The organism is Amycolatopsis sp. NBC_01488, assembly GCF_036227105.1.
Lineage (GTDB): Bacteria > Actinomycetota > Actinomycetes > Mycobacteriales > Pseudonocardiaceae > Amycolatopsis.
Map to the genome: position 1 here is coordinate 4,330,730 of NZ_CP109434.1, position 55,715 is coordinate 4,386,444.

At 72.6% G+C, this 55,715-nt stretch carries 56 protein-coding genes and 1 pseudogene (2 of these 57 running past the window's edge); 25 read left to right on the forward strand and 32 right to left on the reverse strand.

Annotated features, from left to right (window positions below; genetic code table 11):
- Positions 1–371, forward strand: partial view of a class I SAM-dependent methyltransferase gene (locus OG738_RS21060; protein ID WP_329056108.1) — the final stretch only. Its footprint begins 400 nt before the window's first position; 371 of the gene's 771 nt are visible here — the last part of the coding sequence; its start codon lies beyond the left edge, outside the window; the stop codon is at positions 369–371.
- Here the strand turns inward: OG738_RS21060 and OG738_RS21065 are convergent.
- On the reverse strand, positions 347–934 hold the full coding sequence (locus OG738_RS21065) for a TetR/AcrR family transcriptional regulator (RefSeq protein WP_329056109.1): 588 nt from the start codon (positions 932–934) through the stop codon (positions 347–349). The genes OG738_RS21060 and OG738_RS21065 overlap by 25 nt on opposite strands.
- Positions 935–1,041: 107 nt before the next feature.
- Between OG738_RS21065 and OG738_RS21070 the strand changes: the two genes are divergently transcribed.
- Together OG738_RS21070 and OG738_RS21075 are read left to right on the forward strand one after the other, a co-directional pair.
- Positions 1,042–1,944 carry an SDR family oxidoreductase gene (locus tag OG738_RS21070; protein WP_329056110.1) on the forward strand — a complete coding sequence of 301 codons (903 nt, stop codon included), beginning with the start codon at positions 1,042–1,044 and terminating at the stop codon, positions 1,942–1,944.
- 212 nt (positions 1,945–2,156) lie between these two features.
- Complete coding sequence (locus tag OG738_RS21075) at positions 2,157–3,290, forward strand: IS701 family transposase (RefSeq protein ID WP_329056780.1); 1,134 nt, start codon at positions 2,157–2,159, stop codon at positions 3,288–3,290.
- A 198-nt stretch (positions 3,291–3,488) separates the two neighbouring features.
- Here OG738_RS21075 and OG738_RS21080 read toward each other — a convergent pair whose 3' ends face one another.
- The 3 genes from OG738_RS21080 to OG738_RS21090 form a co-directional block, all read right to left on the reverse strand.
- The gene (locus tag OG738_RS21080) at positions 3,489–5,156 is read right to left on the reverse strand and encodes an alpha/beta hydrolase (RefSeq protein ID WP_329056111.1); all 1,668 of its coding nucleotides are present in this window, start codon (positions 5,154–5,156) and stop codon (positions 3,489–3,491) included.
- Positions 5,157–5,245: 89 nt separating this feature from the next.
- Positions 5,246–5,404 carry a hypothetical protein gene (locus OG738_RS21085; RefSeq protein WP_329056112.1) on the reverse strand — a complete coding sequence of 53 codons (159 nt, stop codon included), beginning with the start codon at positions 5,402–5,404 and terminating at the stop codon, positions 5,246–5,248.
- A 53-nt stretch (positions 5,405–5,457) separates the two neighbouring features.
- Entirely contained in the window at positions 5,458–6,579 is a 1,122-nt protein-coding gene (locus OG738_RS21090; protein WP_329056113.1) for a serine hydrolase domain-containing protein, read from the reverse strand.
- A 149-nt stretch (positions 6,580–6,728) separates the two neighbouring features.
- On the opposite strand from OG738_RS21090, the gene OG738_RS21095 reads away from it, so the two are divergent.
- A complete protein-coding gene (locus OG738_RS21095; protein ID WP_329056114.1) occupies positions 6,729–7,685 on the forward strand; it encodes a zinc-binding dehydrogenase in 957 nt (318 codons plus the stop codon).
- Here OG738_RS21095 and OG738_RS21100 read toward each other — a convergent pair.
- The 6 genes from OG738_RS21100 to OG738_RS21125 form a co-directional block, all read right to left on the reverse strand.
- Positions 7,682–8,110 (reverse strand): cupin domain-containing protein, encoded by a 429-nt coding sequence (locus OG738_RS21100; protein WP_329056115.1) that lies wholly within the window; start codon positions 8,108–8,110, stop codon positions 7,682–7,684. The genes OG738_RS21095 and OG738_RS21100 overlap by 4 nt on opposite strands.
- A 45-nt stretch (positions 8,111–8,155) precedes the next feature.
- Positions 8,156–9,085: a PDR/VanB family oxidoreductase gene (locus tag OG738_RS21105; protein WP_329056116.1), complete on the reverse strand. Its 930-nt coding sequence runs from the start codon at positions 9,083–9,085 to the stop codon at positions 8,156–8,158.
- Positions 9,082–9,246 carry a hypothetical protein gene (locus OG738_RS21110; protein WP_329056117.1) on the reverse strand — a complete coding sequence of 55 codons (165 nt, stop codon included), beginning with the start codon at positions 9,244–9,246 and terminating at the stop codon, positions 9,082–9,084. Before OG738_RS21110 ends, OG738_RS21105 begins: the two co-directional genes overlap by 4 nt.
- Entirely contained in the window at positions 9,243–10,274 is a 1,032-nt protein-coding gene (locus tag OG738_RS21115; RefSeq protein WP_329056118.1) for an aromatic ring-hydroxylating dioxygenase subunit alpha, read from the reverse strand. Before OG738_RS21115 ends, OG738_RS21110 begins: the two co-directional genes overlap by 4 nt.
- A gap of 274 nt (positions 10,275–10,548) precedes the next feature.
- On the reverse strand, positions 10,549–11,307 hold the full coding sequence (locus tag OG738_RS21120; protein ID WP_329056119.1) for an IclR family transcriptional regulator: 759 nt from the start codon (positions 11,305–11,307) through the stop codon (positions 10,549–10,551).
- Between the two features lie 17 nt (positions 11,308–11,324).
- Positions 11,325–12,509: a S8 family peptidase gene (locus OG738_RS21125; RefSeq protein WP_329056120.1), complete on the reverse strand. Its 1,185-nt coding sequence runs from the start codon at positions 12,507–12,509 to the stop codon at positions 11,325–11,327.
- A gap of 100 nt (positions 12,510–12,609) precedes the next feature.
- Here OG738_RS21125 and OG738_RS21130 point away from each other — a divergent pair, with 100 nt between their 5' ends.
- Complete coding sequence (locus OG738_RS21130; protein WP_329056121.1) at positions 12,610–15,246, forward strand: CHAT domain-containing protein; 2,637 nt, start codon at positions 12,610–12,612, stop codon at positions 15,244–15,246.
- Positions 15,247–15,258: 12 nt separating this feature from the next.
- Here OG738_RS21130 and OG738_RS21135 read toward each other — a convergent pair whose 3' ends face one another.
- A complete protein-coding gene (locus OG738_RS21135) occupies positions 15,259–15,924 on the reverse strand; it encodes a DUF4097 family beta strand repeat-containing protein (RefSeq protein ID WP_329056122.1) in 666 nt (221 codons plus the stop codon).
- A 149-nt stretch (positions 15,925–16,073) separates the two neighbouring features.
- Between OG738_RS21135 and OG738_RS21140 the strand changes: the two genes are divergently transcribed.
- Together OG738_RS21140 and OG738_RS21145 are read left to right on the forward strand one after the other, a co-directional pair.
- A complete protein-coding gene (locus tag OG738_RS21140; protein ID WP_329056123.1) occupies positions 16,074–19,496 on the forward strand; it encodes an NACHT domain-containing protein in 3,423 nt (1,140 codons plus the stop codon).
- A 113-nt stretch (positions 19,497–19,609) separates the two neighbouring features.
- On the forward strand, positions 19,610–20,656 hold the full coding sequence (locus tag OG738_RS21145) for a DUF2235 domain-containing protein (protein WP_329056124.1): 1,047 nt from the start codon (positions 19,610–19,612) through the stop codon (positions 20,654–20,656).
- Here the strand turns inward: OG738_RS21145 and OG738_RS21150 are convergent.
- Positions 20,643–21,362, reverse strand: a complete 720-nt coding sequence (locus OG738_RS21150; protein WP_329056125.1) for a TetR/AcrR family transcriptional regulator — start codon at positions 21,360–21,362, stop codon at positions 20,643–20,645. The two genes, OG738_RS21145 and OG738_RS21150, sit on opposite strands and share 14 nt — an antisense overlap.
- Before the next feature lie 66 nt (positions 21,363–21,428).
- Between OG738_RS21150 and OG738_RS21155 the strand changes: the two genes are divergently transcribed.
- The 5 genes from OG738_RS21155 (at position 21,429) to vanX (ending at position 26,556) form a co-directional block, all read left to right on the forward strand.
- Positions 21,429–22,538: an FAD-dependent oxidoreductase gene (locus OG738_RS21155; protein ID WP_329056126.1), complete on the forward strand. Its 1,110-nt coding sequence runs from the start codon at positions 21,429–21,431 to the stop codon at positions 22,536–22,538.
- A 102-nt stretch (positions 22,539–22,640) separates the two neighbouring features.
- On the forward strand, positions 22,641–23,876 hold the full coding sequence (locus OG738_RS21160; RefSeq protein ID WP_329056127.1) for a cytochrome P450 family protein: 1,236 nt from the start codon (positions 22,641–22,643) through the stop codon (positions 23,874–23,876).
- A 73-nt stretch (positions 23,877–23,949) separates the two neighbouring features.
- The gene (vanH, locus tag OG738_RS21165; protein WP_442875914.1) at positions 23,950–24,912 is read left to right on the forward strand and encodes a D-lactate dehydrogenase VanH; all 963 of its coding nucleotides are present in this window, start codon (positions 23,950–23,952) and stop codon (positions 24,910–24,912) included.
- On the forward strand, positions 24,905–25,939 hold the full coding sequence (gene vanA / locus OG738_RS21170; protein ID WP_329056128.1) for a D-alanine--(R)-lactate ligase: 1,035 nt from the start codon (positions 24,905–24,907) through the stop codon (positions 25,937–25,939). Before vanH ends, vanA begins: the two co-directional genes overlap by 8 nt.
- A complete protein-coding gene (gene vanX, locus OG738_RS21175) occupies positions 25,936–26,556 on the forward strand; it encodes a D-Ala-D-Ala dipeptidase VanX (RefSeq protein ID WP_329056129.1) in 621 nt (206 codons plus the stop codon). The genes vanA and vanX overlap by 4 nt, the downstream gene beginning before the upstream one ends.
- Here vanX and OG738_RS21180 read toward each other — a convergent pair.
- The gene (locus tag OG738_RS21180) at positions 26,537–27,610 is read right to left on the reverse strand and encodes a sensor histidine kinase (protein ID WP_442875915.1); all 1,074 of its coding nucleotides are present in this window, start codon (positions 27,608–27,610) and stop codon (positions 26,537–26,539) included. The genes vanX and OG738_RS21180 overlap by 20 nt on opposite strands.
- Before the next feature lie 10 nt (positions 27,611–27,620).
- Positions 27,621–28,304, reverse strand: coding sequence for a response regulator transcription factor (locus tag OG738_RS21185; protein ID WP_329056131.1), 684 nt, complete (start codon positions 28,302–28,304; stop codon positions 27,621–27,623).
- A gap of 87 nt (positions 28,305–28,391) precedes the next feature.
- Here OG738_RS21185 and OG738_RS21190 point away from each other — a divergent pair, with 87 nt between their 5' ends.
- The 3 genes from OG738_RS21190 to OG738_RS21200 are packed head-to-tail and all read left to right on the forward strand — an operon-like array spanning position 28,392 to position 29,701.
- Complete coding sequence (locus tag OG738_RS21190; RefSeq protein WP_329056132.1) at positions 28,392–28,877, forward strand: M15 family metallopeptidase; 486 nt, start codon at positions 28,392–28,394, stop codon at positions 28,875–28,877.
- A 57-nt stretch (positions 28,878–28,934) separates the two neighbouring features.
- Positions 28,935–29,150: a helix-turn-helix domain-containing protein gene (locus OG738_RS21195; protein WP_329056133.1), complete on the forward strand. Its 216-nt coding sequence runs from the start codon at positions 28,935–28,937 to the stop codon at positions 29,148–29,150.
- Positions 29,147–29,701: a Clp protease N-terminal domain-containing protein gene (locus OG738_RS21200; RefSeq protein WP_329056134.1), complete on the forward strand. Its 555-nt coding sequence runs from the start codon at positions 29,147–29,149 to the stop codon at positions 29,699–29,701. Before OG738_RS21195 ends, OG738_RS21200 begins: the two co-directional genes overlap by 4 nt.
- A gap of 123 nt (positions 29,702–29,824) precedes the next feature.
- Here OG738_RS21200 and OG738_RS21205 read toward each other — a convergent pair whose 3' ends face one another.
- The 3 genes from OG738_RS21205 to OG738_RS21215 are packed head-to-tail and all read right to left on the reverse strand — an operon-like array spanning position 29,825 to position 31,868.
- Complete coding sequence (locus OG738_RS21205) at positions 29,825–30,646, reverse strand: polysaccharide deacetylase family protein (protein WP_329056135.1); 822 nt, start codon at positions 30,644–30,646, stop codon at positions 29,825–29,827.
- Entirely contained in the window at positions 30,643–30,831 is a 189-nt protein-coding gene (locus OG738_RS21210) for a hypothetical protein (RefSeq protein ID WP_329056136.1), read from the reverse strand. The genes OG738_RS21205 and OG738_RS21210 overlap by 4 nt, the downstream gene beginning before the upstream one ends.
- Positions 30,828–31,868, reverse strand: coding sequence for a glycosyltransferase (locus OG738_RS21215; RefSeq protein ID WP_329056137.1), 1,041 nt, complete (start codon positions 31,866–31,868; stop codon positions 30,828–30,830). The genes OG738_RS21210 and OG738_RS21215 overlap by 4 nt, the downstream gene beginning before the upstream one ends.
- Positions 31,869–32,153: 285 nt before the next feature.
- On the opposite strand from OG738_RS21215, the gene OG738_RS21220 reads away from it, so the two are divergent.
- Complete coding sequence (locus OG738_RS21220) at positions 32,154–33,788, forward strand: alkaline phosphatase family protein (protein ID WP_329056138.1); 1,635 nt, start codon at positions 32,154–32,156, stop codon at positions 33,786–33,788.
- Positions 33,789–33,972: 184 nt separating this feature from the next.
- Here OG738_RS21220 and OG738_RS21225 read toward each other — a convergent pair whose 3' ends face one another.
- From OG738_RS21225 to OG738_RS21235, 3 genes are read right to left on the reverse strand one after another with little or no spacing between them, the layout of a single operon-like run.
- Entirely contained in the window at positions 33,973–34,890 is a 918-nt protein-coding gene (locus OG738_RS21225; RefSeq protein ID WP_329056139.1) for a M56 family metallopeptidase, read from the reverse strand.
- Entirely contained in the window at positions 34,890–35,261 is a 372-nt protein-coding gene (locus OG738_RS21230) for a BlaI/MecI/CopY family transcriptional regulator (RefSeq protein WP_329056140.1), read from the reverse strand. Before OG738_RS21230 ends, OG738_RS21225 begins: the two co-directional genes overlap by 1 nt.
- A 24-nt stretch (positions 35,262–35,285) precedes the next feature.
- Entirely contained in the window at positions 35,286–36,191 is a 906-nt protein-coding gene (locus tag OG738_RS21235) for an undecaprenyl-diphosphate phosphatase (RefSeq protein WP_329056141.1), read from the reverse strand.
- A 98-nt stretch (positions 36,192–36,289) separates the two neighbouring features.
- Between OG738_RS21235 and OG738_RS21240 the strand changes: the two genes are divergently transcribed.
- The 4 genes from OG738_RS21240 to OG738_RS21255 all read left to right on the forward strand — a co-directional run bounded on the left by OG738_RS21240 (position 36,290) and on the right by OG738_RS21255 (position 39,346).
- Positions 36,290–36,925, forward strand: a complete 636-nt coding sequence (locus tag OG738_RS21240; protein ID WP_329056142.1) for a DedA family protein — start codon at positions 36,290–36,292, stop codon at positions 36,923–36,925.
- A gap of 136 nt (positions 36,926–37,061) precedes the next feature.
- The gene (locus tag OG738_RS21245; protein ID WP_329056143.1) at positions 37,062–37,601 is read left to right on the forward strand and encodes a YbaB/EbfC family nucleoid-associated protein; all 540 of its coding nucleotides are present in this window, start codon (positions 37,062–37,064) and stop codon (positions 37,599–37,601) included.
- A 15-nt stretch (positions 37,602–37,616) separates the two neighbouring features.
- Entirely contained in the window at positions 37,617–37,952 is a 336-nt protein-coding gene (locus OG738_RS21250; RefSeq protein WP_329056144.1) for a hypothetical protein, read from the forward strand.
- A complete protein-coding gene (locus tag OG738_RS21255) occupies positions 37,949–39,346 on the forward strand; it encodes a hypothetical protein (protein WP_329056145.1) in 1,398 nt (465 codons plus the stop codon). The genes OG738_RS21250 and OG738_RS21255 overlap by 4 nt, the downstream gene beginning before the upstream one ends.
- Before the next feature lie 59 nt (positions 39,347–39,405).
- Here the strand turns inward: OG738_RS21255 and OG738_RS21260 are convergent, their stop codons facing one another.
- Together OG738_RS21260 and OG738_RS21265 are read right to left on the reverse strand one after the other, a co-directional pair.
- Positions 39,406–39,744 carry a hypothetical protein gene (locus tag OG738_RS21260; protein ID WP_329056146.1) on the reverse strand — a complete coding sequence of 113 codons (339 nt, stop codon included), beginning with the start codon at positions 39,742–39,744 and terminating at the stop codon, positions 39,406–39,408.
- 97 nt (positions 39,745–39,841) lie between these two features.
- Positions 39,842–40,000, reverse strand: a pseudogene (locus tag OG738_RS21265) (helix-turn-helix domain-containing protein); the annotation flags it as partial.
- Between the two features lie 113 nt (positions 40,001–40,113).
- On the opposite strand from OG738_RS21265, the gene OG738_RS21270 reads away from it, so the two are divergent.
- Positions 40,114–40,455, forward strand: a complete 342-nt coding sequence (locus OG738_RS21270; RefSeq protein WP_329056147.1) for a hypothetical protein — start codon at positions 40,114–40,116, stop codon at positions 40,453–40,455.
- Here the strand turns inward: OG738_RS21270 and OG738_RS21275 are convergent.
- On the reverse strand, positions 40,449–40,958 hold the full coding sequence (locus OG738_RS21275) for a MarR family winged helix-turn-helix transcriptional regulator (protein ID WP_329056148.1): 510 nt from the start codon (positions 40,956–40,958) through the stop codon (positions 40,449–40,451). The genes OG738_RS21270 and OG738_RS21275 overlap by 7 nt on opposite strands.
- 74 nt (positions 40,959–41,032) lie before the next feature.
- Here OG738_RS21275 and OG738_RS21280 point away from each other — a divergent pair, with 74 nt between their 5' ends.
- The 3 genes from OG738_RS21280 to OG738_RS21290 all read left to right on the forward strand — a co-directional run bounded on the left by OG738_RS21280 (position 41,033) and on the right by OG738_RS21290 (position 43,930).
- A complete protein-coding gene (locus OG738_RS21280) occupies positions 41,033–41,881 on the forward strand; it encodes a helix-turn-helix domain-containing protein (protein ID WP_329056149.1) in 849 nt (282 codons plus the stop codon).
- Positions 41,882–42,032: 151 nt separating this feature from the next.
- A complete protein-coding gene (locus OG738_RS21285; protein WP_329056150.1) occupies positions 42,033–42,971 on the forward strand; it encodes an NADP-dependent oxidoreductase in 939 nt (312 codons plus the stop codon).
- 134 nt (positions 42,972–43,105) lie between these two features.
- Complete coding sequence (locus OG738_RS21290; protein WP_329056782.1) at positions 43,106–43,930, forward strand: DUF72 domain-containing protein; 825 nt, start codon at positions 43,106–43,108, stop codon at positions 43,928–43,930.
- A gap of 28 nt (positions 43,931–43,958) precedes the next feature.
- On the opposite strand, the gene groL is transcribed toward OG738_RS21290, so the two are convergent.
- Positions 43,959–45,575 (reverse strand): chaperonin GroEL, encoded by a 1,617-nt coding sequence (gene groL, locus OG738_RS21295; protein ID WP_329056151.1) that lies wholly within the window; start codon positions 45,573–45,575, stop codon positions 43,959–43,961.
- A 131-nt stretch (positions 45,576–45,706) separates the two neighbouring features.
- Between groL and OG738_RS21300 the strand changes: the two genes are divergently transcribed.
- A complete protein-coding gene (locus OG738_RS21300) occupies positions 45,707–46,396 on the forward strand; it encodes a TetR/AcrR family transcriptional regulator (protein WP_329056152.1) in 690 nt (229 codons plus the stop codon).
- 7 nt (positions 46,397–46,403) lie between these two features.
- Here the strand turns inward: OG738_RS21300 and OG738_RS21305 are convergent, their stop codons facing one another.
- The 8 genes from OG738_RS21305 to OG738_RS21340 all read right to left on the reverse strand — a co-directional run.
- Complete coding sequence (locus tag OG738_RS21305; protein WP_329056153.1) at positions 46,404–47,135, reverse strand: BPL-N domain-containing protein; 732 nt, start codon at positions 47,133–47,135, stop codon at positions 46,404–46,406.
- A complete protein-coding gene (locus tag OG738_RS21310; protein WP_329056154.1) occupies positions 47,132–48,310 on the reverse strand; it encodes a heparan-alpha-glucosaminide N-acetyltransferase domain-containing protein in 1,179 nt (392 codons plus the stop codon). Before OG738_RS21310 ends, OG738_RS21305 begins: the two co-directional genes overlap by 4 nt.
- Positions 48,307–48,969, reverse strand: coding sequence for a hypothetical protein (locus OG738_RS21315; protein WP_329056155.1), 663 nt, complete (start codon positions 48,967–48,969; stop codon positions 48,307–48,309). The genes OG738_RS21310 and OG738_RS21315 overlap by 4 nt, the downstream gene beginning before the upstream one ends.
- Positions 48,966–52,925 (reverse strand): Pls/PosA family non-ribosomal peptide synthetase, encoded by a 3,960-nt coding sequence (locus tag OG738_RS21320; protein WP_329056156.1) that lies wholly within the window; start codon positions 52,923–52,925, stop codon positions 48,966–48,968. The genes OG738_RS21315 and OG738_RS21320 overlap by 4 nt, the downstream gene beginning before the upstream one ends.
- A 474-nt stretch (positions 52,926–53,399) precedes the next feature.
- On the reverse strand, positions 53,400–54,035 hold the full coding sequence (locus OG738_RS21325) for a cupredoxin domain-containing protein (protein ID WP_329056157.1): 636 nt from the start codon (positions 54,033–54,035) through the stop codon (positions 53,400–53,402).
- Positions 54,032–54,559, reverse strand: coding sequence for a YceI family protein (locus OG738_RS21330; protein ID WP_329056158.1), 528 nt, complete (start codon positions 54,557–54,559; stop codon positions 54,032–54,034). The genes OG738_RS21325 and OG738_RS21330 overlap by 4 nt, the downstream gene beginning before the upstream one ends.
- Before the next feature lie 57 nt (positions 54,560–54,616).
- Entirely contained in the window at positions 54,617–55,588 is a 972-nt protein-coding gene (locus OG738_RS21335; protein ID WP_329056159.1) for a cupredoxin domain-containing protein, read from the reverse strand.
- Between the two features lie 25 nt (positions 55,589–55,613).
- Positions 55,614–55,715, reverse strand: the final stretch of a protein-coding gene (locus OG738_RS21340) for a copper resistance D family protein (RefSeq protein WP_329056160.1). It continues 807 nt past the right edge of the window; 102 of the gene's 909 nt are visible here — the last part of the coding sequence; the start codon falls outside the window, past its right edge; it ends in the stop codon at positions 55,614–55,616.

Here is a 55,715-nt window from a genome sequence, read left to right on the forward strand (position 1 = left end):
GCTGCGCGGCCACCGGGGGCGTGGTCTCGATCATGACGGGCAACGCCGACGCGATGGCGGTGCGCCCGGCGCTGGAACAGCGCTGGGAGGACGCACTGGCGGCGTTCGACGCCCGCCGCGAGATCGGCGTGCTGGGCGTCCCGACCCGGGCCGACACGGTCGGGGAACTGAGCGGGATCCTGCGCGGCCGGGGCGTGGAACCCGTGGCGTGGTACGGGGTCTGGCTGTTCGTCGACTGGCTCGGGTTCGGCGGGGTCGAGGTGGACCCGGCTGACGTGGAACGGGTGGCCGCCGTCGAGTTCGAAGCCGGCCGCCGGGATCCCTACCGCCGGCTCAGCCGCGTCTTTCACCTCGTGGGGCGCAAGGCCTGAGCGGCCGTTTCGGCCAGTGACAGCAGTTCGGCCAGCACTTCCGACGCGAGTTCGGCCAGGGACCGCTCCTCGTGCAGCCACCGGGTGAACGCGATCCCGAACACGGTCGCCCCCGACTCGGCCGCCAGCGTGGCCGCGGGTTCGCCGACGCCGCGGGCGCGCAGGGCGTCGGCGACCGTCGTGGCCAGGGTGGTCAGCTTGTGGTGCTCCCGTTCCTGCAGCGCGGGGTTCCGGTCGATGACGGCCTGCCGCGTGCGGGAGTGCGGGCGCCGCTCGTCCGGGAAGAAGGACGCCGCCGAGTCCAGCGCGGAAGCAACGACTTCCAGGGGCGACGCGTGCGGGGGTGCGGCCTCGACGCCGTCGAGGAACGCCTGGACCAGCAGCTGCTGACCGTGGAAGAGCACCTCGCGCTTGTCGCTGAAGTGGCGGAAGAAGGTGCGTTCGGTCAGGCCGACGGCCTGCGCGATCTCCGCGGCGGTCGTCTGCTCGTACCCGCGGGTGGCGAACAGTTCCATCGCGGCCTTCTGCAGCCGCTCCGCGGTTCCGGGTTCCCAGCGCACCATGCGGCCGAGTCTAGTGATGACAGCGGCTGACATGTAGGCGTAAGGTGCGTATGTCAGCGACTGACGTCGGTCACTGACATCAGAGACCTCTCGAAGGAGTGCACGTCATGCGCGTTTTCGTCACCGGAGCCTCCGGCTGGATCGGCTCCGCCGTCGTCGACGAGCTGCTCGCCGCGGGCCACGAGGTCAGCGGGCTGGCCCGCTCGGCCGCGTCCGCCGCGAAGCTCGAAGCGAAGGGCGTCCAGGTCCGCCGCGGCGACCTCGACGACCCGGCCGGCATCCGCGCCGGCGCCGAGGCCGCCGAAGCCGTCATCCACCTGGCGAACAAGCACGACTTCGCCAACCAGGCGGTGTCGAACGCGGCCGAGCGCGGCGCCGTCCAGACCATCGGCGACGCGCTCGCCGGCAGCGGCCGGCCGTTCCTGCTGGCGTCCGGGATCGGCGGCCTGACGCAGGGCCGCCCGGTCACCGAAGCCGACCCGTCCCCGTTCCACGGCCCGGAGTCCCCGCGCGGCGGCTCCGAGAACCTCGCGCTGGAGTTCGTCGACCGCGACGTGCACTCGGTCAGCCTGCGGTTCTCGCCGACCGTGCACGGCACGGGTGATCACGGGTTCATCGCGGTCCTGTCCGCGATCGCGCGCGAAAAGGGCGTGGCCGGCTACCCCGGCGACGGCACGAACCGCTGGGCCGCGGTGCACGTGACGGACGCGGCGCGCATGGTCGTCCGCGGCTTGGAGAAGGCGCCGGCGGGCAGCCGCCTGCACGCCGTCGCCGAGGAAGGCGTGCCGACGAAGGACATCGCGGCGGCGATCGGCCGGGCGTTCGACCTGCCGGTGGCGTCGATCGATCCGGCCGACGTCCCGGAGCACTTCGGCTGGATCGGCGGGTTCTTCGCGCTGGACCTGGTCGCGACGAGCGGCGCCACGCAGGAGCTGCTCGGGTGGACGCCGACCGGGAAGACGCTGATCGAGGACCTCGACACGGGGGCGTACTCGGGCGGTCGTGAGTGAGAAACAGGGTTAGAACCCTGTTTCTCACTCACGACAAGCCGCGGCAGACCACCTGACCGGTCCGGCCGACGTTCGCGGCCACGGGCTAGTACTACAGGGCTAGATCTTGCGTGTCGGTTCGTGGTATCGGCTGCTGACTGTGCGAGTGTTTGGGGGTGACCATTCCTTCTGCTGGACGGGCTGACGTGGCGGGCGGTGCATCTCGGGGAGATCTGGCCGCGTGGGATCAGGAGTTTCGGAATGTGTGCGCGCGTCTTGACGGATTGTTCTACCGAACAGATTCGCGTGCGCATGCCCGGCATTATGTGCGCGGGTTGATCGCGCCGCTGGAACGGAAGAACGGCTGGACGATCGCGGAGTATTCCGGGGATCCGGAGCCGAAGGCGCTTCAGCGCCTGTTGAATCTGTCGCCGTGGGATGCCGACGAGGCGCGGGATCTGGTACGCGCGTACGCGATGGAGCATTTCGCTGATCCGCGCGGTGTGCTGATCGCGGACCCGACCGGGTTTGCCAAGAAGGGAAATAAGTCGGCGGGTGTTCAACGTCAGTATTCGGGAACCCTGGGACGGATCGATAACTGTCAGATCGGTGTGTTCCTGGCCTATGCCAATACGGCCGGCGATCGGGTGCTCATTGACCGCGAGCTGTATCTGCCCGATGAGTCGTGGTGTGCTGATCCCCGGCGTCGAGCCGAGGCGCGCGTGCCGGAGAAGGTGACGTTCGCTACCCGTCCAAAGCAGGTCCAGGCCATGATCACGCGGACGGTGGCGGCCGGGGTGCCGTTCGCGTGGTTCGCCGCAGACGAGGAGTTCGGGCAGAATCCGGGGCTGCGTTCGTATCTGGAAGCCAAGGGAATCGCTTATGCAATGGCCGTGCCCAAGAACACCGATATCGTCACAGGCGGCATCTCCTCGGCATCCAGTCTGCCGACGCTGGTCAAAAATGCCGCATCCCGGCTGAAGTGCCACGACTGGTCCCGTCGTTCTTGCGGGATCGGCGCAAAGGGTTTCCGGGTCTACGACTGGGCGATGGTCGATGCCGGTGACGGCCATCAGTACTTGTTCCGGCGGAGCATCTCAGACGGCGAACTCGGCTACTTTCACTGCTTCAACCCGCGCGGAGAATCACTGGCAGAACTTGTCCGCGTCATCGGCGCCCGCTGGCCGATCGAAGAATGTTTCGAAGCAGCCAAGAATGAAGCAGTACTCGACAACTACCAGGTCCGCCTCTATCACGCCTGGTACCGGCATATCACACTGTCGATGCTGGCCATGGCATTCCTCGCGGTGATGAGACACCAAGCAAAAAAAGAGCAGCGCGACCTGTGGACAAGCCACACACCATGACCACCCGAACCCGCCGCTTGATCGCGCTCTCCATCGCCGAGATCCGACATCTGTTCAACCTCATCGGCAAAGACGATCAAGCCATCGACCAGGGCCTTCGGGCGTCTGCCTGGCGCCGCGGACACCAGGCAGACGCCCGACGAAGTCACTTCAGACGACGCCTCCGACTCCAGATGCTAGAGATCTAGCCCTGTAGTACTAGTCCCCGCGGTTGACCGCGCTGATCCGGTCCTGGAGCCGTTGCCGCGTGGACGAAAGCGCGTCCCGCGGCTCCGGCTCGGGGGCCTGCTGCTCCGGCGCGTCGCCCGCCGGGCCGACCACCGGGAAGACCTGCTTCTCCCCGGGCAGCGGGACGCCGGGGCAGATGGTCGCCGCGGGGCGGGGGGCGCCGAGGAAGTAGCCGCTCACCAGTCCGTCCACACAGGAGTTCCCGCTGACCGCGTACTGGCCGTGGAACGGGGAATCCGCCACCGAGACCATCGGCACCCCGGCCGCCCGCGCCGCCGACTCGGCCTGCTCGTAGCCGGTCTGCGGGTCGAACTCGCCCTGGACGACGAGCACGTTCTTCGCCGCTTCCGGCGACAGCGTCGGCAGGGGGTGGCGGGGCGGGTCCGACCAGTAGCCGCACGGCTCGCTGAGCCCGTACGCCCAGCCGAACAGCGGGTACTGCGGGCCCTGCAGGTCGCTGAGCAGCTTGTACCAGGTCGCCGCGCGCGTCGGCTGGTCGCCGCACGCGACGGCCAGCCGGGTGCCGCCCACGTCCGCGTAGTCGGGCTCGGCCGGCGCCACGTCCGCCGCCGTCAGCCGCGCCGCCGGGCGGCCGAACTCCAGGCGCGCCACGCGGTCCAGGTCGTCCGACGGCGGTACGGGCTTGCCGTCGAGGGCCGCCAGGCCCTTCGTGAGGATCAGCGCGCCGACCAGCCACTGCTTCGGGCTGCCGTTGCCGACGAAGACGTGGTCGAAGACGTCCGGCGACACGCCCTGAGTGCGGAAGTAGGCCCGCACCCGCTCCCAGTTCTTCTTGACGTCGGCGACGGTCCGGCCCAGCTGGTCCGGGAACCGGCGGGCCAGCCACGGCGCGTAGACGCGGTCGAACTGGCGCTGGTCGATCTTCGGGAACGCCTCGAAGGCGGCCTGGAGCCGGCCTTCGAAGTCGACGCTCGAGTCGAGGACGATCCGCCCGGCGTGCTCCGGGAACAGCGACGCGTACTTCGCGCCGAGCCAGGTGCCGTAGGAGTAGCCGAGGTAGTTCAGCTTCCCGTCGCCCAGCAGCGCGCGGATCAGGTCCATGTCGTGCGTCGTCTGCCAGGTCGTGATGAACGGCGCGAGCGCGTCGCTCTGGCAGGCCTCGGCCACCGCGCGCGGCGTCCGCTGGTGCAGCGCGATACTGGCGGGCGACCGGTCGCGCGCGTCCAGGTCGTCTTCGGCCGGCAGCCGCCCGGTCGGCACGTGGCAGACGAACCCGGCGTCGTCGCCGCCCTCCTGGCCGGTGCCGCGCGGGTCCATGCCGACGAAGTCGTAGTGCGCGTTCACCGCCGGCTCCAGGGAAGCCAGCACGCCGGCGAGCGACGTGCCCTGGCCGCCGGGCCCGCCGGGGTTCACCAGGATCGCGCCCCGCCGCTCGCCGGTCGCGGCGGCCCGGCTGATCGCCACCTTCAGGTCCTTGCCCGCGGCCGGCGCCGCCCAGTCCCGCGGGACGGTGATCCGCGCGCACCGGGCCTGCTCGCCCTTGAAGGGACAGGCGCCCCACTCGACCCGCTGGGTCAGGTAGGGCGCGAGTGGATCGGGCGTGGTCGCGGCGGCCGGCGCCGTGGCCACCACCAGCACCGAGACGGCCACCGCCAACCCCGCTCGCGACGTCCGCACCGCAGCTTCCTCCCTCGATCCCGGCAAACCCGGGAACACCCAAGCACGGCGACCGGGGCGCGGGCAGCCCGATTCGCTCGATCCGGTGATCAGCTGGGCGGTTCCGCCTCACCGGCGTCCTCCTGGACGTCCTGGTGCTCCGGCTTCGCACGCTCGGTGCCGGGCACCTCGATGTCGAGGTCGACGTCCGGGGCGCCGGGCGGGCGGGGCACGTCGGGGCTGATGGGTTCCTTCTCGGCTTCGGTCATGGGAAGGGGGTACCCGGGAGCTGCCGTCTCAAGCACCGGGGTACCCCCTCCGGTCACTTGCAGAAGGCGGTATCCACAGTGGACAGGACGGCGGTCTCGGCCTGCTCCGGGTCGCCGAAGGTGCCCGGCAGCGCGGTCACCGCGAGCCCGACCGAACGGCCGTCTTCCGTTGCGCCGCCCCGGGTTTCGTAGCCGTCGATGTCGCCGCCGTGTCCCCAGTAGACGCCGCCGCAGCTCAGCGGGACGCGGAACAGGCCGAGGCCGTACTGCCACCCGGGGAACAGCGGCGCGTCGACGGTCTTGCGCATCTCGGCCAGCTGCGCGGGCGCCAGCAGCTTGCCGCCGAGCAGCGCACGCGAGACCTGCGCGAGGTCACTCGGCGTCGAGATCAGCTGGCCGGCCGCCCAGCCCCACGACGGGTCCAGCTCCGTCGCGTCGACCACCTCGGCCGACGTGCTGCTCGCGAGCGCGTAGCCGTGCGGGTGCGGCCCCTGGATGGTCTCGTCGCCCGGCTGCGGCCAGTACGTGTCGCGCAGCCCCGCCTTTTCGATCACCCGCTGGGTGATCTGCTCCTGCACCGGACGTCCCGTGACGCGCTCGATCAGCAGGCCGGCCAGCAGGTAGTTGGTGTTGCTGTAGTCCCACTTCGTGCCGGGCGGGAACTTCGCCGGGTGGGCCAGCGCCGCGGCGAGCAGGTCGTAGGGCTGGAAGAACTTGTGCTGGACGGCTTGGAAGTTCTCCACGCCGAGGTACTCGGTGTAGTTCGGCAGCCCGCTGGTGTGCTGCAGCAGCTGCCGGACGGTGATGGCGGTCCCGTCGATGCCCTCCCCGCGCACCAGGCCGGGCAGGTACCGCTCGATCGGCGCGTCCAGCTCGACCTTGCCCTCGGCCACCAGCTGCAGGACGACGACCGCGGTGAAGGTCTTCGTGTTGCTGCCCGCCCGGACCCGGCCGTCACGCGGGACCGGGACGGGGCGGTCGAGCCGGGCGGACCCGGCGACCGGCGACGTCGCCGAGCCGGGGCGGCCCACCCAGGCCAGCGCGGCCGGGAACTTCTCCTGGCTCACCAGCGAATCCAGGCTTTCCTGCACGGGCGACTTCGGGCTCGCCGCCGCCGTCGTGGTCAGGCCGCCCAGCAGTCCCGCCACCGTCAAGAGCACTGCGGTCTTGCGCATCGGTTCTCCTCCAGGTCCGGATCGATACCGGAAATGCTTCTCGAAACCGGCGCGAAGATCAGTAGCGCGGGCCACCGGATCCGCGGTAGCGCTGGCGCTACCGCGTAAAAGACGTTGCCGCGGGGATCTTCCCCTGCAACGGTGACGCCGTGAGCGAGACGATGCGCGCGGCGGTCTGCGTCGGGGCGGGTGGCCCGGAGGTGCTGGAGGTCCGTGAGCTGCCGATCCCGGCGGTCCGGGCGGGCTGGAGCCTGGTCCGGGTGCGGGGCGCGGGCCTGAACCGGTCGGAGCTGCGGACCCGGCAGGGGCATTCGCCGGGCGTGCGGTTCCCGCGCGTGCTCGGGATCGAATGCGTCGGCGTCGTGGCCGCGTCGACCGACCCGGCGCTGCCGGAGGGCACGACCGTCGCGGCGGTGATGGGCGAGATGGGCCGCGAGTTCGACGGCGGCTACGCGGACTACGCGCTGTTGCCGAACGCGCTGCTGATGCCGATCACCACGACGTTGTCCTGGGAAGTCCTGGCCGCGCTGCCCGAGACGTACCTGACGGCCCAGGGCGCGCTGGACGCGCTGGGCATCGAACGCGGGACGCGGCTGCTGATCCGCGGCGGGACGTCCTCGGTCGGCCTGGCGGCGGCGTCGATCGCGGCGGGCCACGGCGTCGAGATCGCTTCGACGACCCGGCAGCCGGAGAAGGCGGGCGTGCTGACCGCGGCGGGCGTCTCCCAGGTCGTGATCGACGACGGACCGCTGGAGCTGCCCTGGGAGCCGGACCACGTGCTGGACCTCGTCGGCGCGCGCACGGCGGTGGACTCGCTGCGCCGGGTCCGCCGCGGCGGCACGGTCTGCGTGGCGGGCTCGCTGAGCGGCTGGTCGATCGCGGACTTCCAGCCGGTGGCGATGATCCCGTCCGGCACCCGGCTGACGGCCTTCCACAGCAACGACCTGAAAGGCCGGACGGCCGTCCTGCAGCGGATCGTCGGCGAGGTCGAGGCGGGCGTCTACCGGCCGAACGTCGACCGCGTCTTCGGGCTGGCCGAGATCGCCGAGGCCCACCGGTACATGGAAGCGGACCGGGCGAGCGGGAAGCTCGTCGTGATCCCCTAGGCCTCGGGCACCTCGACCGGCGCCCACAGGCTCGGCAGGTTGACCACGATCCCCTCCTGGCTGCTGCGCGCGATGATCACCACGGCCTCTTCGTCCGTCGGGTTCTCCTCGCGGTGCGGCACGTACGGCGGCACGAAGACGTAGTCCCCGGGCCCGGCCTCGATGCGGACCTCCTCCTCGCCGTCGGCGAAGACGAACACCGGGTGGCCCGACTTCACGTAGATCGCCGTCTCGGCTTCGCCGTGGTGGTGGTCGCCCGAGTTCGTCACCGGCGCCACGTGCGTCTCGCCCATCCAGACCTTCGACGACCCCACCGTCTTGCCGGAGATCGCCTCCAGGCGCTTCATCCCGCTCGTCTGGTTCGTGTCGCCGGTCAGGTCCGCGCCGCGGATGTGCCGCAGCGGCTGGTGCCAGAGGTCGGTCATCGGGGTCGTCCCTTTCGTCGCGCCACCATCTTCCCCGAGCCGGGCTCAGAGGTCGAGGACCAGCCGGGCCGAGCACGAGCGGGAAACGCAGATCATCAGGACGTCCCCGGCCCGTCGTTCCGCCGCGGTGAGCACCGAGTCGCGGTGGTCCGGGGTGCCGCCGAGCACGCCGGTTTCGCAGGTGCCGCACGTGCCTTCCCGGCACGACGACAGCACGGGGACCCCCGATTCTTCGACCACCTCCAGGATCGACCGGTCCGCCGGGACCCGCAGGACGCGCCCCGACCCGGCCAGCTCGACCTCGAACGCGGTCCGCGCGCCCTCGTCCGGCAGCGGGGTGAACCGCTCGACGCGCAGGGCGTCCGCGGGCCAGCCGGCGCAGTGCCGCTCCACCGCGGCCAGCAGCGGTTCCGGGCCGCAGCAGTACACCGCGGTGTCCGGCCGCGGCTCGGCCAGCAGCGCGGCCAGGTCGAGCAGCCCGTGTTCGTCCTGCGGCCGGAGCGTCACCCGGTCCTCGTACCGGCGCAGATCGGCGGTGAAGGCCATCGACGAGCGCGTCCGGCCGCCGTAGACGAGCTGCCATTCGCGGCCCGTCCCGGCGACCCGGTCGAGCATCGGCAGGATCGGCGTGATGCCGATGCCGCCCGCGACGAACAGGTAGCGCTTGGCGTCGACGAGCGGGAAGTGGTTGCGTGGCCCGTCCAGGGAAACCCGTTGCCCGGCAACGAGTTCGTCGTGGACGTACGCCGAACCGCCGCGCCCGCCGGGTTCGCGCAGGACCGCCACCTGGTAGGCCGACGTGTCCTCCGGGCGTCCGTACAGCGAGTACTGCCGGACGCCGCCGGGGAGGACGAGGTCGACGTGCGCACCCGGTTCCCAGGGCGGGAGGGGCCGCCCGTCCGGTGCCCGGAGCGTCAGCCGGACGACGCCGTCGGCGATCTCTTCCTTGTCCGCCACCACCAGGTCGAGCGTCATGCGTCGTGCCCTTCCGGATGGGCCAGGAGCCATTCCCACAGCTGCACCGGGTCGTCGAACTCCCGCTCGGCCGAGCAGTGGCAGACCGCGCGCAGCCGGTCGGTGCCGAGCACCCAGTGGATCCGGTACACGCGGTCGCCGGTGAGCATCGGGCGCGTCACGACGTCACCAGCCGCTGCAGCAGCCGGCGCGCCGCGAGACCGCCGGTGTCGATGTTGATCGACAGCTCCTGGTAGCCGTCCGGTTCGGCGGCGATCACCCGCTCGAGGACGTCGAGCGCTTCGACGTCCTGCAGGACGACCGTGCGGTTGTTCTCCGCGAGGAACGCCGACACGCCTTCGTCGTCGAGGGCGAAATCCCGGGCCACCGCCCAGAAGTCGTGCGTCGAGTGCTCGGTCTCGGGCGTGATCGCGTAGACGACCTCGACGTGGAAGGCGTCCGGGTCGCTGCCGTCCGGGTGCGGCACCGAGCCGACCGGCGCGATGCGGCTGTGCAGCTTGTAGAGGCACGGCGGCGTGTACTCGATGTCCTGCCACCGCGCGATCCGGCCCTGCAGCCCGGTCGACTTCGCGTAGAACGGCGGGCACGCCGCGTCGGCCATGTGCCGCGAGACGTAGACGATCCCGGCCTCGTCGTCGACCTCGGTCGTGATCGGCGTTTCGGCGACCTCCGGCGTGCCGATGTAGCCGCCGTGCAGGTACGTCTCGTGCGAGAGGTCGAGCAGGTTGTCGACCAGCAGCGAGTACCGCGCCTTCAGCGGCTCCATGCCGGCGACGGTCGTGTAGCCCGGGGAGTCGAGGTACGGCGCTCGCGGGATCTTCGCGGTGTCCGCCTTCTCGGGGTCGCCGATGAACACCCAGACGAAGGAGTCCTGTTCCACCAGCGGATACCGCCGCAGCCGCGCGGTCCGCGGCACCCGGGTCTGGCCGGGCACCGCCACGCACTTGCCGTCGGCGCCGTAGGTGAAGCCGTGGTAGCCGCAGACGACCTGGTCGTCGACGAGCCGGGACGGCGCCTGCGACAACGGGAACCGGCGGTGCACGCAGCGGTCGGCGACCGCCGTGACGCCGCCGTCGCGGGTCCGCCAGAACAGGATCGGCTCACCGCAAATGGTGCGGCTGAACAGGTCCTGGCCGATTTCGGAGCCGTACGCGGCGACGTACCACTGGTCGCGGGGGATGGCGCTCATCGGGTTCGTCCTCTCGTGGCGGGGCTCACAGCGTGCGCGACCGCCGCGGCGCCCACGAAGGGCGTTTCCATAAGATGGAAGGATGCGTCACGCGTGCTGGGAGGGGCATCTCGCGTGATTGAGCGGGCATCTCGCGTGATTGGCGGGGCATCTCGCGTGACCCGGGCCGTCATTCGCGTGATTCGCGACGTCACTCGCGTGATTGGAGGCGGAACTGGGTGATCGAGAGGTCGGCACCAGTCCGGACGTGGATGACAGGCCAGGGCGGAAAGCTTCAGCCGAGGGCGCGCGAGATCGCGCGGGCGCTGGTCATCACCAGCGGAGCCAGCGCGTGCGGCGCCGCGCTGCCGTGCCGCACGACGAGCGACACGGCGGCGACGACCTGCCCGCGCGCGTCGTGGATCGGCGCGCCGACCGAAAGGCTGTCGAGGGTCACCTGGCGCTCGCTGATGGAGAACCCGTGCGTGCGCACGTCGGCCAGCAGGTGCCGCAGCCGGTCCGGGTCGGTGACGGTCTCGGGGGTGTAGCGCTCGATCGGGCTGCGCAGGACGTCTTCCTGCACGTCGGCGGGCGCGTGGGCGAGCAGGACGAGCCCGACCCCGGTCGCGGTGAGCGCGAACCGCCCGCCGACGCGCGTGCGCACCGGCACGGCCCCGGTCCCGGCGATCCGCTCGATGTAGACGACTTCGGTGCCTTCGCGCACGGCCAGTTGGACGTTCTCGCGGGTGATCTGCGAGAGGTCTTCGAGGAACGGCAGCGCGCGCTCGCGCAGCCCGAGGCCCCGCGGCGCGAGCGACCCGAGCTCCCACAGCCGCAGCCCGACGCGGTAGACCCCGGACTCGTCCCGCTCGAGCGCACCCCACTCGCAGAACTCCCGCAGGACGCGGTGCGCGGTGGCCGCGGGCATCCCCGCCCGGCGCGCGATCTCGCTCAGCCGCAGGGCGGGCCGGTCGGGCGTGAACGCTCCGAGGACCCGCAGCGCCCGCCCGAGCACGGGCCCGGTGGCCCCCGGAGCACGACCTCGACCCGGCATGACCACCGAGCATAGCTTCAGCTGAACAGTGCCTCGTCTGTCCAGTCCAACCCCTTGACGACGTCTCCGGCGGCCAGTGCCGAGTGGAACGCTCCGGCCGCGGTCACCTCGCCGGGCCGGATGCGGGCGGCGATGGCCCCGCTGACCGTCGCGGTGGCGAACGACGTGCCGCGCCAGGTCGCGTAGCCCTCGAAGTCCTGGACGTCACCGCTGCGCAGCGTCACCTTGCCGGACAGGTAGGTGCTGACGACTTCGTCGCCGAGGGCGGTGCAGGTGACCCACGGCAGGTCGGGGCTGTACGGCGCCAGGGTGCCGTCCGCCTTGGTGGCCCCGGCCGCGATGACGCCGGTCAGTGCGGCCGGCCAGGTGGGCGAGGTCCGCGTGAGGCCGTTGCGGATCCCCGGGATCCCGCCGTGGTTGCCGGCCGCGGCGACGATCGTCAGGTGCGGGCTGAGCCGCTCGACGGCGCGCCGGACGATCAGCGGGCAGTCGCCGTCCTGGGCCCGGGTCCCGATCGCCAGGTTGAGGACGTCGACGCCGTCGTCGAGGAACCCGGCCAGCTCCACGACCGTGTCCCACGCGCTCGCCCGGCCGTTCGCGTCCAGGACGTCGCGCACGACCAGGGTCGCCGCCGGCGCCTGGGCCAGGATCATCCCCGCCACGAACGTCGCGTGCCCGTTCTCCCACGGGGTGGCCGTGCCGGGGTCGGGCAGGTCGAAGGTGCTGTCGCCGGCCGGGGTCTCGTAGTGCCCGTCGAGGTCGGGGTGGCGGTACAGCTTGGTGTCGAGGAGCCCGATCCGGACTCCGCGCCCGGCGGCCGGATCGGCGCCGGTGGTGTCCGGCCGGGCCGCTCGCACGGGATCGAAGTCGCCTTGGGACTGGGTCTGCGGGTAGGCGCCGAACTGGTTGCTCAGCGTCCGGTTCTTGCCGAGCAGCGGGACCCAGCCGCCGCAGCGCGCGGCGAACCGGCGGCGCAGCTCGGACAGCACGGCGTCGATTTCCATGACGAACGGCAGATCGGGGGCCATGCTGAAGCCGTAGGTGAGCTTCAGCTTGGCCAGGTCGAACGGCGGGATCTCGCCGTCCCGGGTGACGATGACGCCGAGGTCCACGAGCGCCGCTTCGACGAGCGGGCGTTCGCGCAGGTCGACGATCAGCTCGTCGGGCGGGGCGTCCTCGGGTACGTCGGGCAGGTAGTACACGCAATTCCCTCCTCGATGTGGTGACACCTGTTCAGACGCGCGCGGCCACCGCCCTGATACGTGCTGGCGGACGACCGCGCCGCCGGGAATGCTGAAACCCATGGTGGCGGACTCAGCCCTCGCCGAGGCGCGAGCGGCCATGCGGCTGGCCGATCTGCAGCCCGGAAGGGCAGTACCGGCCGCCGCCGCGGCCGTCCGGCGGGCCCTGCGCGAGCGCGACACGGCGGCGGCCGCGCTCGCCGAACAGGCGTGGGGCCACGCGCTGCTGCAGTGCAGCGAGGTCGGCGAGGCCGTCGCGCACCTGCGTCGCGCGGTGCGCCACGGCGAGCGGGCCGGCCGGCGGGCACTCGCCGGGGAAAGCCGGATGAAGCTCGCGTTCGCGTTGGTCCAGCGGGGCAGCTCGCGGGCCGCGCTGCGCGAGATCGACGTCGCGGTGCGGGAGCTCGACGGGATCGCGAGCGGCAAGGCCCTCGCCCAGCGCGCGGTGATCCGCTACCACGTGGGCCGGCTCGACGAAGCGGCCGTGGACTACCAGGCCGCGGTCCGGGAGCTGCGGCGCGGCGACGACCGGCTCGGGCTGCAGCGCGCCCTGATGAACCGGGGGATCCTGCACGCCGAGCGCTACGACTTCGACGCCGCGGTCCGCGACCTGGCCGAGGCCGACGTCCTCGCGCGAGAGCTCGGCCGCGACCTCGTCGTCGGGATCATCGCGGAGAACCTCGGGTTCGTGGAGAGCCAGCGCGGCGACGTCCCGGCCGCGCTCGCCTGCCTGGCCAGGGCCGAGGAGATCATCGGCGCGCACGGCGGCCAGCTCGCGCCGGTGCTGCAGGACCGGGCGGAGCTGCTGCTGTCGGCCGGCCTCGTCACCGAGGCCCGCCGGACCGCCGAGCGCGCGGTGCGCGTGTTCGCCGCGGAGAACCGGCGGCTCAAGGTTCCCGAGATGCGGCTCCTGCTCGCCCAGATCGCGGTGCTGGCCGAAGAGTGGACGACGGCCGCGGAGCAGGCCCGCGCGGCGTTGCGCGCCTTCACCCGGCAGGGGCGTGCGCAGTGGGCCGCGCTGGCCCGCTCGGCGGAGCTGCGCGCGCGGCTCGGCGCGGGAGAGCGCAGCCGCGTCGGCGGCGGCGTGGTCGACGCGATGGTGTCCACAGTGGACGCCAACGGCCGTCCGCTGGCGGCGGTGCAGGCCCGGCTGGACGCGGCCCGGCTCGCCGAGGTCCGGGGCCGGACGGCAGTGGCCGCGGAGCACCTGGCCGTCGCGGCGAAAGCCGCGCGCGGATCCGGACCGGCCACCCTGCGGGCACGCGGCTGGTACGCGGAGGCGTTGCGACGCCGCCGCGAGAACCCGCGCGGGGCGCTCACCGCCGCGCGGACCGGGCTGCGGATCCTCGACGACCACCACGCCGCGCTCGGAGCGAGCGACCTGCGGGCGTACTCGGCGTCGCACCGCGCGGACCTCGTCCGGCTCGGCCTCCGCATCGCGCTGGACGAGGGCCGGGTGCCCGGGATCTTCGAGTGGGCGGAGCGCGGCCGGGCGAGCCGGTCGCTGCACCGCTCGGCGCTGCCGCCGGACGACCCCGAGCTGGCCGCCCTGATGCCCCGGCTGCGCGCCACCGCGGGCGCGCTCGAACAGGCCCGTGCCGCGGGCGAGCCGACCGCCCGGCTGCTGCACCGGCAGGTCGAGCTGGAACGGCGGATCCGCGACCGCACCAGGCTGCTGCCCGCGGCGGCGGGAGCGGACGTGCCGCGGCCGGTGTCCGTCGGCGCGCTCGCCGAAGCCCTCGGCGAGCGCGCGCTGGTGGAGTTCGTCGAAGCCGACGGGACGGTCCTGGCCCTGTGCCTGGTGGCGGGCAGGCTGCGGCTGCACGCCCTCGGGTCCGCGGCCGAAGTGGCCGGCCTGCTCGACCGGATCCCGTTCGCCCTGCGCAAGCTCGCCGTCCCCGGCCCCGGCCGGTCGCGGATGCCGGTCGAGCAGCTGCTGCACGGCGCGGCCGTGCGCCTCGACGCCGTCGTGCTGGCGCCGCTGGGCGAGCTCGGCGACCGCCCGCTCGTCGTGGTCCCGAGCGGGATCCTGCACAACGTGCCGTGGGCGGTGCTGCCGTCCTGCGCGGGCCGGCCGGTGGCCGTCGCGCCGTCGGCGACGCTCTGGCACGCGGCGGCGACCCGGCCGCCGGGGCCGGCGCGCGAGGTGGCCGTGGCCGGCGGGCCGGGACTGCCGGGCGCGCGCGAGGAGGCCTTGGCCGTGGCGGAAATCCACGGGCGGACCGCTCTGGTGGACGAGGCCGCGACCGTCGAGGCGGTACTGGCGGCGCTGACGACGGCGGGCACGGTGCACCTCGCGGCCCACGGCCGGCTGGCGGCGGACAACCCGCTGTTTTCGGCGCTGCGCCTGCACGACGGCCCGCTTCTCGTGCACGACGTCCGGCGCCTGCCCCGCGTGCCGGAAACGGTGCTGCTGGCCGCGTGCGACGTCGGCCGGTCGGTGGTGTGCCCGGGCAACGAGCTGCTCGGGCTGAGCGCCACCTTCATCGAGCGGGGCACCGCCCAGCTCGTCGCGTCAGTCGTGCCGGTGCCGGACCTCGCCACGACGTCGCTGATGACGGAGGTCCACCGCCGGCTCGCGGCGGGCGAGGCACCGGCCGCCGCGCTGGCTTCCGCGCAGCAGAAGGTGGCGGCGGACGGCCCGGCCGAGCTCGCGGCGTCGGCCGGGTTCGTCTGCGTCGGCGCCGGGTCCCGCTAGCACCCCCGGCCTTCAGAGGCTGCGCGCGACGATGTCGCCCTGGGAGGTGGTGGCCCGGATCGAGAGCTCGGCGGTGCCGTTGTTCTTGAGGGTGTTGTCGATGCGGCCGTAGGCGGTGCCGGCGTCCAGCGAGGCCGACACACCGGGGGCGGCGCCGACGGTGATGGTGCCGGCCTGGGTGGTCAGGGTGACCAGGCCGCTCCCGGCCTCGCCGATCCGGATGTCGCCGCGGGCGGTGCTGATCTCGGCCGGGCCGTCGAGGCGGCCGACCTCGACGTCGCCGTCGGTGGCGGTCAGGTGGACGCTCGCGGCCTGCTCGAGCTTGATGTGGCGGTACGCGCCGTCGAAGACGACGTCGCCGAGGCGGCCGGTGCCGTCCAGCTCGGCGGCGGCGGTGGTGGCTTCCACCCGGGAGCCGGCGGGCAGGCCGACGGTGACCTCGATGGAGCCCGACGGGCCGAAGTACTGGTTCTTGCCCTGCGGGGTGTGGACGCGCAGGACGCCGTCCGCGTAGGTGACGGTGGTCTGCTCGGCGGCCTTGACGTCGCGGTTCTTGCCGGGATCGGCGGGCCGGACCTCGACGGTGGTGTCCGTGCGGTCGGCCGCGGCGAGCCGGACGCTGCCGGCGGCGAAGTCGAGGGTGGCGGTGATGGCGGCGGGGGTGGCGAAGGTCTGCATCGATATCTCCTGTGCGTTCGTGGCCCCGGTGGTGGGGACGAGAACCACCTTCGCCGGTCGTGCTGACACTCGGCGGCCACCGCGCTGACACCGCCTGACACGGCCTGCGAGTGGGTCGATCCGGTGCCTTCGCTGGCTATCCTTGGGCCGTGCGCAGGAAAATCAGCTACGCCGAAGCGGTCCGCCTGCTGGGGGCGCCGGAGCATCCCGTGGTGGCGGCCGTGGACCGCATCCTCGGCGGCGTGCTCTTCGGCGGCAGCGTGCTCGGGGCCGCCCAGCTGCTCGGCTGGTTCGACGCGAAGGTCGAGTTCATCAAGGTCAGCCACCAGCTGCTGGTCAAGATGGCGGAGAAGCGCAGCGGGCTGAGCAGGCACACCCGCACCGAGCGGATCCAGGCCGCGCACGCGGTGATCGTCGTCGTCGCGTTCTTCGAGGCCGTCGAGCAGCTGAAGCTCCCGGTTTCGGTGCGCGAGCTGGGCATCGCGCGCCGGCAGCAGCTCACGCTCGTCGGGCTCACCCGGCTCTTCGACGGCACCTGGCCGATGCCGACGCCGGACCGGCCCTACGACAGCATCGTCGGCGAGCTGGGCTTCCAGTACCGCGACTCCGCCACGGCCCTGCTCGAGCTCGTCAAGGCGCACGCCGCCTGGGACGAGCTGGACGAGACCCGGCAGGCCCGGCTCGAAGCCACCGTCGCGCGGGCCGGGACGCTGGCCGTCGAGAAGTACCGCGAACTGCTCGTGCGCGCCGGCGCCGACTACCCCGAGCTGCGGTTCTGGTTCCAGCTCGGCGACTCGCAGAGCACCAGCCGCGCGCTCGGGCGGATCGAGTCGCTGATGACCGGCCTGCTCGTCGGCGGCACGCCCGACGTCCGGCGGGCCGAGCTCGCCCGGAAGTACCGGGCCGTGCTGGACGGGCCCCTCGTCGAAGCCGACGACCGCCTGCCCGGCGTCGTCATCCCGTCGCTGCGCGAGGCCTACGTCGATCCCGGCTTCCAGGTCGCGCCGATGAGCCCGAACGCCGCGCCCGCGGTGCTCGACTGGTGGCGGTCGGTGCCGCGCCGCGACGACCTCCACCGCTACCTCGTCGGGTACTTCACCTCGCCCAAGGCGACCGAGCTGCCGCTGCTCGTACTCGGCGACCCCGGCTCCGGTAAGTCGCTGCTCACCAACGTCCTCGCCGCGCAGCTGCCGGCGAGCGACTTCCTCGTGCTGCGCGTCGAGCTGCGCGGCACGCCCGCCGACGGCGACCTCGTCGACCAGATCGAGCACGGCCTGCGCGCCGCCCTGCACGAGAACATCGGCTGGACCGAGCTGGCCCGCTCCGCCGGCGGCACGCTGCCGGTGATCATCCTCGACGGCTTCGACGAGCTCGTGCAGGCGACCGGCGGCCGCCACACGCGCTACCTCCACCGCGCGGTCCGCTTCCAGCGCGAGCGGGCGGACCTCGGCTCCCCGGTCGCCGTCGTGGTGACCAGCCGGATCGGCGCGTGCGCCGACGTCCACATCCCGTTCGGGGCGGACATCCTCCGGCTGGCTCCCTTCACGGCCGAGCAGGTGGCCGCGTGGCTGGAGGTGTGGAACCGGGTCAACGCGGCCCACTTCGCCGAAGGCACGCTGAGCCCGCTGACGCCGGAAGCGTTGCTGCGCTTCGAAGGTCTCGCCGAACAGCCGCTCCTGCTGCTGATGCTGGCGCTGTACGACACGATCGACAACGCGGTGCAGCGCGGCGACGACGTCCTGAGCCGGTCGGAGCTGTTCGAGCGGCTGCTGGGCTGGTTCGCGCGGCGGGAGGTCACGCGCGACGAGGCCGACCGCGGAGACCGTGAGCTCGACTTCGACACGGACGTCGAGCTCGACCGGCTTTCCGTGGTGGCGCTGGGGATGTTCACCCGCGGCAGCTCGTGGCTGTCCGAACCGGACCTGAGCGAGGACCTCGCCGCGCTGCTCGAAGACGACGTCCGGATGCGGCTCGCCGGCGGGGAAGCCGTGCTGCGCCGGTTCTTCTTCGTGCAGCGCGCGGAGGCGGTGCACGACGGCCAGACGCTGCGCAGCTACGAGTTCCTGCACGTGACGTTCAGCGAGTTCCTCGTCGCCCGCTTCGTCTGGCGGGCCCTGACCTCACCGGCCGGCGACGTGCTCTACTCGGCGTTGTCGTTCCTGCCGCTGTCTTCCCGGCGCGGCGTCCTGACGTTCCTGACCGAGCTGGCCGCGGCGGGCCCACCGGATCCGGCACTCCCCGGGCGGGTCGCCGCTCTCTTCGCCGAGGCGCTCGAGACGCGGCCGCGGCAGGCGTACGAGCCGGCCCGGTACCCGCAGCCGCGGCGGCAGGCCGTCTACGCGCTCAACCTGGTGCTGCTCGGCGTGGTCCTCACCGACCCGCTCCCGGTGGCGGACCTGGGCATCGCGGACTGGCACCGCCTGGCGACGCTGTGGAAGTCGCAGCTTTCGCCCGCCGAGTGGGCGGAGCTGACGAACGTGCTGAACCTGCGGATCGCGCCCGACCGGACGATGGCACTGTCCATTCGCGACAGGAGCGCGGGACTCGCGGTGCACCCCGGGTCGCTCCCGGGCGACCCGGTGTTGGTGACGCACGACCACGAGGCCCACTTCGTCGGGGACCCGGTGACGAACCTGTACCGCTATGCCCTGGAGCCGTTCGTCGGGCAGGGCTGGAACGCGGCCCAGGTCCGGACGGTCGCGGAACTCGCGGCGGCACCGGCGAACCGGGCCGCGCGGGACCGGGTCTACGTGCGCAGCGCGGGAAACCCCGGGCTGGTCCTCGATTTCCTGCGCACCGACCAGGACGCGGACGCGGGGACGTTCGCGAAGCTCCTGGAGACCCCGGTCGGCGAGAGCGCGGCGTTCGCGGCGCTGCTCTACGACCGCGTCGGCCGTGACGGGGACACCGTGGCGTACCTGAAGGTGGTCCGGGAGCTGTGGCGCCGCGGCGCGGACCCGAACGCGGCGCCGGCCGCGGTGCTGGACGCGTGGCTGCGGCTCAGCGAGGCCGACGTCGAGATCCCGGCGTCCCTCGGGCTGCCGGACCTGCCGGAACTGGTGGAGACGCTCGAACTGGGCGCGATCGGCGACGTCCGGCCGGACCTGACCAGGCGGGTGCGCAACGCACTGGAGAACGGCCACATCGAGGAATTCGTCGAGAACATGCGCCAGGAGACGCGCCACATCCCGGCGCCGCGGTCGACCCGGCCCGACCCGGTGCCGGCGGACCCGGAGTGGGGCCCGAAGCTGCGGGCCCTCGACGAGCGGCTGGAACGGGGCATCCTGTCCCAGGCCGACTACCGGGCGGCGCGGGACCGGGTCCTGGCCGAGGCGGCACCGGGGCCGTCCCCGTTGGGCGACGAGCCGGCGGCGGGCGGGCCGACGGCGGAGCAGCCGGTCTTCGCGTGGTCGGGCCAGAACTGGCAGCAGAGCGTGCGGGAACTCGACGGAGAGCTGGCGGCGGGCACGATCTCCGCGGACGAGTACCTCACGCGCCGGGACCGGATCCTGTCGGACGTGGTCGGGCCCGGCGCGGAAGCCGTCCGCTGGGGCCAAGTGCGGTTCGAGTGACACCGCGGCCGGACGATCACCGGAAACCGGCCGACTTCGTCAGCGTTCCCCCGGCGTAACGGGCGACTGTCCGGACGCGACTCACGCGTGTCCGGCACGCCGGGGAGGGCACGATGAGCAAACGACTGGTGATCTGCTGCGACGGGACCTGGAACTCGCTCAAGCAGCCGGCCCCGACGAACGTCGTGAAGGTGTGGAACGCCGTGCGCGGGCAGGCCGCGGACGGGCGGCCCCAGCTGACCCACTACCACGAAGGCGTCGGCGCGGGCGTGCGGTGGCTGGGGCACCTGGCCGGCGGGGCGTTCGGCTGGGGACTGTCGGCCAACGTGCGGGACGCCTACCGGTTCGTCGTCGAGAACTACGTGCCCGGCGACGAGCTGTTCTTCTTCGGGTTCAGCCGCGGCGCCTACACCGCGCGCAGCACGGTGGGCCTCATCCGCAACTGCGGCGTCCTGCGCCCGGACCACGCCGAGCGGATCGGCGAGGCCTACCGGCTCTACCGGGACCGCGACCAGGCGACCGGGCCGGACAGCCCCGCGGCCCGGCGGTTCCGCGCGGATCACGCCTGCGAAGACGTGACGCGGATCCGGTTCATCGGGGTCTGGGACACGGTGGGCGCGCTCGGCATTCCGCTGAGCGGCGGCCGGTTGCTGCACAAGATCAACCAGCGCTGGCAGTTCCACGACATGACGCTGAGCTCGACCGTGCGGTCGGCCTTCCAGGCGCTGGCCGTGGACGAGCACCGGAAGTCGTACGTCCCGGCCGTCTGGGAGCCGTCGTCGAAACCCGCCGAGGCGGACCAGGAACGGGAGCAGGTCTGGTTCAGCGGGGCGCATTCCGACGTCGGCGGCGGGTACGCGGAGCACGACCTGTCGGACATCGCCCTGCGGTGGCTGGCGGACCGGGCCGCGAAGTGCGGCCTCACCTTCGACCCGGACGCGTTCGACGGCCTGGCCCAGGCGAACGCGGGCGGGACGCTGCACACCTCGCTCAACGGGTTCTTCCGGCTGTTCGGCTCGGCCGACCGCTCGATCGGCAAGGTGGACGAGCCGGCGGAGTCCTTGGCGTCGAGCGCGTGGGACCGGCATCAGGCGGGCGGGTACTCGCCGCCGAACCTCGTCGCCTACCTCGACGACGATCCCGACGTCACGGCGGTGTGAGCCGGCTCGGGACGCCGGTGTCGATGCCGGCTCCGAGGCCGACTGCGATGCCGTCGAGGAGGAAGCCGAGGCCGGTCTGGAACGTCTGGTCGGCGTCGAGGTGGACGGCGTCGCGGACGACCGTCTCCAGCGCGGGGTACCGGCCGGTGGCGAAGGCCCGCATCAGGTAAGGACCGTAGGCGGCCTGCCACTGCCGCTGGTCCATCCCGGTGCTCCGCTCGGCGCGGCGCTCGGCCATCTCCCGGCGCACCGCGCCGATCACGTACGCGTCGACCGCCGAGACGATCGGCATCACGACGTCGACGTCGACGCCGTCCATCGCGGCCAGCACCGCCTCGCCCCTGGCCATCGCGTGCGGCCCGAGCTGGGGCCGCCCGCCGATCAGGTCGGCCAGCCATTCGTGCCGGTGCACGGCTTTCCGGGTGGCTTCGGCCACCGAGCGCAGCACTTCCCGCCAGCCGTCCCCGGCCGGCCGGATCTCGGCGTAGACCGCGTCCAGCATCAGGTCGAGCAGCTCTTCCTTGGTGGCGAGGTAGCCGTAGAGCCGCATCGGCCCGACCTCCAGCGCGGCGGCGACCTTGCGCAGCGACACCGCGTCCAGGCCGTCCGCGTCGGCCAGCCGGATCGCCGCCCGGACGATCCGCTCCCGGCTCAGCGGAGCCGGCGTCGGCCGTTCGGGGGGTTCCGGCCGTTCCCACACCACCATGGCGGTGACAATACATCGTCTAGGGCGATACGCTGTATCCAGCAATACAGTGTATCGAAGGGAGCCATGACCATCGCGATCGTCGGAGCCGGGCCGGGCGGCCTGGCCCTCGCCCGGGTGCTGCACGTCAAGGGCATCGAAGCCGTCGTGTACGAACGGGAGCCCTCGCGTGCCGCGCGCGGCCAGGGCGGCATGCTCGACATCCACTCCGGCCAGCGGGCGCTGCGGGAGGCCGGGTTGCTCGACGAGTTCTTCGCGATCGCCCGCGGAGAAGGCCAGGACATGCGGCTGCTCCAGCCGGACGGCACCCTCCTGCTCCAGGAGGACACGCCCGACGACGCCCCGCTGCTGCGGCCCGAGGTCGACCGCGCCGACCTGCGTGCCCTGCTGCTGGACTCCCTCCCCGACGGGGTGGTGCGCTGGGGGCACGCGTTCGCCTCCGCCGGCGACGGCCTGCTGCACTTCGCCGACGGCGGCAGTGCGCCGTACGACCTGCTGGTCGGCGCGGACGGCGCGCAGTCCCGGGTCCGCGCGTTGCTCACCGACGCCCGTCCGGCGCACATCGGCCAGAACGTCGTCGAGGTCGGCATTCCCGACATCGACCGCACGCACCCCGACCTCGCGGCGATGGTCGGCCGCGGCAACTACTGGGTCCTCGGCGACGGGATCTCCCTGGCGGCGCAGCGCAACGGCGACGGCCGCGTCCGCATCGGCGTCAGCTTCTACCACACCGGCGAGGACTGGTTCGCCACCAGCGGGATCCCGTTCGACGACCCGGCCGCCGCCCGGGCGCGGCTGATCGAGCTGCTCGCCGGCTGGGACGCCCGGTTCACCGCGCTGATCGCGGCCTGCGACGACGCGGTCGTGCCGCGGTCGATCACCACCCTGCCGGCGGGCCTGACCTGGCCGTCGCAGCCGGACGTCACGCTCGTCGGCGACGCCGCGCACCTGATGCCACCGGTGGGGGAGGGCGCCAACATGGCCCTGCTCGACGGCGCCCTGCTCGGTCTCGCGCTGGCCGAGCACCCGGACGACTTCCCTGCCGCCGTCGAAGAATACGAGCGCGAGATGTTCGAGCGCGCCGGCGCCGCGGCCCGGATGTCCGAGGAGATGAAGGAACTGCTGATGTCGCCGGACGCCGCCCAGCGCCTGCTCGAGTTCTTCCAGCCGGGCTGACGGTCCGGGCTCGTTCGAAGAAACGTGCGGTGCGCCGATAGGGGTGCCGAAGCCGCGGTTCCCGTGGGACCGTGGTGCCCGGCGGCTGCGGAGGGGAAACAGATGACCGGCGGCAACGTCCTGCGGCTCGACCCGAACGGCACGGACGTGCACGGAGAAGGCCGGCTCCTGCGGTCCGGGGGTCCGGCCGGGCTCGTGGAGCTGCCCGGCGGGGTCCGGGCGTGGGCGGTCGCGGACGCGGCCACCCTGCGCAAGCTCCTGACGGACCCCCGGGTGTCGAAGGATCCCCGCGCGCACTGGGCCGCCTACCGCGAAGGCCGGATCGACGAAGAGTGGCCGCTGTGGATCTGGGTGTCCGTGCGCAACATGTTCACCACCTACGGCGCCGACCACCGGAGGCTGCGGACCCTGGTCTCCAAGGCCTTCACCGCGCGCCAGGCGGCGGCCATGCGGCCGGACGTCGAGCAGATCACCGCCGGGCTGCTCGACCGGCTCGAGCGCTCGGGTGCCGACGGCGCACCGGTCGACCTGCGGGAGGAGTTCGCCTACCCGCTGCCGGTCGAGGTGATCTGCCGGCTGTTCGGTGTGCCGGCCGACCGCCGGTCCGCGCTGCGCTCGGTCGTGGACACCATCTTCGACACCACCGTCACCGCCGCCCGGGCGCAGGCGAACGCGCTCGAGCTGTACGAGCTCATGCGCGGCCTGGTCGCCGGCAAGACCGCGAACCCGGGTGACGATCTCACCAGCGCCCTGATCGCGGCGCGGGCCGAGGACGCCAGCAGGCTCGACGCCGACGAGCTGACCGACACGCTCATCCTCATGCTCACGGCGGGCCACGAAACCACCGTCAACCTCCTCGACCACGCGGTCACCGCGCTGCTGACCCATCCCGACCAGCTCGCCGCCGTCCTGCGCGGCGAGCACACCTGGGCCGCGGTCATCGAGGAAACGCTGCGCTGGCAGGCACCCGTCCCGTACCTCCCGCTGCGGTACGCGGTCGAGGACATCGCCCTGGACGACGGCACGGTCATCGGCCGGGGAGAACCGATCCTGGCGGCCTACGCGGCGGCCGGCCGTGATCCGGCCGAACACGGCGTCACGGCCGACGAGTTCGACGTTTCCCGTGCGGAGAAGCACCATCTCGCGTTCGGGCACGGCGTGCACTTCTGCATGGGCGCTCCGCTGGCCCGGCTGGAGGCCGCTGTCGCGCTCCCCGCGCTGTTCGCCCGGTTCCCCGGACTGCGGCTGGCCGTGGACCCGGCGGAGCTGACCACCGTGCCGTCGTTCCTGTCCAACGGGCACGCCGTCATCCCGGCGCTGCTCGGCTCGACGGCCTGACGACCGGGCCTATCGCCGGACTATCGAAAACCGCATACCCGCCGGCAACACCGCACGGCCTTGAATACCGGACATGGTGGGTATCACGGTTTACGGGTGCGAGCAGGACGAGGCCGCACTGTTCCGGGAAATGGCGCCTCGCTGCGGTGTCACGCCGACCATCACCGGTGACGCGGTCACCGAAGCGAACGTCGAGCTGGCCATCGGGAACCGCTGCATCAGCGTCGGTCACAAGCACCGCATCGCGGATTCCACCCTGCTCGCGCTCAGCCGGGCCGGCGTGGCTTACATCTCCACGCGGAGCATCGGGTACAACCACCTCGATGTCGGATACGCGGCGAGTCTCGGCATTTCGGTGGGCAACGTCGCCTATTCGCCGGACAGCGTCGCCGACTACACGCTGATGCTGATGCTGATGGCCGTGCGAAACGCGAAATCCATGGTCCGGCGCGCGGACGCGCACGATTACCGATTGCACGACGTGCGCGGGAAAGAGCTGCGTGACCTGACCGTCGGCGTGATCGGGACCGGGCGCATCGGCGTGGCGGTGCTGGACCGGCTGCGCGGCTTCGGTTCCCGGGTGCTGGCCTACGACAGCCGTCCCCAGAACTCCGCGGACTACGTTCCGCTCGACGAGCTGCTCCAGGTGAGCGACCTGGTCACGCTCCACACGCCGTTGACCGCGGACACGTTCCACCTCTTGGACCGACGGCGGATCGCGCAAATGAAACGCGGCGCGTACGTCATCAACACCGGACGCGGTTCCCTCGTCGACACCGAGGCGCTCGTGCCGGCACTGGAAGCCGGGCGGCTGGGTGGCGCGGCGCTGGACGTCGTCGAAGGAGAAGAAGGCATCTTCTACGCCGACTGCCGGGGCAAGCCGCTCGAAAGCGAATCGCTGGCACGGCTGCAAAGCATGCCGAACGTGCTGATCAGCCCGCACACCGCCTATTACACGGACCACGCGCTGAGCGACACCGTCGAAAACAGTCTCGTCAACTGCCTGACCTTCGAAAGCAGGGAGCAACATGGATAGGGTGAAGGTCGGAATCCTCTTCGGGGGCGCCACCGAAGAGCATCCCGTCTCGGTCAAGTCCGCGCGGGAAATCGCGAAACACCTCGACACCGGAAAGTTCGAACCGTTCTGGATCGGGATCACGAAGACCGGCGAGTGGAAGCTCTGCGACGGGCCCGGCGAGGGCTGGGAGGACGGCCGTCCGGTCGTGCTTTCGCCGGACAGCAGCGTCCACGGCCTGCTCGTCCTGGAGGCCGGGAAGTACCGCGCGATCAGGCTGGACGTCGTGCTGCCGGTCCTGCACGGACGACTCGGCGAGGACGGTGCGATGCAGGGTTTATTGGAATTGGCCGGCGTGCCGTACGTCGGCTGTGACGTCCCGAGTTCCGCGCTGTGCATGGACAAGTCCCTCACCTACCTCGTCGCGAGGGACGCGGGAATCGCGACGCCGGACTTCCGGACGGTCACGGCGGACGAGCCGGCCGACCCGGACGGGCTGACCTATCCCGTCTTCGTCAAGCCGGCCCGGTCGGGGTCGTCTTTCGGCGTCAGCAAGGTGTCCGGCGCAGACGAGCTGGCGGGCGCGGTGGCGGCGGCGCGGCAGTACGACTCGAAGGTGCTGATCGAAGAGGCCGTCGTCGGCAGCGAGATCGGCTGTTCGATCCTCGGGAACGACGCGGAGCTGAGCACCGGCGAGCTGGACCGCGTCGCGCTCTCCCACGGGTTCTTCAAGATCCACCAGGAGAGCGACCCCGAAAGCGGCTCGGAGAACTCGACGTTCATCGTGCCCGCCGACATCCCGCCCGAGGCGCGCGCGCTCGTCATGGAGACGGCGAAGGCCGTGTACCGCGCACTGGGGTGCCGGGGACTGTCGCGAGTGGACATGTTCCTGAAGGACGACGGGACGGTGGTCCTCAACGAGGTCAACACGTTGCCCGGCTTGACGTCCTACAGCCGCTACCCGCGGATGATGGCCGCCGCCGGGGTGCCGCTCGGCGAGCTGATCGACCGGATGATTTCGCTGGCGCTGACGGGAAAGCCGCGGTGAACGCCGATTTCGTCTTCGTGGACGAGGTCGCGCCCGGCATCCGCTGGGACGCCAAGTACGCCACCTGGGACAACTTCACCGGCAAGCCGGTGGACGGCTACCTCGTCAACCGCGTCGCCGGGACCCGGGCGTTGAGCGCGGCCCTGGAACGAGCGCAGGGCAAGGCCGAAGCCCTCGGCTTCGGCCTGCTCCTCTGGGACGGCTACCGCCCGCAGCGCGCCGTCGACTGCTTCCTGCGCTGGTCCCGACGGCCGGAAGACGGCCGGACGAAGTCACGCCACTACCCGAACATCGACCGGACGGAGATGGTCGAAAAGGGTTACGTGGCCGCGAAGTCGGGGCACAGCCGGGGCAGCACCGTCGACTTGACGCTGTACCACCTGGCCACCGGCGAGCTGGTCCCGATGGGTGGCGACCACGACCTGATGGACCCGATCTCCCACCACGGCGCCGGCGGGATCACGCCGGCCGAAGCACGCAACCGCGACCACCTCCGGTCCATCATGGAAGCCAGCGGCTTCCGCCCGTACGCCCGCGAATGGTGGCACTACACGCTGGACGGCGAACCGTACCCGGACACGTACTTCGACTTTCCCCTCACCGGACCGCACGGGTGACCGCGGGCAGGTGCACCGTGACGCGGAGGCCGCCGCCGGCTCGGGGGGTGAGGGTGAGGGTGCCGTCGTGGGCCCGGGTGATGCTGTCGACGATGGCCAGGCCGAGGCCGACTCCCGCGTGGTCGGCGCGGACGCGTTCGGTGCCGCGCTGGAACGGCTCGGCGAGCGTGGCCACCACCTGCGGGGTGAGCTGCGCACCGCTGTTCTCGACGGTGAGCACGACTCCCTGGGGCCGGACGCCCGTCGTGACCCACACCGTGCCCCGCTCCGACAGGTTGTGGACGATCGCGTTGTGCACGAGGTTCGTCGTCATCTGCAGCAGCAGGGCGGACGAGCCGACGGTGGGGGTCTCGTCGCCGGCGGTCTCGATGGTGAGAGCGTGTTTTTCCGCGAGGGGGAGGAGCGTTTCGGTGGCTTCCTCCGCGATGAGGGAGAGGTCGACGGGCTCTTCGGTGAACGACCGCTGGTTGGCGCGGCTGAGCAGGAGCAGCGCTTCGGTGAGGTCGATCGCCCGGGTGTTGACGGCGTGGAGGCGGTCGACCAGCTCGGCCGGGTCGTGGTCGCGATCGGCGCGGGCCACGTCGAGCAGGGTCCGCGTGATCGCCAGCGGGGTGCGCAGTTCGTGCGAGGCGTTGGCGGCGAACCGCCGCTGCGCGTCGACGTGGGCTTCGAGCCGGGCGAGCATGCCGTCGAAGGCGTCGGCGAGCTCGCGGAACTCGTCCCAGCGGCCCTCCAGCCGGATGCGGTGCGACAGCGACCCGTCCGCGGCGACGCCGGTGGCGTCGACGATGCGGGTCAGGGGCGCGAGCATCCGGCCGGCGAGCACCCAGCCTCCCGCGAGGCCGACCACCAGCAGGAAGAGCAGCACCGCGCCCGCGGCGGGGGCGAAGGCGCGGATGAGCACCCGGCCCGGCGGGGCCATCACCACGTGCATCGTTTCCATGCCCAGCCGCTGGTAGTGCATGAGGAACAGCCCCACGGCCCCGAGCAGCAGGGCACCCGTGACCATGACGAAGCCGGCGTAGCTGAGGGTGAGCTTGAGGCGCACGCTCAAGCCGGGCTTCCTAGTCAACGTCTCCTCCCGGCTGCCCGGTGTCGATGCGGTAGCCGACGCCGGGCACGGTCACGACGACCCACGGCTCGCCGAGCCGCTTGCGCAGGGTGGAGACGGTGATGCGGACGGCGTTGGTGAAGGGGTCGGCGTTCTCGTCCCAGGCCCGCTCCAGCAGCTCTTCGGCGCTGACGACCCCGCCTTCCGCGGCGACGAGGACTTCGAGCACCGCGAACTGCTTCCGGGTCAGCGCGACGTACCGGCCGTTCCGGAAGACCTCGCGGCGGAACGGATCGAGCCGCAGCCCGGCGATCTCCCGCACCGGCGGCCGGTGGTGCGCGCGCCTGCGGTCGAGCGCCCGGAGCCGGAGCACGAGCTCGCGGAGGTCGAACGGCTTGGTGAGGTAGTCGTCGGCGCCGAGCTCGAACCCGGTCGCCTTGTCGTCGATCCGGTCGGCCGCGGTGAGCATCAGGATCGGCATGCCGCTGCCGGAGGCGACGATGCGCTCGGCGATCTCGTCACCGGAGGGGCCGGGGACGTCGCGGTCGAGCACCGCGAGGTCGTAGGCGTTGACGCTCAGCAGCTCCAGCGCGGTGTCCCCGTCGCCGGCGATGTCGGCCGCGATCGCCGCCAGGCGCAGCCCGTCCCGGATGCCTTCGGCCAGATAGGGTTCGTCCTCGACGACCAGCACACGCACCCTGCCGATCGTACGAGCCGGACCCTATCCCCGGCATATCGGAAGCGGCGTACGCGCCGGCAATGCCGGGCTGCCTTGACTGGCGGCATGACCGACCGCGAACCAGCACGAACGACGACCCGCGTTCCGGGCGAAGCCGACGGTGCCGTGCCCGACGGCACGACGGTCTTCGACGACGGCGTCCCGGCCGTGGCCAACCTCGATCCGGCGCTCCTCGCTGCGCTGCGCCGGGCCGCGACGGACGCGGGTGTCGAGTTCCGCGTCAACGGTGGCTGGCGGTCCCCGGACTACCAGCGCCGGCTTCGCCGCTCGGCGGTTTCCCGGCACGGTTCCGAGGAAGAAGCCGCCCGCTGGGTCGCCACGCCGGAGACGTCCCCGCACGTGTCGGGCAACGCGGTCGACGTCGGGCCCGCCGAGGCGCAGGCGTGGCTGTCGGAGCACGGCGCGGCGTACGGGCTTTGCCAGATCTACCGCAACGAGCCGTGGCACTACGAGCTGCGCCCGGAAGCCGTCGAGCACGGCTGCCCGCCCCGGTACCCGGACCCCACGCACGATCCCCGGATGCGGCGGTGAGCGCGGCCGTGTCAGCTTATGTTGACGAACCGAGCATTGTCAGCATAAGCTGACGGCATGGAGACACGAGCGGAAATCGCCGAGAGCGCGGCGAGCACCGATCCGGACGTCGGCCTGCGCGCCGTCGCGGCGCTGCGGCTGCTGACCGAGGAACTCGAACAGCTGCAAGTGGACCGGGCACGGCGTCTGGGGTGGTCGTGGCAGGACATCGCGGCGCGGCTGGGGGTCAGCAAGCAGACGGTCCACCGCAAGCACGGCAGGCGGGCGCGATGAGGAACCCGAGGTTCGACGAAGACGCGCGTGCCCTGGTGCGGCTGGCGCAGGACCGCGCGCGGGTGCTGCGGCATCCCTGGCTGGGGACGGAGCACCTGCTGTACGCGGTCGCGGTCTCCCCGGGCCGCGAAGGGGTGGTGGCCCGCGAGCACGGCGTGACGCCGGAGGGCGTTTCCGCGGAGACGTCCAGGTTGCTGGCGCGGCCGCGGAGCGTTTTCGACACCCTGGACGCCGAAGCGCTGGCGACGCTCGGGATCGACCTGGGGGCGGTCCGGGAGGCCGTCGAGGCGTCGTTCGGTGCGGCGCCGGTGCGGCCGGTCGCGGTCCGGCGGCGGCGCCGGGTCCGCCTGTCGGGTCACCTTCCGGTCACCGGACGGGTGCGGTCGTGCCTGACGGCGGCCGTGCGGGAGGCCGGCGGAGCCCAGATCGGCGCGCCGGGACTCGCCGCGGTGGTGGTGGCGACCGACGGGGGGCTGGTCCCGCCGATCCTGGCCGCGCTGGAGGTGCCGGCGCCGGAACTGCGTGCCGCCATCCTCGGCCGGGCGGGGTGACCGTCGTGGTCCGACCCGCACGGTGGCCGCTCGCGGTCTCGCTGGTGGTCTGGGCGGGCAGCTGGCGGATCATGTACCTGGAGGTGACGCGCTGGCGGCACCTCGACACCCGGCTCCGGTTCGTCACCCCCGCCGTTCCGCCGGGCTGCCCGTCGCCGCGGCCCGGCCGGCCGGTGCGCCTGGCGCGTGCCGCGGCCGTGGTCGCACCGGTGGTTTCGGCCGGGCTGCTGTGGTCCCGGGCCCGGCGGTCTCGTCCAGCGACCCGAAGCTGAGGCCGCGGCGGCGGCCGTCGGCGATCAGGCCGGGCAAGGCGCCGAGGGTCGCGCGCCACGCGCCGTTCCCGGTGGTGATGTCGCTGTCGTGCAACAGGATCGTCCCGCCGTCGCCGAGCCCGCCGGTCACGCGGCGGTGGATCGACGCCGGGGTGCAGCCTTCAGTCCAGTCGAAACCCCAGGTGCTCCACAGGATCGGGGTCAGGCCGAGCCGCCGTGCCGAGAGCAGGGACGCGGTGCTGAAGACGCCGTAGGGCGGCCGGAACCAGCGCGGCACCGTCCCGGTGATGCGGTGCAGCAGGTCGCGCGTGGCCTCGAGGTCCCGGTGGGTCGCGCGCGGGGATCTGCGGAGCAGGCAGCGGTGGTCCCAGCCGTGCACGCCGATCTCGTGACCGGCCGCCGCGATTTCGCGGACCAGCGCCGGCGCCTTCCGGGCTTCGGCGCCCAGGAGGAAGAAGGTGGCACGGACGTCGTGGTCGGCGAGGAGCTGCAGGAACCGGGGGGTCGACTCGGCGGCGGGGCCGTCGTCGAAGGTCAGCGCGACGTGGCCGGGCGACGTCGCGCCGGCCAGTCGGGGCAGGAAGGCGCGCCGAGGGCCGGGCAGGAACGCCGCGGCGGGCGCGGCGTGCGCGCCGAGCGCCACGGCGGCGGCGAGGGCGAGAGCGGTCTTCACGTGAGTTCCCTGGGTTCTTCCGGGAGAGTCGAGGTGTCGGTGGCGGACGCGGGGGATTTGGCCGGGTGCGTGGTGTGGAGGGTCGCGCCGAGGGCTACGGCGGCGGTGGGTATGAGGGACTTGGCCAGGCGCGTGGTGTGGAGGGTCGTGCCGAGGGTTGCTGCGGCGGCGAGGGCGGTCTTCACGCGAGTTCCATGAGCTTTTCCAGGAGTGTCGAGGTGTCGGCGGCGGGCGCGGGGGACTCGATCGGGCGCGCGGTGCGCAGCGCCGCGGCGAGTTCGCCGCGGCCGTGCAGCCAGGGGACCAGGCCGATCCGGTCGAGCACGGCGGCGTTGGCGCGGCCGTGTCCCGGCAGGCACCGGTAGGTGACCACCGGCACGCCGCTGGCGAGCGCTTCGGACGTCGTCAGCCCGCCGGCGTTCTGCACCACCGCGTCGACGGCGTGCAGCAACCGGGGCATGTCCTCGACCCAGCCGAACACGTGCCGGTGCCCGGCGGCGGTCAGGTGCTCCCGCAGCGCGCTGTTGCGGCCGCAGACGACGACCGGGACCGCGACGCCGGACGCCGCGACGTCCGCGGTCGTCTCGCGGACGTCGCCCACCCCCCACGACCCGGCGACGACCAGTGCCAGCCGCCCTCGCCCGGGCAGCCCGAAGGCTTTCCGCGCCTCGCCGCGTTCGGCGTCCGCCGGCGGCCGGAACCGTGGCCGGACCAGCGGGGCCGCCACCGCCACCTGCGGCGCGCCGAGCGCGCGGGCCTCCTCCGCGGCGGAGTGGTTCTGGGCGATGTGCAGGTCGGCGGCGGGGTGCACGCACAGCCGGTGCACGGCGGGGTCGGTGAGGTACACCGCCAGCGGAGCGGCCAGGGTGCGGCGGGCCCGCAGGTCGGCCAGTGCGTGGGTGGCGAGCGGGTAGGTCGAGACGGCGAGCCCGGCGCCGCCGAGCGCGGTGCCCAGCCGGCGGCACGCCAGGCTCGCCGCGCGACGCGCCAGCCCGGCACCCCAGGCCGTGCCGAGCGCCGCCAGCGTCCAGTCCCAGCTGCGTGGCACGACCTCCAGCTGGCGGTGGTAGAAGCCGCACAGACGGCGGCCCAGGGAGCCGGGCAGCAGGTCGAGGAAGTCGAGCACCTCGACGTCGTGCCCGGTCAGCCGGTCCGCCAGGGCGTACGCGGCTCCGTCGTGCCCGGCGCCGACGCGCGCCGAGACGATCACGATGCGCGTCATGATCCTCCGTTCTACGACAACTGCGTAGAAGTTTTACAGGCCCGTAGATTAAAGTGCGGTGACGGGATGGCGGCAAGGTGGGCCGTCGCGAGTGGGGCAGCCGGGCACTTGTCCGAAATGGACGAAATGTGGCCCGGTCTTCCATGGTGCACCCGATTGTGTCCATTGTGGACGTTCGAGCGATGCTGTTCACCGGCTGTTCGCGCCGTGGCCGCCTGGTGGCCGGGTCGGCGGCGTGGGATGCCGGGGACGGCCCAACCCCGGGCCGTGCCGAGGAGGAAGCCCTTGTCCCCGCACAGGATTCGCGCCACCGCCGCGCTCGCCGCGCTGGCGCTGCTCCCCACCGCCGCCCCGGCCGCGTCGGCCGCGGACGGTCACCCGGGCGGACGTCACGTCCTGCTGATCTCCGTCGACGGCCTCCACCAGGCCGACCTCGCCGCGTACGCCGCCCGGCACCCGGGCTCGGCCATGGCCGGGCTGCTCGGCCGCGGGACGGCCTACAGCGACGCGCGCACGCCGGTGCCGTCCGACTCGTTCCCCGGCCTGATCGGCCAGCTGACCGGCGGCGACCCGGCCGCCACCGGGATCTACTACGACGCCACGTACAACCACGGCCTGCTGCCCGCGGGCACGACGTCGTGTGCCGGCGCGAAGCCCGGGGCGCAGGTCGACCTCACCGAGGACCTCGACCGCGACCAGAGCCGGCTCGACGCCGGTCAGGGCCTGACCGGCCTGCCGGGCTCGGTGCTCGGCATGACCGGAGCACCGCAGACCCTGCTGAACCAGGCCCTCCTGCCGGTCGACCCGCGCACCTGCCGTCCGGTGCAGCCGCACGAGTACCTGAAGGTCAACACGGTCTTCGAGGTCGCCCGCCAGGCCGGTCTGCGGACCGCCTGGTCGGACAAGCACCCGGCGTACGAGATCCTCGACGGGCCGTCGGGCACCGGCGTCCAGGACCTCTTCACCCCGGAGATCAACAGCACCGGCCCGGCCGGCACCGGCGACTGGACGACCGACAACGCCGCGACGCGGCAGTACGACGGTTACAAGGCGCAGGCCGTGCTCAACGAAATCGACGGCTACGACCACGGCCGGACGCGCCAGGTCGGGACGCCCGCGGTGTTCGGGCTGAACTTCCAGTCCGTGTCGACCGCGCAGAAGCTGCCGATGTCGGGGGGCGAGCCGGGCGGCTACCTGCCGGGCGGGCAGGTCCCGGGGCCGGTCCTCGGCGCGGCACTGGACTTCGTCGACGGCCGCATCGGCGCGTTCGTGGCCGAGCTGCGCCGCCAGCACCTCGACCGCACCACGACGATCATCCTGTCGGCCAAGCACGGCCAGTCGCCGACCGATCCCGCCGCGCTGACCCGCGTCGACGACGGCAAGCTGCTCGACGGCCTGAACGCCGCGTGGAAAGCCGGCCACCCCGGCGCCGGCGACCTCGTCGCGCAGGCGGTCGACGACGACGCGATGCTGCTCTGGCTGGCCGATCGCTCGCCGGCAGCCACCGAATTCGCGAAGCGCTACCTGCTGGCCCAGGACGGCACCGGCACCGACCGCACCGGCGCGGCCAAGGCGTTCACCGGCGCCGGGCTGCAGAAGGTGTATTCCGGCGCCGACGCCGCCCGCTACTTCGGGGTGCGGCCCGGCGACGACCGGGTGCCGGACCTCTTCGGCGTCACGCAGTACGGCGTGGTGTACACCGGCGGCACCAAGAAGATCGCCGAACACGGCGGCGTCGCCCCGGACGACCGCGCGGTGCCGCTGGTGGTCAGTGGCCCGCACGGCCGCGGCGACACCGTCACCACGCCGGTGACGACCACCCGGATCGCGCCGACGATCCTCCGGCTGCTCGGCCTGCCGCCCGAGGCGCTGCAGGCGGTCCGGCTGGAGGGAACGCGAGTGCTGCCCGGCATCGGCTGACGCTGCGGCCTGGTGGCGCGGTCACGCGCCTAGTGGCCGGCCTGTGCGATCTCGATCCCGTCGTGCAGGTCGGCTGCGCTGTCGAGGGCGGCCTGGGCGGAGAGTTCCTGCCACGCCGATGACCAGTGCGGCCAGCACCACCATCGGAACGCGGCCGCGGGCGTCAGCAACGCCGAGACAGCGCCTAGTGGCCGGCCTGTGCGATCTCGATCCCGTCGTGCAGGTCGGCTGCGCTGTCGAGGGCGGCCTGGGCGGAGAGTCCTGCCACGCCGATGACCAGGGCGGCCAGGACCACCATGGGAACGCGGCCGCGGGGTGGGGCCGCGGGCGTCAACAACGCCGAGACCCGGCGGGGCACCGGTCCGCCGGTCGCGGCGAGGGCGAACCCCGGCTGCGGACGGCCGGCGAGCGCGGCCTTGGCCACCGCGTGCGCGACGACCGTGCGGTCGCCGACCCGGCGCACGGCGGCCTCGTCCGCCCAGCGTTCGAGGGCGAACCTCGCCGCCGTGCCGAGCGGCCGCAGGAGCGGGTTCAGCGACGAAGACAGCGTCAGCGCCATCAGGAACAGGTGGTGGCGCGAAGCCAGGTGCGCCCGCTCGTGCGCCAGCAGGGCCGAGCGCTCCCGCGGGCTCAGCACGGCCAGCATGCCGCTGGAGACCGCGATGCGGCCCCCGCGACCCGGCACGGCGAACGCCACCGCCTCCTCGCCGGGGAGCAGCACCACCCCGCCGCCGGGGTCGTGCTCGTCCAGTGCGCGGCCCAGGGTCCGGGCCCACCGCGCGTACCGGACGACCGCGCGCATCAGCAGGACGGCGAGCACGGCGAGCGCCACGCCGGCGGCGATCGACGCGGGGACGTAGACGCCGCTCTGCGCGCGCAGGGTCTGCGGCGACCACCGTCCGAGCGCGGCGACCGCCGGGAGCAGGGACAAGCCCGAGAGGGCCAGCACCGCCAGGGCCGCGGTGCTCCCGGCCGCGAGCACCAGGCAGGCGCCGGTGGCCAGCCAGCTCGCCGTCCGCGGCGGCAGCCGGGGCACGACCAGCCGCGCCACCGGCAGCGCCAGCAGCGGCAGCAGCAGGGGGATCAGCGAGTCCGTGGTCATCACTGGCCGCGGAGGAGTTCGCGCAGGACGGCCTCGTCCGAATCGGACAGCTGGGTCACGAACCGGGCCAGCACGCTGCCGCGGTCCGGTTCGCCGTCGAGGACCTTCGTCATCTTCCGGGCGGCGAGCCCGGCCTCGTCGTCGACGGCGTGGTACCGGAAGGAGCGGCCGTGCTTCTCGCGCGTCGCGACGCCCTTGTCGTGCAGCCGGGTGAGGATGGTCACGACCGTCGTGTACGCGAGCTCGTCTTCGAGCCGGGCCTGGACATCGGTGGGGGACAGCGGTTCGCTCGTGCTCCACAGCACGCTCAGCACCTCGGCCTCGAGCGCGCCGGGCGCGCGCCGGGCCGTGTCCTTCCGCCGGTTCCGCATGCCCCGAAGTTACACCGCTGCCGGTCAGCGAAGGGTGAGCACGGCGAGCGCGGCCGCTCCCGCGAGCACGCAGTAGAGCGCGAACGGCGTCAGCGTCCGGGTGTGGAAGTACCGGGTGAGGAACCGCACGGCGAGGTAGGCGCTGGCGAACGAGGCGAGGCTCCCGGCCAGCACTTGGCCGTGGATGCCGGCGCCGAGCGGGCCGAACAGGTCCGGGATCTTGAGCACGCCGGCGGCCAGGATCACCGGCGTCGCGAGCAGGAAGGAGAACCGGGCGGCGTCTTCGTGCGACAGGCCGCGCAGCAGCCCGGCGACCATCGTGACGCCGGAGCGGCTGATGCCGGGCAGCAGGGCGAGCACCTGCGCGCTGCCGATGAGGACGCCCCGGCCGAACGACATGCGCGACAGCCGCTCGTCGGCGGCGACGTCGGTGTCCGCGGCGGCACCCGGCGAGTCGGCGGCGACCGGCGTGGCGACCGCGCGGCGCCGCAGGAGCTCGCCGCCGTACAGGACGACGCCGTTGGCGATGAGGAACGCCGCGGCCGGGACCGGCTTGCCGAGCGTGGTGCGGAACAGGTGCTCCAGCAGCAGGCCGCTCACCCCGACCGGGATGGTCGCGAGGACGATCAGCCAGGCCAGCCGCTCCCCGGACGTCTCGACCCGCCGGTGCCGGATCGAGCTGAAGAACCCGCCGACGATCCGGACCCAGTCCCGCCGGAAGAACAGCAGCAGCGCCGCGGCGGTCGCCACGTGCAGGCCCACGATGAACGCCAGGTACGGCGACTCGGGCGCCGACACGTCCAGGTCCCGCGCCCACTTCCCGCCGACCACCGCCGGGATCAGGACGGAGTGCCCGAGGCTCGACACCGGGAACAACTCGGTGACGCCCTGGAAGGCGCCGACGACGATCGCTTCGAAGTAGTCCAGCACAGCGCCTTCCCGAGGTTTGTTTCTACGGACGTGTAGAAATACTACATGGATGTCGTAGTGACGGACCGGCCCGGACGCCGGTGGAAGGCGGCCGCCCGATGAACCCGTTGAGCGCCACGTCGTGGCTGTCGAGCCTGGGCACGGCGGGGGTCTTCCTGGTCCTGTTCGCCGAGACCGGCCTGCTGATCGGCTTCTTCCTCCCCGGCGACTCCCTGCTGTTCACCGCGGGCCTGTTCTGCACCACCAGCGCCACCGCCCCGGTCCACCTGTCCCTGCCTGCCGTACTGGTCGCGTCCGCGGCGGGCGCGTTACTGGGCGCCCAGACCGGCTTCCTCCTCGGCCGCCGCGGCGGCCGGGCCCTGCTCGCCAGGACCCGCAACCGGCACCTGCACCAAGGGCTGACCCGCGCGGAAGAGCTGTTCGGCCGCTACGGCCACGCCAAGGCCATCGTGCTGGCCCGGTTCGTCCCGGTGGTGCGGACGGTGCTGAACCCGCTGGCGGGCATCCTCGCGGTGCCGGCCCGCACGTTCACGATCTGGCAGACCGTCGGCGGCCTCGTGTGGTCGGCGGGTCTCACGCTCGCCGGGTACCTGCTGGGCGCGAGCATCCCGGGCATCGACCAGTACCTGCTGCCGATCGTCGCGCTCGTCGTCGTCATCTCGCTCGTCCCGTTGGCACTCGAATTCCGCCGGGATCGCCGGCGGCGCGGAGAAACCCGGGATCCCGGCGCCTGACCGCCGGAACCGGCCGACGAGCGGTCCGGGTCGCGTTCAGCCGGCGGCTCCGCCGGTGTCATCCGAAGTTCACGGTGTGCTGATTCACTTCACCCGTTCACGAACTTCTCGCGACGAGGACGAATTGACACAGTCAGTGCCTCCCAGGGGTGACCCGCTGGCCGGGTTCTCCGCCGAGCTCGAAGAGATCCAGGCGAAGGCCGCGGCGGCTCAGGAGCAGCTCCGGTCCGCGGTCGCGACCGTGCAGGCGCCGGACGGCGCGGTCACGGTGACGGTCGGCCCGAGCGGCGTCCTGCAGGACCTCCGGTTCGGCCCCCGCGCGTACGAGCGTCCCCCGCAAGCGCTTTCCGGTCTGGTGATGCAGCTGATCGGCCGGGCGCAGCAGAAGGTTTCGGCCCAGGTCGCCGACGCGTTCAGCGGCATGGTGGGGGCGGACTCGGCCGCCCGCGAACTCCTGGACGAGTTCCTGCCGGCGCCCGAACCGGACGAGCCGGCGCCCCCGGGCAAGAGCGACGTGTTCCTGCCGGAGCAGGAGGCCGAAGACCGCCCGCCGCGGCCGCCTTCGCCCCCGCACCAGGCGCCGCCACCAGGCCCCCCACGGCCGCAGCAAGGTCCGCCGCGTCGTCGTCCCCGGCCCGAGCCGGAAGACGACGACGGCGAGAGCAACCCCTGGTAGCAGGGAGGAGAACCAGTGGTTTCCGGAGAAGGGTTTTCGGTCGATCCGGCCGAACTGCAGAAGTTCAGCCAGTTCCTGTCAGGCACCACGCAACCGGCGGTGCAGGACGCCGCGAACCGGATGCAGGCCGCCAACGGGTTCGACAACGCCGCGTTCGGCATCCTCCTCGCCCAGGTGCTCGCCGTGCCTTCGCGGATCACGATGGGGGTGATCGCCGGCGAGATCACCAAGCTCGTCGGGGACATCGGCAAGTCCGCCGACGACGTGAAGAAGGCCGCCGAGACGTACGCGACCCACGACTCGAACACGGCGCAGGGGTTGCGCACCTTCGAAACGGAGCTGGGCAAGTGACCGTTCCCATCACGGCATCGAACTCCACGACCGGGGCCGGCGTCTTCGACAGCTGGAAGCAGGTGGGCGACTCGATCGGCAAGGTCCAGACCGAGCACGGCGGCGACCTCGCGGCCGTCGGCGTCGAACTGGGCATCAACCTCCTCAGCGCCGCGCTCGACACCGTCGCGTTCGTCATGGACCCCCTCGCGAAGCTGATCGCGGCGGGCCTCGGCTGGCTGATCGAGCACGTCTCGTTCCTGAAGTGGCCGCTCGACCAGGTCGCGGGCAACCCCGCGGAGGTCACGAAGATCGCCAATGAGCTCCACAAGATCGGCGAGTCGCTGCGCGACACCGGCACGTCGCTGGACGACACCCTCAAGTCGACGATCACCCAGTGGCAGGGCAAGGGCCACGACAGCTTCGTCAAGTCGATCGACGACCGGAAGGGCTGGATCGACGCCAACGCCAAGGCGTCCGACGTCGCCGGCTACATGGTCGAGACCACCGGGGCGCTGATCGGCGCGGTCCGCTCGCTGCTGCGCGACATCATCACGACGATCCTCGGCGACATCATCTCCACGATGCTGATCGCGCTCGCGCTCGCCATCCCCACCTTCGGCGCGTCGATCGCCGTCGGGGTGACCAAGTGCGTCGCGACCGTCTCGGTGCAGGTCGCGGCGATGACGGCGAAGCTCGCCAAGGTCGTCGCCTACGCCGGTCGCACGCTGGCCCGGCTCACCCAGCTGTCGAAGCTGGTCAAGCCGAAGGCGGGCGCCTCGAACGCGGGCCACGAGCTGAGCACCCTGCCGCCGCACGGTGGCGGGGTGCCGAACTTCTCGCGGCCGCTGCCGAAGCCGCCGGGCACCGCGGTCACCCACGACGGCCCGCCCACCACCGGCGGCGCCACGCCCAGCACCCGGCCCCCGGGTGACGGCACGACCCCGAACTTCTCGCGGCCACTGCCGCCGCCGGGTACCGCGGTCACCCACGACGGGCCGCCCACCACCGGCGGTGCCACGCCCAGCACGCGGCCCCCGGGCGACGGCACCACGCCGAACTTCTCGCGCCCGCTGCCCAAGCCCGCGGACCCGCCGCCCGCGCCCAAGCCGCCGTCGCCGAAGTCGCACCTGAGCGACCACGACATCTCGACGATCAAGAAGCACGAGGACTGGCTGAAGACCAAGTTCGGCGACAGCTACAAGAAGATGAAGTTCGTCGACGACTGGCTGAAGGCCAAGCACCCGGACTACTACCCGATGCTGAAGGCGCTTTCCGACGCGAAGAGCTCGAAGAACTTCGTGGGCTGGGCGGGCAAGGGCATCGTGCAGGTCGACCGCGGCCTCACCGACATCCAGATGCAGGCGGAGGCCGCCTGGGCCGAGGAAGACAAGAAGCAACAGCAGCCGAGCTAGCCGGAAACGCCGCCGCGGTGGGCGGCGTTCGCCGGTGCGGGACAAGGGAAGCGCGTCTGCTAGCGCAGGGCGGCGACCACGCGCTCGGCGATGTCCCGGGCCCGCGGGGAATCCGCCGCCACGCCGTCCCGCAGCGCGGCCTGCGCTTCCAGCAGGAGACTTCGCTGCCGCTCGGCGCGGGCCAGCATTTCCGGCGTGGTCATCAGCTTGCCCCGCTCGGTGCCGAAGGCGCGGTGGTAGAACTTCCGCACCGACGTCCGGAAATCCTCGTCCCGCACCAGGTCGGCCAGCTCGATCCACGCCTCGAGCTGCTCGGTGGACGGCTCCTCGGGCAGGCGCGGCCGCCGGCTGTACAGCCGCTCGACGTAGGCGGGGTGGACGTCCAGGCCGTCGGTCACGAAGTCCCAGAACTCGTCGACGAGCCGGGCTGGTCTCGGCGGCCAGCACCCGGCGGATGTCGTCCAGGCTCGCGCCCAGGTCGCGCAGGGTGCGCACGAGCTCGAGCCGGGCGATGGCGTGCACGTCGTACTGCCGGAAGCCGCCCTCGGTGAGCGCGGTGGGCGCGACGACGCCTTCGTCGGCGTAGAACCGGATCGCACTCACGCTCAGGCCGGTGCGGCGGGCGACGTCCCCGACGGGGTAGAGCTCGGTCATACCCGCCACTGTGCGATCTCGAGCGGCTCGAGAGTCAAGCGACGTGGCGTGCGGGTTTCGACCGTCGTCGAATCCCTTGCCCCCGGCTGTCCGGCCGCAGAAAGATCGGCGGCGTGCCGAAAATCCACCGGGCCCTCGTCCTCGCGATCACCGCGGCGACCGTCTCCACCCTCGCCGCACCGGCCGCGCACGCGGACACGATCCACCAGGTGCCGTGCACCGCGCCGGACTTCTTCCACTTCCAGGACCGGAACTTCAACCAGACGTGCTACGCCTACGCGGGCGTGACCGAGCCGGACCTGCCGGGCATCACGGCCTGGAGCAGCGGCAACAACGCGGGCTACTTCGTCTGGTCCGACTTCGACGGCGGGCCGTTCACCCGGTTCTTCGGCAAGAACGAGCACGGAACCCTGCCGGACCGGAGCACCTACATCGAAAGGCTGAACATCTACTGAGCTTTCGCCGCCCGGCTCGCGCGGGGCGCGGCCGAGCGGGGCGGCGTCGAGCGCATGTGGTCCCGCACCGGCGCCAGCAGGCGCGCGAGGGTCTTGACGTCGTCGCGCGACAGCGGTTCGAAGAGCAGGCCGCTGACCACCTCGACGTGCCCGGGCAGCACGGCCGCGAGCCGCGCGCGCCCGGCGTCGGTGATGGTGACCGTGACGCTCCGCTCGTCGTCCGGCGAAGGTGTTCGGACGACCAGGCCCGCTTTCTCGAGCAGGCCGGCCTGGTAGGTCAGGCCGCTGCGGCTGTAGACGACGCCGTCGGCGAGGTCGGTCATGCGGTGGCTGCCCGTCGGCGCGTCCCCGAGGCGGGCCAGCAGCTGGAACTGCACGTAGCTGAGGTCGCCGGCTTCGCGCAGCTGCTGTTCGACCGCGTGCCGCAGCAGGCTGGTCACCTCGATGAGGTCGAAGTACGCGCCGAGCTGCACGGGGTCGAGCGACGGTGGGGCGTCGGACATGACCCGGAGTCTACTGCTTCGAATTCGAAGGGGCCGCGCCGGAAGCCGGGCCGCCGCCGGTGCACACTGGCGTCATGTCGCTGTCCGATCTCGGCGCCGCGGTCCGCTGGTTGCGCGAACACACCGAGCCCGCCGCCGGGCCGCGGGCCGGACGGCGGGTTCGCGGTCTGCGCCGGGAGGAACTGGCCGAGCTGGCCGGGGTGTCCGCGGACTACGTGCGGCGGCTGGAGCAGGGCCGCCGCCACCCGTCGGCCGGCGTGGTGACCGCGATCGCGCGCGCGTTGCGGATCAGCCGGGCGGACTACGAACGGCTCTGCGCCCTCGCCGGATATGCCGCGTCCGACGGGCAGGTCCCGCGCGAAGCCGGGACGGCGGCGATGCGGCTCCTCGAGCGGTTCGACGACACCCCCGCGTTCCTGGCCGACGCGGCGTGGAACGTCGTCGCCGTCAACGGCGCGTGGCTGGCGCTCGGCGGCGGGGCGGCGACCGGGTCCGGTCGGGACTGGAACGTTGCCTGGCGCACGTTCTGCGACCCGCGTGGGGAGATCGATCGCGCCGAGGACCACCAGGCCGGCTTCCAGGCCGTGCTGGCCGCCCGGTTGCGGGACACGTCCCTGCGCTACCCGGCGGACGCGTCGCTCGCGGAGCTCGTCGACGAGCTGCGGAGCACCAGCGGTGCGTTCGACACCTTGTGGCGCACCCCGAAAACGGTTTCCGCGTACGAGAACCGGGCGGTGTTCCAGACTTCGGACGGTGAGGACCTCACGCTCGACGGCAGTCTGCTCGGCGTGCCCGGGGACGACCTGATGGCGGTGGTCCTCACGGCGGCACCGGGCTCGGCCGACGCGGCCCGGCTCGGTGCGGTCGTCCGTGCCGCCGGCGGGCCGTCCGTCGTCAGGGTGGGCCAAGCCGGCCCAGGCTGATCAGGTCCCCGGCCGCGATCCTGAGGTCCGGGTGGATCAAGGGCACCTGCGGTGACCGACATCACTTGCTTCGAATTCGAAGCAGCAGTAGCGTAGCCGGTAGTTGCTTCGAATTCGAAGCGAATGGATCTCAGTGAAGGTGAGAACCCCGATGAAGGCAGTGCGCTTCCACGAGTACGGCGCCCCCGAAGTCCTGCGCTACGAGGACGTCGAACAGCCGGTCCCGGCAGCCGGGCAGGTCCGGGTCCGCGTCGCCGCGACGTCGTTCAACTCCGTCGACGGCAACATCCGCGGCGGCTTCATGCAGGGCCCGATCCCGGTGGTGCTGCCGCACACCCCCGGCATCGACGTGGCCGGCACGGTCGACGCGCTGGGCGAGGGCGTGGACGGCGTCCAGGTCGGCGACCAGGTGGTCGGCTTCCTGCCGATGGACGGCGACGGTGCCGCCGCGGAGTACGTCCTCGCGCCCGCCGAGGTCCTCACGTCCGCACCCGGGACCGTCCCGCTGGCCGACGCCGCCGCGCTGCCGGTGGTGGGTCTCACTGCGTACCAGGCGCTGTTCGACCACGCCAAGCTGACGGCCGGGCAGCGCGTGCTGATCAACGGCGCCGGCGGCGCGGTCGGCGGTTATGCCGTGCAGCTGGCCAAGGGGGCCGGTGCCCACGTCATCGCCACGGCGAGCCCGCGCAGCGGCGACGCGGTCAAGTCCGCCGGCGCCGACGAGGTCGTCGACCACACCACCACCGCGGTAACTGACGCCGTGCCCGAGCCGGTCGACGTCGTGCTCAACCTCGCGCCGGTCGACCCGGCGGAGCTGGCCGCGCTGGTCACCCTGGTCCGCCCGGGCGGGGTCGTGGTGAACACGACGGTGTGGATGCCCGCACCCAGCGACGAGGCGCGCGGCGTGCGCGGCATCGATCTGTTCGTCCGCAGCGACGCCGACCAGCTGGCGAAGCTGGTGGCGCTGGTCGAGGCCGGCGAGCTGCGCGTCGACGTCGCCGAGCGGGTGCCGCTGCCCGAGCTGCCGGCGCTGCACGCCCGAGCCGCCGAAGGTTCGGTGCACGGCAAGGTCGTCATCGTCCCGGCCTGACGCGAGCCGTCCCCGGCAACGTTGACCGGTGCCGACGTGGCCACCTGACCCGGCGCACCGGTGCCCAGGTAGTAGTTTCTTCTCGTGATCGAGGGGAGCTGACGCCAGTGGCGCGTCTTCATGTCGGCTGCGCGATGTGGACCCACAAGGCGTGGCCCGGGCGGTTCCTGCCGCCGTCGCTACCGGCCGGGGAGCGCCTGCGGGCCTACGCCGGCTGGTGCAACGCGGTCGAGGGCAACACCACCTTCTACGCGACTCCCGCCCGGACCACCGTCGCGAACTGGGCGCAGCAGACCGGCCCCGGCTTCCGGTTCGTGGTGAAGCTGCCCAAGGTCGTCACGCACGAGCGCCGGTTCGCCGGGGTCGAGGCCGAGATGCGGGCGTTCCTGGACGCAATCGAGCCCCTCGGCGACCGGGCGGTCCTGTGGACCCAGTTGCCCGGCTCGTTCGGCCCCTCGGACGTCGACGCGCTCGGCCGCTTCCTGCGCCGGCTCCCCGCCGGCCGCCGGCGGGCCGTGGAGGTGCGCCACCCCGGGTTCTTCACCGATGCCGGCTCGACGTCGCTGCTGGAGGGGACGCTCGCCGACGCGGACGCCGAGTGGGTGCCGTTCGACACCACGGTTTTCTTCCAGCGCCCGCCGGTCAGCGAGGCCGAGCAGGACGCCTGGGCGAAGAAACCGCGGCTGCCGCGGCGGACGCGGGCCCTGACCGACCGGCCGATCGTCCGGTACCTGGGCCGGGACTCGGTCGAGGAGACGGTCGAAGGGTGGCGGCCGTGGACCGCGGTGGTCGCCGGCTGGCTGCGCGAGGGCCGGTCGCCGACGGTTTTCCTGCACACCCCCGACAACGACGACGCACCGGCGCTCGCCCGCCGCTTCCACGACGACGTGCGAGCGCTGGTGCCCGGCCTGGACGCACTGCCCGAGCCGGCGCCGGTCGAGCCCGCGACCCTGTTCTGAGCGGTCTTCGCGCACGGGCCCGGCAGCTTCAGAAGTCCAGGTCGGCGGGTGCGGCGGGGACTACGGCGGTCTTCTCCGGCTTGTCGGCGACCACGGCTTCGGTGGTCAGGAACAGCGCGGCGATGGACGCGGCGTTCTGCAGCGCGGACCGGGTGACCTTGGCCGGATCCGGCACACCGGCGGCCAGGAGGTCCTCGTACCGGCCGGTGGCGGCGTTCAGGCCGTGGCCGAAGGGCAGGCCCTTGACCTTCTCCACCACGACGCCACCCTCGAGGCCGGCGTTCACCGCGATCTGGCGCAGCGGCGCCTCCACGGCGATCTTGACGACGCCGGCGCCGGTGGCCTCGTCACCGGACAGCGTCAAGCCCTCGAACGCCCGCTGGGCGGCCTGGAGCAGCGCGACGCCACCACCGGCGACGATGCCCTCTTCCACGGCGGCTTTCGCGTTGCGCACCGCGTCCTCGATGCGGTGCTTGCGCTCCTTGAGCTCGACCTCGGTCGCGGCGCCGGCCTTGATGACGGCCACGCCGCCGGCCAGCTTGGCGAGCCGTTCCTGCAGCTTCTCGCGGTCGTAGTCGGAGTCGCTCCGCTCGATCTCGGCGCGGATCTGGTTGACCCGGCTCCGGAGCTGCCCGGCGTCGCCGGCACCGTCCACGATGGTCGTCTCCTCCTTGGTGACGACCACCTTGCGGGCCTTGCCCAGCAGGGACAGGTCCGCGTTCTCCAGCTTGAGGCCGACGTCCTCGCTGACGACCTGGCCACCGGTCAGGACGGCCAGGTCCTGGAGCATCGCCTTGCGGCGGTCGCCGAAGCCGGGAGCCTTGACGGCCACCGACTTGAAGGTGCCCTTGAGCTTGTTCAGGATCAGCGTGGCCAGTGCCTCGGTCTCCACGTCGTCCGCGACCACCAGCAGCGGCTTGCCGGTCTCCATGACTTTTTCCAGCAGGGGCACCAGATCCTTCACCGAGGCGATCTTCGCCGAGGTGAACAGCAGGTAGGGCTCGTCGAGGACGGCGTCCATCCGGTCGGTGTCGGTCACGAAGTGCGCGGACAGGTAGCCCTTGTCGAAGCGCATGCCCTCGGTGAGCTCCAGTTCGAGGCCGAAGGTGTTGCTCTCCTCGACGGTGATGACGCCTTCCTTGCCGACCCGGTCCATGGCCTCGGCGATCAGCTCGCCGATGGTGGGGTCGGCCGCGGAGATCGACGCGGTGGCCGCGATCTGCTCCTTGGTCTCGATCTGGACGGCGGCCTTGTGCAGCTGCTCGACGACGGCCTCGACCGCCTGTTCCATACCGCGCTTCAGCGCGATCGGGTCGGCACCGGCGGCGACGTTGCGCAGCCCCTCGCGGACCAGGGCCTGGGCGAGCACGGTGGCGGTGGTGGTGCCGTCGCCCGCGACGTCGTCGGTCTTCTTGGCGACCTCCTTGACGAGCTCGGCCCCGATCTTCTCCCACGGGTCGTCGAGTTCGATCTCCTTGGCGATGGAGACGCCGTCGTTGGTGATGGTCGGCGCGCCCCACTTCTTGTCGAGCACGACGTTGCGCCCTCGCGGGCCGAGGGTCACCTTGACGGCTTCGGCGAGGATGTTCAAGCCGCGCTCGAGACCGCGGCGGGCGTCCTCGTCGAACGCGATCATCTTGGCCATGGTGCTGGTCCTTTCCGGACGGTGGGCGGTACCTGGCTGGCACTCCGCGGTGCCGAGTGCCAGCCCCACAGTACACAAAAGTGCGTGTACGCAAAATTGCGTTCACGCATGACCGTCGCTAGAGTGAGCGCATGGAACCGGATCAGGACGCGCCGGATCCCGGGCCCCGTCCCGGGTTGCGCGAGCGGAAGAAGCTGGCCACCCGCGAGGCGCTGAGCGTCGCCGCGCTGCGCCTGGCGCTGGAGCGCGGCCCGGACAACGTGCGGGTCGACGACATCGCCGACGCCGCGGGCGTGTCGCCCCGGACCTACAACAACTACTTCTCCAGCCGGGAGCAGGCCATCGTCGCCGCGGTCACGGCCGAGCGGGCGCTGCGGATCGCGGCCGCGCTGCGCGCCCGTCCCGCCACCGAACCCCTGGACCGGGCGGTGATCGAGACGGTCGTCGAGCAGTACACCGGTGAACCGGCCGGCGAGGCACTGACGATGATCACCACGACCCCGCGGCTGCGGGCGGAGTTCATCGAGGCCGCCTCCGCGATCCACTCCCCGCTCGCCGCCGCGCTGGCCGACCGCGTCGGCGATCCCTTCGCCGCCGATGTGCTCGCCGCCGCGGTTTCGGCGGCGGCCCGGGTCGCCCTGCGGCGCTGGGTGAGCCCACCGGCCGGCGAAACACCGGCCGGCGAAACACCGGCCGGCCAGGGATTCCTGGTCGTCGCGGACCGTCCCCTGCCCGAGCTGTTGCGCGAAGCGCTGGACTGCCTCGCCCCCGCCTTGCGGGCGGCCGCGGTGCGCGCTTCTCCGACTTCGCCGGAGCAGTAGTGGGTAGCTACGCCAGCGCCCGGTCCACGAAGGCGAAACCCAGGTCGAGCCGTCCGTTGCCCGGGTCGGTCAGCTTCGCGTCGCGGTACCAGGACTCCGGGGCCTCCGGGTGGGGGCCGGTCACGGCGACCCGGCCGCGGCCGTAGGTCGCGACCGCCGCCGCGATCGTTCCGTTGGTGTAGCGGGCCAGCACCTCGGCCGGGCCGGTGAGGACGAACTGCGGGCCGTCCTGGAAGTACATCGCGTGGCGCCGGCCGGTCCAGTCCACTTCGACCAGGGTGTCCCGGGTGGAGCGGACGTCCGCTCCGCGCGAGGTGACGTACTGCCGGGTGTCGCCGGGCAGCAGCGCGAAGCCCGGCGTCGCGCCCGCGAGGTAGCCGCCCAGGCAGAAGCCGAGGTACCGGCCGCCGTCGTGGACGTACCCCTTGATCACGTCGGCGTGGCGGCGCATCACCCGCCACGCGTCGTCGAGACCGCCGCCGCCCGGCTGGGCGTACAGCGTCGCGCCCGACAGAGCTTCGGTGGTCAACGGGATCTGCTGGTCGGGGCCGCAGTATTCGACCCGGAAACCCTTCGAGTGCGTGCGAAGCAGCGAAGCGACGGCGTCCGAACACGGATCGGTCGCGCCGTCGCCGCGGTAGACGAGGGCCAGCGGCTGGGTGTCCGGACCGCCGCACGCGGCCAGCAGCCCGGCCGCGGCGACGCCCGCCAGGAGCCCCCGGCGGGACACCCCGGTCACGCCGGCTCCAGGACTGGCCGGGCGGCCCGCTGCTTCGCCCGTTTCGCCAACGCCGTGACGAGCGCTTCCAGCGGTCCTTTCCCCGCGGTCGCCCGCCAGGCCAGGCCCACGACGAGCACCGCGGCGACCTGCAGCCAGTACCCGGCGTCCGGGCTGTAGACGTCGTAGTCGGAGTTCAGGAACATGATGTGCGCGGTGTAGAACGTGAGCGTCATGCTCCCGGCCGCGGCCAGCGGCGCTAGGACGGCGGGGCGCACGACCCGGCCGAGCAGCAGCATCAGCCCCAGCAGCGCCATCGCGGACCCGGTGGTGCCGACGAGGTCGGGCGCGGTGCCGGTGTGCGGCGCCGCGACGGCGAGCCACCACGCCGTCGAGGTCGGGGTGGTGCCGTCGCCGCCCAGGTTGAGCAGTTCCGTCGTCTCCGGCACGGTCAGGACGCTGCCGGGCTGCGCGGACCAGATCGCCGTCAGCCCGCCGTAGTGGTTCAGCAGCACCGACGACCCGACCGCCGCGCCGACGGCCAGCGCCACCCCGGTGCCGAGCAGGGCGACGGCGGTCTTGAGCCGGCGCAGCGACAGCCGGCCGATGACGATCCCCGCGCAGAGGTAGACCGTCCACGACAGCGCCGGGTACTCGCCGTTCAGCGTCAGCTCGGTCAGCAGGTTGACCGGATGCGTTGCGGCGTAAAGGAATCCGTGGTTCAGCAGGGTCGGTTCCGGCAGGTGCGGCTGCAGCAGGTGGGTCAGCGGCGGGACGCCGGCCGCGACCGCCAGGCCCACGCCCGCCACCGCCCACGTCGGCAGCAGCACCAGCGGGATCGCGAACAGGAACAGGATCGCGTAGTACGGCAGGATCACCACGGCGAGTTCGGCGTCGGTGTAGCCCAGGGCGAGCCCGATCGCGCCGATCGCGAGCGCGCGCACCGCCAGCATCGCCGCCGTGGCGCGGAAATCGGCCGGCCGCACCCGTTCGCGGCCGGTCATGAACGCGACACCGACCCCGGCGAGCACCGCGAACGTCGCCGCCGCGCGGCCGCCGAAGATCGCGAACGCCACCGAGGGATGGCCCGGCGTGGTCTCTTCGGGCAGCGAGTGCACGGCCATCATACCGAGCAGCGCGATCCCGCGCGTCGCGTCGACCGCGCTCAGCCGGGCCGGGTGGGCGGGCTCGGTCATCTCGCCATCACCGCGTCCACCAGGTCCCGGCCGAGGTCGTGCCCGTAGCGCAGCAGCGGCGGGCGCAAACCACCGTCGGTGTACCAGTCGCGCCGCGCCTCCGGGTGCGGACCGACGACGCCGACGCGCCCCGCGCCGAAGGGCGCGACCAGCGCGGCGACCGTCCCGTTCGGATAGGTCGCCAGCACGTCGGCGGCCTCCGGCCGGTCGAGGACGAACACCGGGCCGTCCTGGAAGTACAGCTTCCGGCGGCGGCCGCGCCAGCGGACCCGCACGACGGCGTCCCCGTCGTGGTCGACGCTCGCGTCTTCGGTGTCGATGTAGCGATCGGTGTCGCCGGGCAGCAGCCCGAACCCGGGCGTCGCGCCGGCGAGGTACCCGCCGAGGCAGAACCCGAGGTACCGGCCGCCGCCGTCGACGTACCCGCGGATGACGTCGCGGTGGCCGCGCAGCTTCCGGTACGCCCGCCCGAGCGTGCCGCCGCCGGGCTGGGCGTAGAGATCGGCCCCTGCCAGCGATTCCGCGCCGAGCGGCAGGTCTTCTTCCGGGCCGGTGAAGCGGACGGTGAAGCCGTGCCGGCTCGACTGCAGCAGCCCGGCGACCGCCTCGGGACAGCCGGGCAGCGCGGCGGGACCGCGGTAGACGAGGGCGAGCTTCACGCCGGGATTCCCTTCGGGAGCAGGGTTTGCGCGGGAATGCCGCGCCAGGAGGTGTGGGAGGCGAGGTGCTCGCCCTTCATCAGCAGCGACAGCGAGCCGAGCGAAACGCCGTCGCCGACCACGGCGTCGTAGAGCACGATCGCGCGGGTGCCGACGGTCGCGCCTGCCCCGACCGTGACCACCGACATCTTCATGACGCGGTCCTCGAACAGGTGGGTCTGCAGCGAGACCTCGGTGCCGACCGCGGCGTCGTCGCCGACGCGCACGAGGTCGAACTCGGTCAGGTAGGTCGTGCCGATCCACGTGCGCCGCCCGATCTTCGCGCCGAACCAGCGCAGCAGGGGCGGCAGCAGCGGCGTGCCGACGAGCATGCCGAGCCCGGCGGGGACCGCCGCCGACTCGTAGAGCCCGGTGACGAACTCGCTGCGCCGCACGAACGGGCTCCACAGCGGCTCGACGCGCGGGGCGTACTCGCCGACGACGTTGCGCTTGGTCGCCGCGCAGAACCCGATGACGCCGAGCCCGGACGCGATCGCCACCAGAGGTGAGGCCAGCGCGGGCACCGGCAGGTCGCGGCCGGCCGCGAGCCCGGACAGCGTCAGCAGGAACAGGTAGAAGCTCAAGCCCAGCAAGGACGCGGGCAGCGTCGCCCGCGCGAACTCGATGGCGAGCCGCTCGCGCACGAGCCGGCGTGGCGGCCGGAACGTCTGCTCCTCCGGGAAGTCGCCGCTGTCCTGGCGGCGCGGCAGGTGCATCGCGGGCGAGCCGAGCCACGACGAGTCGCCGGGCACGTCCGCGCCGGGCGGGACCGTGCCGACGCCCACCAGGGAGCCGTCGCCCAGCGCGGTGCCGGCCGGGACGACCGAGGCGTTGCCGACGAACGCGCGCCGCCCGACGTCGGTGGTGAGGAAGGCGACGCGGCCGCGGGCGAACGTCGCCGCGCCGACCGTGGCCATGTCCGCGACGAAGCTCTCGCTGCCCAGCGTGAGCAGGTCCGGGTCGAGGTGCCCGGCCGTGGACACCTCGGCGCCGCGGCCGATCCGCGCGCCGAGCAGCCGCAGCCAGGGGACCGTGTACAGCGTGGCGTACAGGGAGTTCGTGAACGTCAGGCTGAACTCGAGGAGCTTGTCGGCGACCCACTTGCGGACGCCGAGCCCGGACCGCACCGGGTGGACGCCGACGGGGGTCTTCGGCAGCACGAGCTTGCGCCCGAAGGCGACGACGACGCAGACGGTCAGCACGAAGACCGGCCCGGCCAGCACCGTCGCGACCACGCCCGCGAGCACGCCCCAGCCGAGCAGCGCCCACCACACCAGCGCCACGCTGGGCAGGATCAGGCAGATCGCGCCGACTTCCAGCGCGCCGAGGCCGAGCAGGGTCAGCAGGACGTGGTGCGGCCGCCAGCCGCGACCGGATCCGGCGGGCGCGAGCAGGTCCTCGACGACCGGCGAGAGCGCGGCCATCTTCCCGGGCGGCGAGCCGGCCCAGCGCTCGCCCGCGGGCACGGACTCACCGCGTCCCAGCAGCGACTGCTCGGCCAGCGCGGCACCGGGCCCGACCGAGGAACCCGGTTCCAGCACGGCGTTCGCGCCGACGAACGCCCCGGCGCCGACGGTGATCCCGCCGACGGTCACCCAGCCGTCCTCGACCCGCCACGGCCGCAGCACCGCGCCGTAGCCGATCGCCGCGTCGTCGTCGACGCGCACCAGCGCGGGCAACGAGAGCGAGCTGGTCGCGATCACCGCGCGCTTGCCGACGCGGGCGCCGAGCAGCCGCAGGTACAGCGGCATCAGCCCGGACCCGCTGACCACCGGCAGCGGCCCGACGCTCAGCAGCAGGTCCAGCGTCCAGAGCCGCAGGTACGTCCAGCCCCAGAGGCGGTAGCGGCCCGGCCGGATGCCCGCCGACAGCGGCCGCACCGCCAGCAGCGGCACCAGCCAGCGGACGCCGAGGTAGCTGATCAGGATGGCGACGAGCAGCTGCGCGAGGACCGACACCGAGACGTCACCGTCGTTCCACGTGTAGACGTAGGCGACCGGCAGCGTGATCACGAGCAGCAGCAGGTAGATCACCACCGCCTGCGCGGACCCGGCGGCGGCGATCCGGCGCGTGCGGTGCCGGATCGGCTGGTAGCGCGGCTCGGCTTCCGACGCGGGGGCGGGCTCGCCGGCGTCCAGGTGCGCGGCCAGCGACCGGACGTCGGGGTGGGCGTAGAGGTCGCGCACGGCGATCCCGGCGGCGAGCTCGTGCTCGCGCAGCCGGGAGACCACGGTCGCGGCCAGCAGCGAATGGCCGCCCAGGTCGGTGAAGAAGTCCGCGGTGACCGAAAAGTCTTCGGGCGCCACGCCGAACGCGTCGGCCCACACCCGCGCGACGGTCTCTTCGGTCGGGGTCGCGGGGGCGACGACCGGGCCGTCCACGGGTCTTTTCCGGCTCCGCGGCACCGGCAGCTCGCGGCGGTCGACCTTGCCGCTGGGCATCATCGGCAGCACCGGCAGGGTCACGAAGAAGCCCGGCACCATGTACGCGGGCACCCGCTCGCGCAGGGTTTCCCGCAGCCGCCGGACCAGCACGTCCTCGTCTTCGTCCGAAGTGGACACGACGTAGGCGGCCAGCTCGGGCGCGCCCGGCGTCACCTCGACCAGCGCCGCGGCGGCCGCGGACACGCCCGCGTCGGCCAGCAGGACGCTCTCGATCTCCCCGAGATCGACGCGGTGCCCGCGGATCTTCACCTCGGCGTCCGCGCGGCCGAGGTATTCGATCTCGCCGCCGTCGACGAGCCGGCCGAGGTCCCCGGTCCGGTAGACCCGCTCGCCTTCGTGCTCGACGAACTTGTCCGCGGTGAGTTCCGGCCGCCCGACGTACCCCTTGGCCACGCCCGGGCCGCCGACGCAGATTTCGCCGACCTCGCCGGGCGGCACCGGCACGCGGTCGTCGTCCAGCAGCACCACCGAGTAGGTCGGCAGCGGGACGCCGATCGTCACCGGGCGGCCAGGCTTCAGCTCGCACCAGGTCGCGGTGACGGTCGCCTCGGTCGGGCCGTAGGTGTTGAGGATCCGGCGGCCGGGCCGCGCCCACCGGTCGACCAGCTGGCGCGGGCACGCCTCGCCGCCGACCAGGAGGCTGCGCAGCAGGGGGAGCTCGTGCGGGATGGTCGCGAGCAGCGTCGGGACGCAGTAGAGGACGCTGATCCGGTGCTGTGCGAGGAATTCCGCGAGTTCGGCGCCCAGGCGCCGGGAGTCGGTCGGGCCCGCGACCAGCGTCGCGCCGACCGCCCACGTCGGCCAGATCTCTTCGATGGAGAAGTCGAAGGAGATCGTCATGCCCTGGTAGACGCGGTCGTCCCGGCGGACGTCGTACAGCCGCGGGACGACGTCGAGGAAGTTGCAGATGCTGCGCTGCGCGACCTCGACGCCCTTCGGCCGCCCGCTCGAGCCGGAGGTGTAGATGACGTACGCGCTCGGTTCCGGGTCGAGCAGGTCGTCCTCGGTGAGGTCGGGCCGGCCGTCGCGGTCGGCGAGGTCGTCCGGGTCGAGGGTCGGGCAGGGCGCGTCGGCGGCCCGGTCGGGGGTCGTCAGCAGCAGGTCGACTCCCGCGTCCTGGATGATGTACGCGATCCGGTCGGCGGGGGAGGCGGGGTCGATCGGCACGAAGGCCCCGCCCGCCTTCCCGACGGCGAGCAGGCAGGTGTAGGTGTGCGGACCTCGCTCGACGAGGATGGCGACCCGATCACCCCGCCGGATCCCGGCGGCACGCAGCCGGTGGGCGAGCCGGTTGGCCCGCCGGTCCAATTCGGCGTAGGTGAAGGAATCGTCGCCCGTCTCGAGCGCAATGGCACCGGGAACGCGATCGGCGGTGCGTTCGAAGACGTGGTGCATTCGCTGGACCGGTCCGCCTTCGGGAGCGTGCGCCCCCAGCACGACGAGCGAATCGGACGAATAGTCCGTGAAGGTCACCCAGTACTCTTTCCGTTCGAACGGTGGACATCTGGACGCCATACGGGCTATTGGCTTCACCCGTTAGCTGGACGCCCCATCCTCGACAGAGTGACGTGTAGTTGGCAAGTCACCCACGGTGGTGTCCCTCGGATGGCGGAATACGCATTCGCCGATGCCGAAGCCGGATGTCCGGAAAAATGCCGTCAGCGGGGATTCGTCGCTTCTTGGTGGCTTTCTGTCAAGCCGCGCGTGCACGACCGGTGAAAAGCGGTTCGCCGAAGTGAAGAGTCGATGCTCGCCAGAAAGTCCGCGGGCACGCCGCGGCCCCTGCCGCGATCGCGACAGGGGCCTTCGGCCTGGGCCGTGCACCAGGGACTTCGTCGCTCGGAGGTGACCGCGAGCGGAGGGCCTATCCGGCCGTCGGAGTCGGCACGCTCCCGGGCAGGCAGCGTCCGGAAAGTCCGAAGCGGCCCGGAACGACACCGAGGCCGGTCATGACGTGCGTCGGGAGCTGAGGAGCAGCAGGCACAGGATCGCGACCCCGGTGACCAGGCCGGCGACGAGCAGCATCGGGTCCAGGGTGGGTCCGGTGGCCGCCGCGGCCTGCTGGGCCACGGCAGGCGGTGCCGCCGGGGACGGGCCGGCCTCGGTCGCCGGTGCGGCGACGGCCGAAGTGGCCGCCTGCGCCGGGCTGCCGCTGGGTGCCGGAACGGCGCTGGCCGGCTTGTGCTTGGCCGGGTTCGGCGCGGCGGGCGCCTGGGTGGGCTTGGGCTGGGGCGCGGTGGTGGCGGCGGGCAGGACGGTGACCGAGGCTCGCATGTCGGGGTGGACCGAGCAGTAGTAGGCGTAGGTACCGGGGGTGCGGAAGGTGTAGCTCCAGCTCTGTCCCTGGGACAGCTGCGGGCTGCGGAACGAGACCGGCGCGCTGGTGGTGGTCGCGTCGTGCGGGGCCTGGTCGTGCTGCGTCCAGGTGACCGTGTCGCCGACGTGGACGGTGAGCGCGGCCGGGGAGAACGCGTAGCCCGCCATCATGACCTGCTGCGTCGCGGCCTGGGCCGGCGTCGCGACGAAGACGCCGTGGAGCAGGACGATCAGCCCGGCCGCGGCCAGCGATGCGGCGCGCCTCATCGGACGAACTCGGCGGCGATCTCGAGGTGGATCCGGCGGGCCGCGAGCAGCCGCGGGACGGGTCCGAGGCCACGGGGCTTGCGGCGGGGAGCGGGCAGGATTCCCTTGACCCACAAGACGATCCGGTCGTCGTCGACGTGGCGCAGGTCACCCCGGAGGCGCAGTTCCCGGGTGGCGCCGGCGACGTCGATCTTGCCGGTGATGTGGATGGCGTCGTCGATCTCGATGTCCTCACTGGTGAAGGTGATGTCCGGGTGGTCGGCGGCGCGCAGGCCCCGGGCTCCGGTGAGCGCCCGGCGCAGCGGCTTGACGCCGCCCCGCAACGACGTCGCGTCGAGGACGAGCACCAGCCGCCGGTTGCCGAGGTCGAGGTGGCCGCCGGTCGCGGTGAGGCGGCCGCGGAGCAGGGGAAGCCGCGCCAGGCGGATCGACGGCTCGACGACGCAGCGGTCGCGGCGCAGGGTGCGGGCCGTGGCGCCGGCCGGGGGCTCGCCCACCGCGGGCAGGACTTCGGTGTCGGGCATGGGGGGTCTCCGTCCGGGGTGCGGTGGCCCGCCCGGCCGGGCGGCCCACCGCATCGGTCAGCAGCTGGCTTGGTTCAGCAACGGCGTGAGCACGGATTCGAGCCACACCGTGTGCGTCTTGATGTACTGGTCGAGGTTGAGCAGGTCGGTGACCTGCTGCCCCAGCGACTCCTCGAGGTGGGCGCTCTTGATGTGCGCGATGATCGGCGCGAGCGTGTCGGTGACGACCTTGTCCGCCGATCCGTCGAACGCCGGGGCGAGCACGGTTTCCAGCCACACCGTGTGGGTCTTGATGTACTGGTCCAGGTTGAGGATGTCCTGCACCTGCTGGCCCGGTGAGGTTTCCAGGTGCGCGCTCTTGATGTGGTCGATGATCGGCTGCAGGACCGACTTCGGCACGCAGGAGCCGCCGCCCGCCGGGGTGGTCGGCATCGGCATCGAGTGGGTCGGCTGCGACGTCGGGGCGGACGTCGGCGCCGAGGTCGGCGGGGCGCTGGTCGGCGCGGCGCCGGTGACGGTGATCGTGGCCTTCATGTCCGGGTGGATGGCGCAGTAGTAGGAGTAGGTCCCGGCCTGGGTGAAGGTGTGACTGAAGGTCTGCCCGGTCTGCAGCGTCGGGGAGGTGAACTTCTCCGGGCCGTCGGTGACGACGATGTTGTGCGGCGCGGTGTCGTGGTTGGTCCAGGTGACCGTGTCGCCGACCGAGATGGTCAGGCTCGCCGGGGTGAACTTGTAGCCCATCGCGTCGACGGACTTCGTCGACGGTGCCGCGGCGGCCGCGGCACCACCGGCCTGTTCCTGGGCCAGGCCCTGGTAGAGCGGGACGGCCAGGGGGCTCTGCTTGGCGAGTGCGGCGAGGTCGACGTTCGTGGCCGCCGCGGGTGCGGCCTGCTCGCTGTGCCCGCCGCGGAGCGTGGCGAGGCTGAACAACGCGGTCGCCAGTGCGAGGATCGCGACGGCGACGGGCCAGTTCCGTCGTCGCCGCACCACCTCCGGCTGCTCGGGGGTGGCGGGGCTGGGGTTGTCCACTGAGGACTCCTTTCGCGGGGTGTGATCAGCGGCCGGGGCTGGCCGTGACGAGGAAGCTCGCCGCGAGGAGGACCACGATGACGAGCGTGGTCTCGGCGGCGACGGAGTAGACGAACGGGCGGACGGT

Coding starts and splice junctions, on each gene's coding strand:
- OG738_RS21065 (WP_329056109.1), bottom strand. CDS start 934: ATGGTGCGCTGGGAACCCGGAACCGCGGAGCGGCTGCAGAAGGCCGCG.
- OG738_RS21070 (WP_329056110.1), top strand. CDS start 1,042: ATGCGCGTTTTCGTCACCGGAGCCTCCGGCTGGATCGGCTCCGCCGTC.
- OG738_RS21085 (WP_329056112.1), bottom strand. CDS start 5,404: ATGACCGAAGCCGAGAAGGAACCCATCAGCCCCGACGTGCCCCGCCCG.
- OG738_RS21090 (WP_329056113.1), bottom strand. CDS start 6,579: ATGCGCAAGACCGCAGTGCTCTTGACGGTGGCGGGACTGCTGGGCGGC.
- OG738_RS21100 (WP_329056115.1), bottom strand. CDS start 8,110: ATGACCGACCTCTGGCACCAGCCGCTGCGGCACATCCGCGGCGCGGAC.
- OG738_RS21105 (WP_329056116.1), bottom strand. CDS start 9,085: ATGACGCTCGACCTGGTGGTGGCGGACAAGGAAGAGATCGCCGACGGC.
- OG738_RS21115 (WP_329056118.1), bottom strand. CDS start 10,274: ATGAGCGCCATCCCCCGCGACCAGTGGTACGTCGCCGCGTACGGCTCC.
- OG738_RS21120 (WP_329056119.1), bottom strand. CDS start 11,307: ATGCCGGGTCGAGGTCGTGCTCCGGGGGCCACCGGGCCCGTGCTCGGG.
- OG738_RS21130 (WP_329056121.1), top strand. CDS start 12,610: ATGGTGGCGGACTCAGCCCTCGCCGAGGCGCGAGCGGCCATGCGGCTG.
- OG738_RS21135 (WP_329056122.1), bottom strand. CDS start 15,924: ATGCAGACCTTCGCCACCCCCGCCGCCATCACCGCCACCCTCGACTTC.
- OG738_RS21145 (WP_329056124.1), top strand. CDS start 19,610: ATGAGCAAACGACTGGTGATCTGCTGCGACGGGACCTGGAACTCGCTC.
- OG738_RS21150 (WP_329056125.1), bottom strand. CDS start 21,362: ATGGTGGTGTGGGAACGGCCGGAACCCCCCGAACGGCCGACGCCGGCT.
- OG738_RS21155 (WP_329056126.1), top strand. CDS start 21,429: ATGACCATCGCGATCGTCGGAGCCGGGCCGGGCGGCCTGGCCCTCGCC.
- OG738_RS21160 (WP_329056127.1), top strand. CDS start 22,641: ATGACCGGCGGCAACGTCCTGCGGCTCGACCCGAACGGCACGGACGTG.
- vanH (WP_442875914.1), top strand. CDS start 23,950: ATGGTGGGTATCACGGTTTACGGGTGCGAGCAGGACGAGGCCGCACTG.
- vanA (WP_329056128.1), top strand. CDS start 24,905: ATGGATAGGGTGAAGGTCGGAATCCTCTTCGGGGGCGCCACCGAAGAG.
- OG738_RS21190 (WP_329056132.1), top strand. CDS start 28,392: ATGACCGACCGCGAACCAGCACGAACGACGACCCGCGTTCCGGGCGAA.
- OG738_RS21195 (WP_329056133.1), top strand. CDS start 28,935: ATGGAGACACGAGCGGAAATCGCCGAGAGCGCGGCGAGCACCGATCCG.
- OG738_RS21200 (WP_329056134.1), top strand. CDS start 29,147: ATGAGGAACCCGAGGTTCGACGAAGACGCGCGTGCCCTGGTGCGGCTG.
- OG738_RS21215 (WP_329056137.1), bottom strand. CDS start 31,868: ATGACGCGCATCGTGATCGTCTCGGCGCGCGTCGGCGCCGGGCACGAC.
- OG738_RS21225 (WP_329056139.1), bottom strand. CDS start 34,890: ATGACCACGGACTCGCTGATCCCCCTGCTGCTGCCGCTGCTGGCGCTG.
- OG738_RS21230 (WP_329056140.1), bottom strand. CDS start 35,261: ATGCGGAACCGGCGGAAGGACACGGCCCGGCGCGCGCCCGGCGCGCTC.
- OG738_RS21240 (WP_329056142.1), top strand. CDS start 36,290: ATGAACCCGTTGAGCGCCACGTCGTGGCTGTCGAGCCTGGGCACGGCG.
- OG738_RS21275 (WP_329056148.1), bottom strand. CDS start 40,958: ATGTCCGACGCCCCACCGTCGCTCGACCCCGTGCAGCTCGGCGCGTAC.
- OG738_RS21280 (WP_329056149.1), top strand. CDS start 41,033: ATGTCGCTGTCCGATCTCGGCGCCGCGGTCCGCTGGTTGCGCGAACAC.
- OG738_RS21285 (WP_329056150.1), top strand. CDS start 42,033: ATGAAGGCAGTGCGCTTCCACGAGTACGGCGCCCCCGAAGTCCTGCGC.
- OG738_RS21290 (WP_329056782.1), top strand. CDS start 43,106: ATGTGGACCCACAAGGCGTGGCCCGGGCGGTTCCTGCCGCCGTCGCTA.
- groL (WP_329056151.1), bottom strand. CDS start 45,575: ATGGCCAAGATGATCGCGTTCGACGAGGACGCCCGCCGCGGTCTCGAG.
- OG738_RS21300 (WP_329056152.1), top strand. CDS start 45,707: ATGGAACCGGATCAGGACGCGCCGGATCCCGGGCCCCGTCCCGGGTTG.
- OG738_RS21310 (WP_329056154.1), bottom strand. CDS start 48,310: ATGACCGAGCCCGCCCACCCGGCCCGGCTGAGCGCGGTCGACGCGACG.
- OG738_RS21325 (WP_329056157.1), bottom strand. CDS start 54,035: ATGAGGCGCGCCGCATCGCTGGCCGCGGCCGGGCTGATCGTCCTGCTC.
- OG738_RS21330 (WP_329056158.1), bottom strand. CDS start 54,559: ATGCCCGACACCGAAGTCCTGCCCGCGGTGGGCGAGCCCCCGGCCGGC.